We start from the raw sequence: 57,671 nt of genomic DNA, 5'->3' as shown, positions 1-57,671 counted from the left end.
TTCAATTAGCTCTCAAAAGCCACGCCTATTACGGGTTATCATTTGCTGCGCAAGCGATGTCAGATCCGAAGACGGATATTGTGACCGTTGTGGATATTTTAAAGACACAAGGTATTAGTGAAAACCGTATTCATAGTTTTTTTGAATACCTGGTCATGAGATGGGATCCGCCAATCCGCTCCATAAGATTGTCGGAAATCCTGGCTCAATCGGAACTTCCTCCTGGCATTCGTGAGCGCGCGCTGCTCTATCAATTGAACGGAGGAAATCGAGAGGTATTGCATGAACTCTTTGACGGCTTCACTCAAAAGAATTTACCTATCATCAAAGGAACGCTCTCATTGCTTGGACATCTGGTGGAGCGCGAGCCGGTAGAGGAAGCAGTTGCGCGCATTTCCCGCGAACAGTGGTCTCCCGAGAGTCGCTGTGAATTGGTGAATTCTTTTGTAACCGGACTTACAGCGAAGTTGGATATGTGTGGTCTTAGTTCGGGCGCAGTGCAGTCCATTCCTCGCCACCCCGGGAGGACCGCTCCTTTCTCACTCCTCCAGGATTGGCTCGGCGAGTCAGACTATTCGTCCCTCCAACGACTTTGCCTCGTACGGGATTTGATAAAATTGGGTATGCCTGGGTTGGATGAGGAACTTGAAGATCTATTGAGTGAGATCGTGTCAGACCCCTTGCAGGTTTCAGAAAATGATCCTTGTAGTATGGACCTAGGGCAAGCAATCGAACTTCTGATAGCGCGTGGACGTCGTCTTCCAATTGCCAATCTAGAAAAAGTCGTTTTGAAAGGGGCGGCCAATTCTGCTTCTTCGGCCATCATTGCTATTGCTAGGGGAGGCAATCGGGAGGCTCTGGACAGCTTGATTGTTCTCTACCCGTCAATTGCCGATCGTTGGCTTCGGTCTTCCACGCTACAAGCGATCGAGCCACTTGCCGGTCGGTTGGGATTGAGAATCGGGATGGTGGAAGGAAATCCGATTGTGTCGACAAGATAAAGGAACGACAGCTGGTTAGAAAAATTGCGCCAATGCAGCTAGTATTAATTCGTAGCAATCTCGAAGATCGATGGATGCCATTCAAAGTTTCCGCGATATTTCCTCACCTAGCTGGAAGCGGCCATCCTTCCCTACCACGGCTTCGCGGACAACCTTGTGAAGAGCCTTGAGAAAATCGCGTGCGGGAGTACTCATGGCGGAACTGATTTGCGGAGCGGCTTCGTCGTAGATGCTCAGGATTTCATCCGCTCTTTTGTAACTTGAACCGCCGCCGGAATATTCGTAAGCCGTTGTCCAGTTGGTTCTGCGTAGTTCGGCTACTCTTTGTTCCGAGAGATCGTGCAGCGCTTGAAAGACCGCGTTGCGGATAGGGTCGAGCGCCGAAGTGCGTTCCTTATCATCGGCTGGTGGGCGGTTCCATCCGGCGGGCTGATCGAGCCAACGAGAGATGCTTTCTTGGAGTCGGGCAACGAGATCAGCGACGGGGCGCAGGTTGTCATATTCATTACTGTTCCACCCGAGAGCAAGGCGCTTGGCTAGCGCCTTGATGCGCGTCCAATGCTCCTTAGGGAATTCACTGAGGGGAACTTTATCCCGGGGAGCACGAGGCGATCGTTACCGAGGTGTTGTGGGAGCAGGCGCAGAAGAAGCTCAAAGAGAACCAGCCGGGGGTGAATGGTGAGACGGGGCATCTCAACGAGCAGCTGATCAAGAGGACTAAGCTGATTCATCCACTAAAGGGCTTCGTCCAATGCATCGAAGGATTTGCGTTGACCCCTACCTACACCAACAAGAGCTGCAAACGAGCGAACGGGACGAAGGAGAGACTGCGGTATCGATATTATGTTTCGCAGCAGGCGATCCGACGTGGATATGAAGGACTGGCGATCCGGACGTTGAATGCGGAACTGCTGGAAGAATCGGTGAAACAGATTCTGGTGGGTGGGCTTCCGCTATTGAACAGGCTGGTTGTCGAGGAGCAGTGGAGTGAGGATCAGGTTCAGGCGCGACTGAAGATCGGTGCCGAATCGATCGGTAAAGTTTCGTCTGCTCACGATCTCGGGCGCGTTACTGAATTGTTGGCTCCGAAGGTGGTGGTGTCCAAGGATTCGATCCAGGTGCATGTCTTCCCTGAGGGACTGCTGAGGCTGCTTCAAAGTCCGCTGTCCGGGGGCGGTGAAGTCTCAACGGCTTTGACCGTTGAGATGGCGATGAGGGATGGATGCGCGATTCTCTCTTCCAAAGTGAGTCTGGAAAGGAGTCGCGGCCATACTCGCATTTTCGACGGGGAAACCGGGGAGGTGGTTTCAGTGGCGAGGACGGAGCCGAAAGCGAGCTTGATCCAGGCTCTTGCTCAAGGGGAGTTTTGGCGGATGAAATTGATGGAGAATCCAGACGCCGGATTGACGGAGGTAGTGAAGCCTTACGGATTGAAGCCGGAGTATGTGCGGAGGCTGCTGAACTTCGCGTATTTGGCTCCGGGCATCAAAAGAGCGATCATGCAGGGAGAGCAGCCGACGATGATGCGGCTTCAGGATGTGCTTGAAATGAGAGAGATGGCTTGGGAAAAGCAGAGAGAAATCCTCGGGTTTGAGCGATTTGACCGCGATGCGGTTGCCTGAGAAATCTCAGCACCTCTCAAGATTCCAAATCTCGACGAACTGCACATGGCACCTGAATCGGTTTGAGAGAACGCGGGTGACGATTGGGCATTTAGGCCGAAAATCTGAGTTCGCCGGCAAACAGAGAGAGCCGAAGATGGCGGAAATGGCCCGGAACCGTGGGGAATCTCAGTGAGAGAAGAGCACCGGAAGGTTCGATGCTAGAAAAGTGGCGGAACGAGAGGGATTCGAACCCTCGGTACGGTTACCCGTACGTTCCCTTAGCAAGGGAGTGCTTTCGACCACTCAGCCATCGTTCCTGATACCGGGTCGAGGGGTTTGAACCATAGCGTGGAGGTTGCGTCAACCCCTGCTTTCAAAAGTTGGGAATCCTTCCGCTTATTCAGGCTTCTGCGGTTCCTCCGATGGTTCGGCGAAGTCGGAGTCGGGAAGCTTCTGGCTGTCGTCACCTTCGGGTTCGGGCTTTTGGGGTGCTTCGGAAGGCTCGGCGAAGTCGGAGTCGGGGAGCTTGCCTTCCTCATTTTCTTCCCCGCTGGATTCTCCGGCTGAGATTTCCGGTCCGGTGGAATCGAGGGCGGCCTGTTCCGCATCGGTGACTTCCGGTGTTTCCAGGGCGACAGGTTCCTGAAGGAGTTCTGCGGCTTCAGGGGGGGCTTCCTCATCAGGGGATGTTGGCTCTCCGGTGGCTTCGGTGGCTCCGGCTTCTCCTTCCGCTTTCGGAGGTTTGGGGCCTTTTGCCTTTTTCTTCTTCGGTTCCTTGGCCGGGGTGGGCTCGCGGACTTCCTGCACGACGAGGGTGTCGTCGGTGTAGAGGAGGATGTGGCCTTGCTGGAGGAGCCAGAAGAGGTCGGCTGCGTATTCGGCGGGTGGGGCGGTGCTGCCTTCGGGAAGGACGGACTGCCAAAGGCCGGCGAGCTTGGCGGGCTTGTTCTCACGGATCCAGGCGACCATTTTTCCGGGACGCTCCGCGAGGACGGCATCCGCGGCGAGGGCGTGCGGACGTGCGGGGCCGGTGTGGAGTTTGCCCTGCCGTTTGAACACGGGCAGGTGCTCAGACTCCAGTGCGCGGCAGACGGCGGGGATGAGGATGGCGGGGTGCTTGCGTGCGTGGCTTCCGGCGATGCGGAGCGAGGCCAGCAGGGCGGGCGAGAGGTTCTTGCCGGGGATGGCGGCGGAGACTTCCGCCTTGCGGGTTTCGCGGAACGCCTTGTCGAAGGCGTTCATGGAAAGGGAGCGCTCGGCATCGCCGCGGTCCTCGATCCACGGGGTGTCCTCACCGGCGTCCTTCAGCCGCCAGCGGGTTTTTTGCTTGGTGGTTTCCAGCCATGCGGTGACCGCTTCCTCGCCGCGCTCGGTGCGGACCTTCGCGGAGTAGGCCTCGAAGGGCATGTTGGAAAAACGCTCGCGGTGCAGGCGGCGGAGGTTCGTCTGGTAGGAGTGGAAGTTCGGCGGGCCGAGCCATTCGCCGCTCAGTCCGCAACGGGCGACGGACTGGAAGTTGCCGGAGGGAGGATCCACCTCGATGGTTTCCTCTTCCAGCAGTTCGGAGCGGAGATCGGACTGCCAGAGATGGCGCGTCGCTTCCTCACGGCTGAGGAAAAGGGATTCATCCAGCTTGCCTGCGAAAAAGGCGGGCTTTGATTCCTCGACTTCGAAGAGAGCTTTGAGACGTGTACGTTCGGCCAGGAGGATCTGCGCGACATCGAACAGCGGATAGACGCGTGCGACCTGATGGACTTCCTTTCCGATGAGATGGACGGCTTGCGCGTCCGGCATGAGGGTGACGCGGACGCCCGGCGCGGGGGCGATGTCCTCGCGCTGCGGAGGACCACCGCGGCGGTCCTGATAGGGACGTCTGCCACCTCCGCCGCCGCCACCACGGTCGTCACGGAAATTCCGCCGTCCGTCGCCGCGCTGGTCACGGTCGCGGAATCCTTGCTGACGGTCATCGCGGCGGTCTTCTCGCCGTGGCGGACGGTCGTCCTTGGAATCGTCGGATTTCGGTGCGCGGGCAGGCTTTCCAGCGTCGCGCGCCCATGACGGGCCGAGGGCGAAATTGGAGAGCAAACCTTGGAGTGGATCGGGCGCGGGATCGGTCACAGCAACAAGCTTAACGGCTCGTTTTGAAATGACAAACTCCGCTTTGCATCAAATCCAGCCACCGTTTCGGGGTTGGAAAGCGGGTTTCCGGCCATGGCGGGCGGTTCCTGCCATCATCATTCCAACCAAGAAACCACCCGTGCGGTGGCACCTTCATGCACGGCCAGCACACCGGCGGCTGCGCTGGTGAGACGCTCGCGCGATGCAGGATCAAGAGCGGTGCGGATGGCAGCGGTGAGGCCGGTCTGGTCGGATACCTGCAACGCTCCGCCCGCCGCGATGACGTGGCTGATGAGCGGCTCGAAGTTCTCCATGTGAGGTCCAACGATGAGAGGCTTGCGCGCGAGGATGGCCTCGGCGGGGTTCTGACCACCGGTGGAGAGGAAGCTCTTGCCGATGATGACGATGTCCGCGTGCGCGGTCCAGTCGCGCAGCTCGCCGGTGGAGTCGATGACCAGACAGGCACTTGCAGGATCCGCGGGCGGTAGGAAGGCTGAGCGCAGGGAAACCACAAAGCCCGCTTTTTCCAGATCCGCCTTCACCTCCGCCCGGCGTTCGGCATGGCGGGGGACGATGACGGGGAGCACGTTGCTCCCCGCCGCGCGGATGGCCTCCGCGATCCATGCTTCCTCACCGATGTGGGTGCTGGCTGCCATGACGGTGGGGCGACTGGTGCCAAGGGCATCCAGCATGGTCTGGAACTCCGGACGGCGTGCCGGATGGACTCCGCTGCCGGGGTCGAACTTGATGCTGCCGGTGTGGCGGATCTTTTCCGCCGGGACGCCGAGGTTTTCCCAGATGGCGGCGTCTTCCTTTTCCTGGGTGGCCACTCCATCCAGCATGGAGAAAAGCGGGCGCACCCAGTCACGGGCCTTGCCGTAGCGGCGGGCGGAGCGCGGGGAGAGGCGGGCGTTCACCAGGTGGACGGGGATATTCCTCTTGCGGCAGAAACGCAGCAGGTTCGGCCATGCCTCACCCTCGATGAGGACGATCCGCGCCGGTTCGAAGCGGTTGAGGTAGCGGCGCACCATCCATGGGAAATCGAGAGGGGAATAGGTGACACGCAGGTTGTCCAGTCCCGCAACGGTGGCGACGGCGTGGCCGGTGGCCGTGCCGGTGGCCAGCACGAACTTCCGTTCCGGCGTGGCTTTGCGCCATTCGCGGATGAGTTTCAGCGCGATGATGGTTTCCCCCACGCTCACGGCGTGGACATGGACGGCGCCGCACGGCTCGTCATCCAGCCGGGTGGTGTAAATGGCGGCGCGTTCACCCAGCCGCGTGCCGAACCCGCCGCGGCGGACCATCTTCACCACCCAGCCGGGAAAGGCGGCGATGAACAGGAGCGGCAGCAGCAGCCGGTAGAGCGTGAGGGCGATGAGGAAACGCATGGATCAGGAGATGGCTTCGTAGCGGAGGATGGCGCTGCTGCCGTATTCGCGGCGGTCCACCAGCGTCCATGCGGGGGACTCCGGGCTGCGCTGGTTTGAGGAGATCTCCGCGATGAAGGAGCCGCCGGGGGCGAGGCGCGGGGGTAGATGGTCGCTGGTGAGCAGCGCGGTCACGTGATCCTTGTCCCCGGCATGTTTGAAGTAGGGCGGATCCGCGAAGATCAGATCGTAGGTGGCGGTGTCCCGCTTCAGGAAAGCCTGGGCCTCCGCACGGACCACGCGGCCTCCCTCCAGACGGGACTTCGTGAGGTTCTCCGTGATGACAGATGCGGCCTGCCGGTGCTCATCGACAAAAACGCAGGAGGCGGCGCCACGGCTCAGTGCCTCCAGTCCCAGCGCTCCGGACCCGGCGAAAAGATCCAGCACGCGGGCGTCCTCGTTGCGCTCCCCGAGGATGGAGAAGATCGCCTGGCGGACGAAGTCCGTGGTGGGGCGGGCGACGGCCGAGGGAACCTTGATGGCCAGGCGGCCTGCTTTTCCGGCGATGATCCTCATGGTGGGGTGGCGGTGGCGGGTGGTTTCGGCTGGCCGGCGAGCGGCCCGTTTTTTCCGAGCCGGATCTGGATGTCCCCGAGGCTGCCGGACGCCTCGATGTCGAGCGCGGCACGCTGCGGGGTGGACATGGAACTGAAGGCAGGTGGAGCCTGGAGGCCGGGGAAAAACCGGTTCACGATGCCCATGGTCGTCTCCGGCGGGGCGACGATGCGGAGAACCCCGGCGGTGCTGCCGGTGGAAAGGATGGTGGCGTTCCCAAGCAGTGAGAGCTGGTCACCGACGATCCGTGCATCCACGCAGGAAAGTGTGCCGCCGCGCAGGACCATCAGGCTCCTTGCCTCGTCGAACTTCGTTTCCTGGCCGTCAGAGGTGACGGTGGGTTTCGTCGCATGGGCGGTGAAGCTGGCTTCCCAGGTGGTCGGGAACAGCAACCGGCCGCGGATGCGGAGATCGGCGGAGGCTCCGGGGGCATTGAGCAGGGTTCCGCCGGGCAGTGCGAAGGATTTCACCTCCTGGTGGGGGGCGGCCGCTTCGAATGCGAACGGGATGCCCGTCAGCATCGCGAGCTGGCAGGTGAACTTCGTGTTGAATCCGCCGACCTGTTCAACGAACGGTGCCAACGTGATCAACGGGGCATGCCAGCCGAGGTCGAGCTTCCGGTTTTCCATCAACGCGCTGCCGAACGACCGCAGGGATCCGATGGTGAGGTGGGCGGTGCCGGGGTCTCCCGCGACGGGGATCTTTCCGGTGATGCCGGAGCTTTCCAGGAGGTTTGTCTTCGTGCCCGCCATCAGCAGGGTGAAGGATGCGTTCTCCAGGTGGATGAAATCCGTGGGGACCGGAGATCGAGGGGCCTTGGCGGCGGGAGGGCTTTCCTTCCGGACGGTGGCGGGGGTGGCTGGCGGCTGCGCTTCGCCGGACGGCGGGGAGTGCTGTTCCGGCCGGGCGGCGGAGGTGGTCGCGGGCGGTGTTGCCGCCACGGCGGGTTCTGTGCCGGGTGCGGTGGCTGCCACGGCGGGCGCATCCGGTTGTTTGGGCGGGTCGCCTGTTTCCCGGGCAGGCATGGAGGGCTCCACCTTCGGGTGGGCCGCCAGGAGATCTCCCACCGGAAGGGCAGGATGCGTTTCTGCCGCCGGTGGGGCCATCACCACAGGCGGAGCGGCGGGACTTGCCAGAAAGGAAAGGATCTCGATGGGCAGGATGACCCGTGGCGACTCCAGGGAGATGTCACGGAGATCCGGCTCCTTGGTGAAGACGGTCTTCCAGACCGGTCGCACGCGGAGTTGGCCGATGCTGACCAGAGGCTCATTGACCATTTCACGGAGCGGCTCCGGTTGCAGCATGGTGATGCCGCGGAAGGTCACGCCGTTCCACGGTGACCATGACGCTCCATCGATGGATGTTTCCAGAGTCGTCTTCGACTCGATCTTGCGGGAGAGCCACGCGCGTGCCCACGGGCTGCCCAGCGCGAGGTTGCTGAAACCGAATGCCGCCGGAGGAAGTGCCACCGCAAGGATCAAAAGCCGCCGCAACCAGCGGCGCGGGCCCCGGCGACGGACGCCTGTTGGGGCTTCCTCATCCATGGATCACTTCTTCTTCGGGGCCGCTTTCGGGGTCGTTTTCGGAGCTGGTGTGGGGGTCGGTGTGGTGGCCGGGGCGGCGGCCTTGCCCAGCGGGAAACGGATGGCGATGCTCTTGTCCGCCAGCTTGGTGCCCTCGCTGGACACTTCCACGAAGCGATAGACGATCAAGCCGAACTTGCCATCGGCATAGCGGCCGTAGGCGATGTTCTCGCGGGTTTTGCCAAAGGAGCTTTCTTCTTCGAATTTCCACTCGGAGCCGTCCCATTTGCCGAGGATGCTTTCTTCGCCCGCATGGATGTCCTCGCCGCGGGCGAGCTTGCCGTTGGCGGACTGGAAGGTGTCGTCCTTGGCGGAGTAGTTGAGGATGGAAATCGGGGCGGCGGCACCGGTGGCGGTGAGGGACCAGGTGTCCGGTCCTTTCTGGCGGAGCAGGAGCATCACATCGTCCGCGATGGGTTTGAACTCCCGCTGGGACCAGAGCTTCAGGTAGTCGTCATACTCCTCCTTCGTCAGGCCGAGCTTCTCATTGTAGGGGAGCGGCGCGTTCGCCTTCTGCTGCGAGCTGTACTCCTTGAACCACTTCATGTCCTTTTCCGCGGCGGCTTCCACCTTCGCGATGTATTGGTTGATCTCCGGCGGCGGCATCGGCACGCCGATCTGGCCGCGGACGGGGACATCCTTTTCGAACAGGCCGGCGAAGGGCTTCGGCACCTCCGCATGGGCGGTGGCGGCGACAAGCAGGGCGGCGGGCAGCAGGACGGAGAGTTTCATGAAGCGGCGCGAGAGTCGTATGATCGAAAGCGGAACTCAAGCGGCAATCCGTCTCCGCTCCGGATTATTCAGGCTCCCCGGAGGGGAAGATTTCGGTGATGGAGGACTCGTGGTGCTGGTCGGTCCAGCGGGCGAGGGCGGCCTGTAGGGGGGCTGCCACCTCGGGGCGGGCTGTGGCGAGATCCGTCCTGCCGTGGGGATCCGTCGGCAGGTGGAAGAGGCCGAAGTGGCGGCTGCCGTCCGCAGCGGGGGTGCAGACCATCTTCCAATAACGGGTGCGGAGGCAGCGCTGCTTCGCGGTGACGAGGGATTCCTCATACTCCGGCTTCAGGACGAACTGGTAGTTGAAGGACGGATCATAGGTCGTCATCTGGTCGAGCGGATGGAGCGGGGGGCGCTCGATGTCCGCCACCTTCGGCTGCATGAAAGGGAAGCCGGTTTCGCCATAAAAGGGCCTCCATTCCGGAGCGGACCTGCCGGTGATCCAGTCCGCGAAACTGCGGCCCTCCCAGGCGGCGGGCTTCTCCACTCCGGTCAGGTCCGCGAGCGTGGGCATCACGTCGATGAGGCGCACGGTTTCTTCGATGGATTTCGCGGCCACGCCGGGCACATGGACGATCATCGGCACATGGCTGGCCTGGAGGCCGCCGTTGAAACCCTGGCCGTGCAGCAGCGTGGTCCCGGGATCGTAGAGGTCATCGCCGTGGTCGCCGGTGACGATGACGATGGTGTTTTCCGCCAAACCGTTTTTCTCCAGCGACTCCAGGATGTCCTTCACGCAGTCGTCGAACTGGCGCACGCAGCCATCATAGACCGCGTTGATGTGGGCGATGTCCCTCGCGGGTGCGGCGGCGAAGATTTCCTCCAGGTTCGGTTTGCTGGCGAAGTCATCGACATTGAACGGAAACGCCTTCTTGTTCGGACCGTCATAGTCCGGGTCGATGAACATGCTCGCGTAGGGCTCCTTGCTCTGATAGGGGAGGTGGGTGCAGGAGTAGAAGACGTGCCAGAAGAACGGCCTGCCGTCCGAGGCTGCTTCTCCCAGGCGTTTCCTCACCCGGTTGGTGACCACCTCCGGCGTGACGAAGCTGGCGAACGAGTTGATCTGCGGATAGAGGCGGTAGCCCAGCGCGTTGTCGAAGTAGATGGCGATGATGGGGTGGGCCATGACCACCGCCTGGCTCATATACACCTTGAAGCTGTCGAAGCTGGAAACGGAGATGTGCTCGAAGCCCAGCGGCATCAGCTCATAGTATCCGGCGCACCAGTCGCCGATGGCGGCGGTGTCGTAGCCCTTTTCCCGCAGCAGGGAGGCCATGGGGACCGTGCGGGACCGCGCGTCCATGATCGCCTGCCGGTTCGGGAACATATGCCGCAACCCGTGGGTGTGCGGATACTGGGAGGCCATGAAAGAGGTGCCGGACTCCAGCGTGGAGCCGATGGGGGCGTAGCAGGTGGTGAAATTCACCGAGCGGGCCGCGAGCGCGTCGATGGTGGGGGAGACACCGGCTGCGGCGGGGCCGTCCGTGCGGCGCGGGCGGTAGCCGGCCACGCCCAGGCGGTCCCCGCGGAGGGAGTCCGAGCCGATGATGAGGATGTTCGGCGCTTTTTGTGAACCGGCGGTTTTCCGCGTGGTGGAGGCGATGGCGGCCTTCACGCCGAAGATGCCCAGCACCACCGCCATCACCGGACCGGCGATGAGCCACCCACGGCGGCCCCAGCGGTGGATCTGCCAGAACAGGGCCACGGCGGCCCCCAGCAGCGGCAGGATGGTGAAAAAGCCGATGTCGAACACACGGCGGACGGCGGCGGGCAGCAGTCCGATGGAGCCGCTGTACCAGTTCCCCCCGGCGTCCGGTAGGAAGTAGGGCTTCGATTCCACCATCCGGACGGTGAAATAGTGGTCATGCAGCAGCACGGTCAGGCCCCAGGCCAGGATGGCGACGGCCCACCACCGGCGGATGCGCAGCTTTCCGCACACCCAGGAAAGGAACGGCTGCAGCAGCAACGTGCCCACAACCGCCAGGATGACGTAGGCGATGAGCATGAGCGCGTTCTGCCCGATGAGGAAGCCCATGAAATCTTCCTTCGCGATGGCGCTGAACTTCGTGTCCATGGCGCCCGCCCGGTTCGTGAGGCGTTCCACCGACCTGCAGAATTGGTAGGCGAGGAAAATGGAAATCCCGCCCAGGACGGGCAGGAAGCGGGCTGCCGGATGGTTCCGTTTTTCCGGATGGGTGGTGGAGGTGGGCTGGCTCAAGACGCGGGAGGTTGGCAGCAACGCCATACGGCATCAAGGGCCGGAATTTTCCGCATCCACTGCGGAAGAGTGGATTCCGGTGGTTCAGTCCGGGTGTCCTCCGCCTCCGGAGGAGTCGGCATGGCCAGGAACCACCTGCCATGCCGGGAGGGCCGGGGAGCTGTGATCAGTCCCTGCGACGGCGGCCCCCAAGGAGGACGGCACCCAGCCCCGCGATGAGCGCGGATGCAGGCTCCGGAATGGCCGTCCCTTCCAACTGGTACCAGTTATGGCGGGAGGACACGGAGTTGATCGCGGATGCAAGGGGGCCTCCGCCGAATCTGGCGGTGTCATGCGTCGCACCCACCCCCGTAGGAACGGTGTTGGTGTTATCCGTCAACGTGCCGCCGTTCTCCCACACGAAGTTGAGGTCGGAGCCGGTGGTGTTCGTCTGCTGGACCGTGATGAAATAAGAGGCCCCTGCCGTCAGGGTGATGCCGGAAGCCGGGGTGAACACCCAGTTGGTGATCGCGGTGGTGGTGAAATCCGGATTCGTGAAAGTGCCCACCAAGGTGGACGGCGCGGTTTTCCCTGCATTGGCGGTGTAGATGCTGACCAGGGGAGCGTCCGTGCCGGTGTTGCCCACCCCGCTGAGGCGGAGCGTGATGGAATCCACCGAATAATCGCTGGCCCCCATGGTGAAGCCCACCGCCTTCGCATTGTAGGCGGCGTTCACCACGGGAGGTCCTGCGGAGTATGGGGTGTAGTTGATGCTGGTGACGTTGCTCGATCCGGTGACGTTGATGGTGGTCGGAGCGGCGAGGTTGCCGATGATGATGGCCGAATGGGCGGAAGAAGCCGAGACGGCGAGTGCCAGGAGAGGCGGGAGTGGATTCATACAGACTACGGATGTGGCGGGTGGCCCGAGTGCGCCGAAAAAGTGTGGGAATTTTCGGGATCGGGCCGGGCTGCGCGGGTCCGGGTGCCACCGTTTTTCCTGCCGGTTTGCCATCGACGGGTGGCGGTCGGGGGCCTTAAAACATTGCCGGACTTCCATTATGCCAGCATCCCCGCGCCTGCTCATCGTCACCGCCGCCTTCGGGGAGGGGCATAACAGCGCCGCGCGGAATCTGGGGCTGGCGCTCACCCAGGCCGGGGCGGAGGTGAAGGTGTGCGACCCGTGCATGCTGGCCGCGCCCCACTCCACCCGCCTCATCGAGCGGATCTACCGCTACATCACCACCCATTTCCCGAAGGTCTGGGAGCGCATCTACCGCTCCACGGACAAGTCCGACTTCAACAAGCAGTCGCTGCCGTTGATGCGGAAACCGGAACGCTACCTCACCAACCTGATCGAGGACTTCAAGCCGGACGCCATCGTCAGCACCTATCCGGTGTATCCCTATTTCATCGCGCGCACGTTCCGCCAATACGGCGGGCAGGTGCCGGTCTTCACCGTGGTGACGGACTCGCTGGAAGTGAACGCCACCTGGCTGCGCGCGCCGACGGACCACTGGATCGTCACCGATCCGGCGACGAAGGAGGTGATGGCGGCCACCGGCCTCCCTCCGGAGAAGATCGAGGTCACGGGTTTTCCGGTGCATCCGGACTTCGCGGAGATCCCGCCGGTCGGGAACTCCGACTGCTGTGATCCGTTCAAGATCCTCTATTTCCCGACCGGGAAAAAGCCGTTCATCCGTCGCCACAGCCGCGCGCTGCTGGACGCGCATCCGTCCGTGCACCTGACCATCGTGATGGGGAAATACGTTTCCCTGCTGCTGCCGCGGGCACTCCAGATCCGGCAGGAGTATCCGGGCCGGGTGAAGCTCGTCGGCTGGACGCGGCGCGTGACCAAGCTGCTGAACCGCCACCACCTGGTGGTCGGAAAGGCGGGTGGGGCCACCGTCCACGAGGCCATCGCCGCACACTGCCCGATGCTCATCCACCATCTCGTCCCCGGGCAGGAGGAAGGGAACCTGCGGCTGCTGGAGTCCATCGGTTGCGGCAAGCTGGCGGAAACGCCGGAGCACCTCACCGCCGCCGTGGCCTGCATGCTGGAGCGGGACGCCGCCGGCTGGCGGACCATGAAACGCAGCGTCACCCGCCATGACCGGAACTCCGGCTCCATCACCGCCGCGAAGTTCATCCTCGGCAGGATCTCAAGATCATGCCCTGATCGTTGACCACGGATGGCGGGCTAAAGGGCTATTGTGACGATGATTACCACTGATTCCACTGATTTACAGATTGTTTTGAAGAAGAGATTCCTTGGCGTTTTTCTTGGTGAAGCACTTATTTTCTTAATCAGTAAATCAGTGGAATCAGTGGTAATTTCACCCGGATCAAAAAACAGGATGACCACGGATCGATGACCTTTCTCTTCGACATCGGCCGCGTGCTGCTGGACTTCGACTTCGAGACCTCGCTCGCCACCCTGCTTCCGGAAGGCACCGTCGATTCCAAGGAACGGCTCGCAAGGCTGATCGAGCGGAAAGACGAGTTCGAGGCGGGCAAGCTCGATACGGAAACCTACATCACCTGGGCGCTGGGCGTGATGGAGAGCACCGCCACCCATGACGAGTTCCTCCATGCCTGGCGGAACATTTTCACGCCCAACGGACCCATGTGGGAGTGCGCGCGGAAACTGGCGGAGGACGGCCACCGGCTGGTCCTTTTCTCCAACATCAACCCCATCCACAGCCCGTGGATCTTCGAGGCGTTTCCCGGATTCTCCGTTTTCCATGGCGCGGTCATGTCCTTCGAGACAGGCTTCATCAAGCCGGACCGGGCCATCTACGAACACGCCATCGCCGCCTACGGGCTGGTCCCGGAACAGACCCTCTACATCGACGACCTGCCGGACAACATCGCCACCGGAAAGGCGATGGGATTCCGGTCATGGCAATATGACCTCCATGACCACGCCGCCTTCGAAGCGTGGCTGGAAAGACAGATGGAGGAGGTAGGGAACATCGAACACCGAACGTCCAACATCGAACGTTGAAGTGAAGAGAGGAAGACTCCGGGGCCTGCGGAGGAGTTCCATCTTCAAGGCTCGGTGGGTTTTTTCGCTTCGCGGGAAAAACGTCAGGCCATATCCGGGTGGATTGGCCATTCAGCGTGCCCTTCCGCCCCTTCTTTATTTCGATGTTCGATGTTGGACGTTCAATGTTCGATGTTCAAGGGGGGCTTGAAAGTTCTCCGCGGTGGTCCCAGCATCCCCGCGAAATGTCTTCGCCACTGATCATCGCCGGCCGCGAGTTTTCCTCCCGCCTCTTCCTGGGGACGGGAAAGTTTCCCTCGAATGAATCCATGAGGGATGCCCTGGCGGCGAGCGGCACGCAGATCGTCACGGTGGCGCTGCGGCGTGCGGACCTGACCGGCACGAAAGATCCCTATGCGAACATCCTGGAATACGTGGATGCGGAGAAATACCTGCTGCTGCCGAACACCAGCGGCGCGATGAACGCGGCGGAGGCCGTGCGCCTGGCCAGGCTGGCGGAGGCCGCCGGCCTGCCGAAGTGGGTGAAGCTGGAGATCCACCCGGACCCCACCTACCTGCTGCCGGACCCCATCGAGACCCTGAAGGCAGCGGAAATCCTGGTGAACGAGGGCTTCACCGTGCTGCCCTACATCAATGCGGACCCGGTGCTGGCGAAGCGCCTCCAGGAAGCGGGCACCGCCACCGTCATGCCGCTCGGCGCGCCCATCGGCTCGAACCGGGGGATCGCCACGCGGGACCAGATCCGCATCATCATCGAGCAGGCGACCGTGCCCGTCGTGGTGGACGCGGGCATCGGCGCGCCCAGCCACGCGGCGGAGGCGATGGAACTCGGCGCGGATGCCGTGCTGGTGAACACCGCCATCGCCATCGCGGCGGACCCGTCAAGGATGGCCATCGCTTTCAAAAAGGCCGTCGAGGCCGGTCGGGATGCCTATGAAATGGGCCTGCCGGAAGCCAGCGACCACGCCAGCGCGACGAGTCCGTTGACGGGGTTTTTGGGGTGAGCCGGGCCGCGTTGGAGGCAATCCGGAGGTTTGCCCTCCTGTCGCCCCGATCGGTGGCGTCGTAACTTCGTCACGACGGCTGGTAAAAATCCGCCCTTCTTCCCATAAGTCCATATGGAAAGGATGCCATCCATCACGCACTGGAATCGGGTGGTGGATCGATCCATCCACCCCGGCATCGCGGGATTCATCCGCTGCCCCCAGCCGGACGCCATGGAATGGCGTCCCTGCCAGGGTCCGGCATCACAGCGGCGGCTTGTCTCCGTCCACGAATTTCCGGAGTTCGTCGATGTTCTCGAAGCGGGCGTCGCCGGGGAGTTTCCAGAGCTTTTTCGCGGCATCGAGGTGGTCGGTGTAGATCCCGCGCGGGGTGCTGTCCGTGGCGGTGGCGAGGGCGGCGGCCCGGCCGACGGCCACGCCCATCTGGCCGACGGTTTTCATCACGCGGACGGTGCCGAGCGCGTCACGGTCCACGCTGATGTTGCGGCCGGCCATGAACAGGTTCGGCACGTTGCGGGAGTAGAACGAACGGTAGGGGATGGGGTAGCCCACCTTCTTGTCGATCGCCCGGTCATGCACCGCCTTCGAAAGGAATTTCCGTTCGGGGATGGCGTTTTCGTAGAGAGGGTTGGGAATGTGGAGGTCGATGGACCAGGTGGATAGCACGGTGCCGTCCGGATACTGTTTCTTGGTTCGGATGTCATCCCCGCTGAGAACCACGTCACCGAGGATCTGGAGGGTTTCCCGCGTGCCGCCGATGTAGGCGAGCCAGACCATTTCCGCGTTGCGGTGGCCGTTGGGATCACGCTCCGCGTGGGCACCGTGGTTTTTCATGGAGTTCCATGCGCTGAAGCAGGTGACCAGATTCCAGTCGCGGGTCGTTTCCAGGTCGCGGATGGGGTGGTCATCGTAGCCGCTTTCCCAGAACCACTGCGCATGGCCGTAGCCGTTGCGGATGCGGGGATAGGGGAAGTCCTTTCCGCTGAGCTGGTACATCCACGGCTGTTCCGGGAAGGAGACGGGCTTTTTCCGGTCTTCCCACATCCACTGGTTGCTCATGCCCATGCGGCCTTTTTCGGCCATCGCGGTGTCCGCGCCTGACCACACGCCGACGAAGCCGTGGCCCGTGCAATCAGCGAAGAAGCGGCCGCGGATCTTCTTGAGCCGTCCCACCTCCACGTCCGCGGCCTTCACCGCCTGGATCTTCCCGTCCTGCATGTCCAGGCCGTAGGCGTGGTGTCCCATGAACAGGGTGATGTTCTTTTCCAGATCCACCACTTTCTGTTTCCGGGAATCCCCGAACTCAATGCCCGGAGTAGGGGACGCCCGCGCCCGGTCGCTGATCTCCCGCACGATGTCGTAAAAAGGATACTCGCCGGGAGGCATGGCCCCCGCCGCCCACACGCGGATCTCCGAGGAGCCGTTCCCGCCCAGCATCGTGCGGTTCTGGATGAGCGCGACCTTCGCACCCATCCGCGCCGCGGAGATGGCGGCGCCCATCCCTCCGTAGCCGCCGCCGATGACGACTAGATCGAATTCGCCCGCGTCCTCAAGCTGGCTCGGCACGCCCGCGATGTTCCAGCGGGTGCGTTCCTCGAAGGTGGCGTCCGGTGGCGGCTGGAAGGTATCGTCGCTGCTGAAAAGGATGGCATCCGCCCGGCCGTCGAAGCCGGTGAGGTCGTTCAGCATGATCTTGCTGCGGCCGGCCTTGAGGTCGATCTTGCCCGCTTCCTGCCACGTCCACTTTCCCTCCCCCTCACCCAGCACCGCGGCAAGCGCCTTCCCGTTGATGGTGAGCTTGAATTTCCCCGCTCCGGGGGCGCGGCCCAGGCGTTTCGTCCAGTCCAGTGTGCGGACCCAGACGCGGTAGTTGCCGTCTTCCGGCACCTTGATGTCCGTGAACGCGGGGCTGACGGCTTTGCCGAGGCCGTGGGCGATGAGATACGGGGAACCCATCGTTTCGATGAACTGGGTGTCCACCTCCCAGCCGCCCTTTTCGTTGAACTGTTCCGCCTCGACCAGGAAGGTGGCGGCGGAGACGGGGAGGGCGGAGGCGAGGAGCAGGGGTAGCAGTGGTTTGATCATGGCGAGGTTTTCGTGGATTTCACACGCGGCGGCGGAAAAGGAGGGTGAGGGCGGAGAGCCCGGCGAGGAAGGTGACGCCCGGCTCGGGCACCGAAACGAAGCTGAAGTTGTCGATCCGGGCGAAGGCCGCATCCGTTCCATTCCCCCCGGTGGATAGCATGAGGTAGCGGAGGTTGTCGGGGTTGCTGGAGTTATAGGTGAAAGTGCTGCTTCCCCCCAGATCGACGGCGCTGCCATCGATCAGGACCTGGAAGCTCCACTTGCTCGCATCGGTCACCGTATCCAGCCGGATGGTGAACGTGTGGGCCTGGCCTGTGGTGGCATTGAGGGTTGTGAGGGAGTTGGTGTTGTTCGGCCCCGCGAAAATCTCGACCTGGCTGTTGAGGCGATAGACGAGGAAAGGGCCCGCTCCATAGCTTGCCGCCGAAGCGCCGCCCGCAGCGTTTCCCGAGGAATCCCCGGTGCCCAATGCCAGGCCGATCCAATGCTCCTTGTTGATTCCCGAGGCGTTCGTGATGGAGACGGAGAGTTCGTAGATTCCGGGATTGGCCGCGAAATACCCCGCCCCGAGATCGAACGAAGTGGTCCGGGAATAGGCGTGGGAGACGTCCAGTCCGCCATTGCCATTGCCGTTGAAGACCAGTGTGCCGGCGCTGGTCGTCCACTTCAGGTCGTTGAAGCTGGTGTCCGGAGTGCGGCCGCCGATGGCTCCGGAAAAGCCGGTGAAGGTGTCCTCGATCAGCGTGGTGATCGCCGCTTGGGATGGTGGCGCGCAGGCCAGGAGAGCGCAGGTGGCGGGGAGGATTGCGGAAAAGCGGATCGTTCTCATCATGGGTTGGTGGGGTTGGACGCCGGATGATCGGTTGGGGGAACGGGAGGAAGATAAGGGAATTCAGGTGGCGGAATCGTTGCAAAGAATGGGATTGAGAGGATGATTGCTTGGGTTCCGGCATATCGGGCGGTATGCCAAGGGTTCACCGGTTTCATATATCCGGCCTATCATTGTTGGGAATCAGTGACTCACGGGAAAGAAATAATTTCACAATGAAATCCAATGGATAGTCTTGGGAAAAATGGGATTATGGGTTGGGTATTCTTGGGTTTTTCGATGAACGGCGGATCATGGGATGGATTTTTGGATATGGGTTGGGAAAGGAAGGAATCGCCGGAAATTTCCTGATTGCCGATGAAGGGCGGTGTTCCGAGTCTCGGACGCCTCTTCCGTCGTCATGAGTTCCCGCCTGCTTCCGTTCCTGAAACCCGCGCCTGCGGCTGAGCCCCTCCCGCAGCAGGAAATCGACCCGGCATACAGGAAGCTGCGGCTTCAGGTGTTCACCGGGATCTTCGTCGGATACGCGGCCTACTATCTGGTGCGGAAGAATTTCGCGCTGGCGATGCCGGACATCCTGAAGGCCTATCCGGAATACACGAAGGCGCAGCTCGGCACCGCCATCACCGGGCTGTCCATCGCCTACGGTCTGTCGAAGTTCGTGATGGGTTCCGTTTCAGACCGCAGCAACCCGAAGTGGTTTTTCCCCCTGGGGCTGATCCTTTCCGCGATGGTGATCGCCTCCTTCGGTTGGATAAAGGGGATCTATTCGTCTTTGGTGCTGATCGTGGCGCTGCAGACGCTGAACGGCTGGGTGAACGGGATGGGGTGGCCGCCTTGCGGAAAGACGATGGTCCACTGGTTCGGGAAAAAGGAACGCGGCCGGGTGGTGTCGGTATGGAACGTGGCGCACAATGTGGGAGGCGCGCTGGTGGCGAAGTTCGCGCTGCTGGGTGTGATCCTTTTCCATGACTGGGGTGCGAAATTCTACTTCAACGCGGTCATCGCGGCCGTGGTGGCGGTGGTGGTTTTCTTCCTGATGCGGGACACGCCTCAGAGTTGCGGGCTGCCACCGATCGAGCGCTACAAGGGTGAGGACGGGGAGAGCTATTCCGAGGAGCAGGAGCGCACGCTGGGCTTCCGGGAGATCTTTTTCGGCCACGTGCTGAACAACGGGCTGCTGTGGGCCATCGCGGTGGCGAACGCGTTCGTCTATTTCGTGAGGTATGGGGTGGTGGACTGGATCCCCACCTACCTGCAGACGGCGAAGGGATTTTCTTTCGGCCAGTCCAGCACGGCATGGGCATTGTTCGAGTATGCGGCCATCCCCGGCACCATCCTCTGCGGCTGGGTGTCCGACACGCTGTTCCGTGGCAGGCGCGCCCCGGCGACGATCCTGTTCATGGCGCTCACGCTGGTGGGGATCTTGCTGTATTGGGCGAACCTGAAGGGGCCGCTGTGGATCGACTACGTCGCGCTGGGGACGGTCGGTTTCTTCGTCTATGGGCCGGTCATGATCATCGGCCTGCACGCGCTGGAACTGGTGCCGAAGAATGCGGCCGGCACCGCGGCGGGCTTCACCGGCTTTTTCGGCTACGTCTTCGGCGCGGCCATCGCGGGGACCGGCGTCGGCTGGATCTCCGACCACTGGGGCTGGGGCGGCGTGTTCGCCACCATGACCGTCTGCTGCGTGCTGACCATGGTCTTCAGCGCGCTCACCCTCATCCGGAAAAAATAAACGTCCCCTCCATCCATCATCCTGTTATGAAACACACCATCCATCATCTCATGGCGGCTCTTTTCACCGCGACCTCCCTTTCCTCCGCCGCGCCGCTCATCATCGGTCACCGCGGTGCCTCCGCCGTGGCGCCGGAGAACACCGTCGCTTCCATCAAGGAGGCTTGGAAGGAAGGTGCGGACGGAACGGAGGTGGACATCTATCTGACGAAGGACGGCAAGCTGGTCACCATCCACGACAAGACGACCAAGCGGACCACCGGGGAGGAGCTGGACGTGAGGGAAAGCACGCTGGAGCAGTTGTCCGCCCTGGACGCCGGGTCATGGAAGGACGCGAAATGGAAGGGCGAGCGCATCCCCACGCTCGGCGAATCGCTCGCCGCCTACCCCGCCGGAAAGACCATCTACATCGAAATCAAAGGCGGAGCGGAGGTGCTGCCGGAACTCCGCAAGGTTATCGACGCCAGCGGCAAGCCGAAGGACGAGATATTCCTCATCGACTTCAAGCTGGAGAACCTGATCGCATCGAAGCCCCTGTTCCCGGACATCCGGAAACTCTGGATCGTGGGCGCGAAGACGGACAAGGAGACGAAGGAAAAAACGTATCCGGACGTGAAGGAACTGGCCGCGCAGGCGAAGGCCGCCGGGATGGACGGACTGGATCTGAACCACGGCTTTCCGATGGCTGCGGAGGACACCGCTGCCATCAAAAAGAACGGCCTGCTGCTCGCCGTGTGGACGGTGAATGACGCCGAGGTTGCGGCGAGATGGGTCAAGGCCGGAGCGGATGCCATCACCACGGACAAGCCGGAGCTCATCCGGAAGTCGCTCGGGGAGTGAGGTGGTGGTTTCAACCGCGAATGAACGCCAATGGACGCGAATGAAGGAATGGGAGTGTCCTGATTTCGCCGCTCTCCGCTGAATCCGTTGCGCTCCCATCCGCGGTTTTTGAATCCACTTGCTGAAAGGCGGCCCCCCGGAGGAAGTCCGTCCCAGTGGCTCAATCTTTTGGGCGATTGCTGGAGGGCGGTAGTGTTGGATCGGGGTGGCATGTTTTGTTCATACCCCCCCCTCCCGCGGAAAATGACCGGAGAAGTCTTGGGACATCAAGGATCACAGCTCCCCCAGCTCCTCACGCTCATGCCATGGGATGACTGTGCGCGGACTCCACTTTCCGGGAGGACGTCAGCTCCGGCTCCCAATCGCTCATAGCTTCCATTTATCCTGGGTAGCTGGCACGGTTCGATATCTTGGTCTCCGATTTCGTTGACAGTTTTAGTAAAGTTATTGAAAATGATGACCCTTGTGGAGAAAAATGGGCATAAATGGTTGTATTTATTCTGGAGGGACACGTTTATCACCCAAGATTACTCATTCTGCATAACTGAGGAGGAATTGAGCGATCTTGTAAAATTGCTTCAACAGGCCGGTCTTCAATATGAAGACAATTCTAATCCTGCGGCTGTCATATGAAATATATTCTCAATGAATTATTGATGGTATTTATGTGAATCGGTTCTCTGGGTTGAACGCGATTTCGGGAGATTTATGTAGCGTGATGGCTGCGCCATCACGGCTGGGTGGATGGCTGCGATGTTTCGATCCCGACGCGCCGTGGATGCCATCTTTCACCAAGCGGAATCGTGGGAACTGCGTGAGCTTTCCCAGCCGGAATGGCGCAGCCATTCCGCTACCCCGACAGCGGGCCGGTGGACATTTCATCCGCTCTCATCCGCGGTTTTGAATCCACTTGCTGAAAGGCGGGCCGCGGAGGCAGGATGCTTCCGTGAGCGAAGAATCCTCTCTCTGGAAAGGCAGTCCGTCCCAGTGGCTCAATCTCTGGAATTTCACCGGAGCCATCGTGCTGGCGGCGGGCATCATCGTGGGCGGCATCTTCATGCCGCTGGTCTTGGTTGCCCTGGTCATCCCGTTGGCGTGGCTCATCTGGAAATACCTCACCGTGCGTTGCCAAGGGTTCGAGCTGACCACTGAGCGGATCAAGATCACCCAAGGCGTGATCAACCAGAAACTGGACGAGGTGGAGCTTTACCGGGTGAAGGACATGCTGATGGTGCGCCCGTGGTGGATGCGCCTGACCGGCCTGGCGTCCGTCATTCTTGAAACTTCCGACCGCTCCCAGCCGACCCTCGAAATCCCGGCCGTGCGTGGAGGCCTGCAACTGCGCGAACAGCTTCGCAAACAGGTTGAAATGCAAAGGGATCGGAAAAGGGTGAGGGAAATGGATTTCCAGGATTCCCCAATGGGGGATGGAGTCGATATTCTCTGAAAAAATTCCGCATTACCTCGGATTTGCCATAAAACCTTTGATCTAAATGAAAGTTTGGATTAGTTACTAATCAACCGCGAGTTGCTGGCCGTTCCCAAGACAGCCGACAGCCGCGCCCGCAGCCTTGTTAAGCTCATAAACTGCAATCGGAGACCGGGGGGAATCCATTGTGGTGGAGCTGGAGCGAGTGACTGCGGAAAATCTCCCAAGGGGCGCGAATCCGAAATGCTATCCCGGATCCGCGCCCTTTGGCTTTTTTGTTTTCAGGTGGGAGCAGCCGGGAATGAGAAGTGTTGGCTTCAGCCGGCTTGGTCTCTTTCGGGCGCCTGAGGCCCTGTCCCGGGTTTTCTTTGTCCACCGTTGCCTTTGCGAAACCATGGAAAGGATGGACGGCTTCCCCCCGGTCTGTTCGGAAGAGCTTCTGCCTTCGCGCGTTCTCTTTCTGGACACCTCCATTGCCAACGGCCAGAGTCGGCGCACCCCATGCGGATTTCTGACCGATATCTCGGAAAACAAGTGCTCTTCGGCACGATCTACGCCGTGCTCGTCCTGAGCGTGGTTCTGGTGCTCGGGAGTCTTTTCAAGGAGATCCGCGGTTTGCTGGTGGAGCAGAAGGCACCGCCGATGCTGCTGGTCCGCTTCATCATCAGCATGCTGCCGTTTTCGCTGATGTTCACCATTCCCTGGGGCTTTCTCACGGCGGTGCTGCTGGTCTTCGGCAGGCTGTCCACGGACCATGAGGTCACGGCGTTCCGGGTGGCGGGTTTGAGCCTGACGCGTTTGGCGCTGCCGGTGTTCGTCATTGGTGCGGCGTTGTCCGGCATCTGTCTGTATCTGAATGTGAACGTCGTGCCGCTGGCCAAGGCATCCGTCCAGGATCTGGCGATGGAACAGGTGAAAAAGGATCCTCGGGCATTGCTGGACCCCGGCAAGGTGCAGGCATTCCTGAAAGAATCGAAGAACGGTTCGAACATGCTGTTCGTTGAGGATAAAGAGGGTGAGCAACTTGTCGGCTTCCACTTGTACTGGAACAGGAAACTGGAGGACGGGGAGGAGGGCGAAGAGGAGAGATCTGAAAGGACCTACATCCATGCGGAAGGGGCCTCCATCAAGGTGGACAACGAAAAACGCCAGTTCAGCCTCCGGTTGCTCAACGCCTTTTTCGAGGCGAAGCAGGCGGATGGCCCGCCGAACATCGGTCTGAGTGGTGCGGCGGAGCCGCTGGTGCTTCCCTATGACTGGAAGGCGCCAAGGACGAAAGCGAACTCCATGACCAACGGGGAGATCCGCCAATACCTCCGGTCGAAACCGGAACTGGAACTCCGGAAGCAGGTTGACTTCCGCTCGGAGATCACCAAGCGCTTTTCCTTCTCGATGGCCTGCTTCGCGTTTGCCTTCGTGGCGGTGCCTCTGGGGTTGAAGAGCCGCCGCAAGGACACCTCCACCGGACTGGTGCTCAGCCTGCTGCTGGGCGCGGGATACTTCCTTTTTTCCGTTTTTTCCGCTGAGTTCGAAACGGATCTCGGTGCGACGGTCACGCTCTGGTTGCCGAACGTTCTTTGTGTCTTGGTCGGGTTATTCCTGTTCCGGAGAGCGAAGTTCAAGTAACGTGGCCACTGCGGGATGAACACACGGAAACTGGTCAAGAAACTCAGCGGCAACGTCCGCGCTTTCCTTGATTCGGACCATATCAGCCTCACGCCCTTCATCACGGCGGCGAAGACCTACGACCTGGACAAGGCGAAGTGGGATGCGCGTGCGGCGCTGAGCGTGACGATGCTGTCCGTGGCGCAGGCCATCGCCTTCGCGGCCATCGCCGGTCTGCCGGTGGTCTATGGCATCGTCTGCGCGGCGGTGGCGGCCATCATCGCGCCGTTTTTTGCGGGCTCCCGGCACACGATGCTGGGGCCGACGAATGCCACGGCGTTCATGCTGTTCAGCTTCTTCTCGGTGAATCCGGAACTGAGCTGGCGCTGGCATGAACTCATGCCGCTGCTGGTCTGCATGGTGGGGGTGTTCGCCGTGCTGGGGGCGACCTTCCGCGTCGCGGACCTCCTGCAATACATCTCCCGCAGCGTGCTGGTGGGCTATATGACCGGGGCGGCCACCCTCATCATGGCGAACCAGATGGTCACGTTGCTGGGCGTGTCCGGGGAAATGGGTTCGCAATCGTCCGCGACTTTCGCGGGCATGCTCTACGGTCTGGTGCTGGCCCTGCCGCACACGGACTGGATCTCTCTCCTCATCGGCCTGTCCACGGTGGTGATCTATCTGGCGATCCGGAAATGGTTCCCGCGTTTCCCGGCGTTTGCCATCGCACTGGGACTGGCTTCCGCCACCTTCGGCGTGCTGATCCATTTTTCCGTCGGACCATTCGGAGAGGCGGCGGTGTTCGAGACATTCACGTTTTCCGAACTCATGCCACGGGTGCCCGATTTCGGGCGGGACGGATTTTTCCGTGATGTTTCCTCGCTGCTCGGCGTGGCGCTCGCCATTTCCTTCCTCGCTTCGCTCGAAAACACGCTGATGGCGAAAACGCTGGCCTCCAGCACCGGGGACCGCGCGGATGTGAACCAGGACATGCTCTCCGTGGGCATGGCGAACCTGGCCAGCGCGGTCGCCGGCGGTATGCCCGCATCCGGTTCCCTCACCCGCTCCACCCTGAATCTGGAGGCCGGGGCACGGACCCGGTTCGCCTCTCTTTTCACGGGACTCTACACGCTGGGCGCCGCCCTCCTCATCGCCGCATCCGTCGGCTGGGGGGCGCCGCTCATCAACTTCGTGCCAAAGGCGGCGCTGGCCGGGCTGGTCATCGCCCTTTCCGTCGGACTTTATAACAGGAAGAACATCCGCATCTGCCTGCGCTCCACTCCGGATGACGCGCTGGTGCTGGTGGTCACCTTCCTCGCCACGCTGCTCGCCCCGCTGCACGTGGCCATCTTCGTGGGGGTCGCGGTGTCGATCATGCTTTTCCTCCGGAAGGCGAGCCGGCCTTTCCTCATTGAGTATGAGTTCAACGACGAAGGCGAGCTGAGGGCCATCGCGGAAAAGAAAGGCCGGCCCATCCCGGCGATCTCAATCGTCCACGTGGAGGGTGACCTGTTCTTCGGCGCGGCGGACCTTTTCCGCACGCAGATCCAGCGGATCGTCTCGGACCCGGCGATCCAGGTCATCATCCTGCGCCTGCGGAATGCCCGGCACCTGGATGCCACCAGCGTGATGGCGCTGGAGGACCTCATCCGCTTCATGCGCGCGCGGGGCCTGCATCTTCTCATTTCCGGAGCGTCCAGGGAGGTGTATCTTCTGCTGAAAAACTCCGGTGTCCTCGCCGCGCTCCAGGAAGGCTGCAAGCGGGAGGAAGGGGAGACCAACCTTTTCCTGAACTCACCCAGCAACCCCAACCTCTCCACCCGGGACGCGCTCAAGCGCGCGCAGGAAGTCCTCGGCACGGACAAGGCGGACATCCGGATCTTCTACGATCCCAGCAAGAAGAAGTAACCGCGCGGCACATCCATGAAAAAACTCCTCATCCCCGTGGTCGCCCTGGTGGCCGTGGTCGCCGTCCTTCTCTGGTTCTTTTCCCCGGAGCAGGTGGTGAAGCGCCGCACCGGAAAGCTGATGTCCATCCTCACCATGGAGGAAACCGGCGGTGGGGCCAACTCCCGCCAGTTGAGCGCGCTGGGGCTGGGTACCCTCATCGCGGATGAGCTGGCGCTCGAAACGCCCACCATCGAGGAAGCGAACGGCGTCCACCAGAGGACCGACATCGAGAGCGGCTTCGGCGGGCTGACCCGCATCGCGAACTTCACCAAGTTCGAGTTGGTGGAATACCATGCCATCACCATCCTCGGGGACGATGCGCGGGTGAGCGCCACCATCGAGGCCGTCGTCGCGCTTCCTTCCTACCGTCCGGCGGACGGCCTGTATGAGGTGGAACTGGACTGGAAGAAAGAGAAGGACGGCGTCTGGCGGCTCGCCCGTGCGAAGTGGCAGGAGACAAGGTGAGGGAAAACACGGTGGGGCTACCAGCCACGGTTGAAGAGCTATGATTCGATCCTTCGGATCACATCTCCCAGTGACAGACCAAGGCCGGTGGTCCAACGCTTGATTACCAGCAATGTGGGTTGGACATCCGAGCGTTCAGGAATCCGGATGGAGCCTATAACGATCCGGCGACAGAGATCCCGCTGACGGCGAATCCGTTCCAGCAGGAATCGCAATCGCAGTTGCTGGTATCGGACGCGGTGGACGACAGTGCGGACGGTCCCGACGAAGGTCCAGGCGACCGGACGCACCGGATCCAGTTGGGAGGGGATGTGGAGATCTCCACCATCCAGATCGGTGCGGTCACCTATCCGCTCGGGATGAAGGTGCTGGTGAAGGTGAGGAAAAGAATTGAAGGGAAGATCATCATGGTGGGTGATACGAACATGAGCTTTGCAGCGGTGGATCGGTTCAAAAAGGTAGCCAAAGAGCGGCTAGCCCAAGTCGGGGTGGATTTCGATCTCACCATCACCTCGATGGATGTGCCGGACGGACTCGATGATGAGGAAGTTCGCTATGATGGGATGGGAGGATTTTCGATCAACGGCTATACTGGTCATTATGTGCATCCCGATGTGAAGAAGCTGGTGGACAAGGCGATCACGGATGGAAAGAGGGGAATCATCACGGTGTTCGTCGTGCGTAATATCATGAGCCCAGATCGCGGATTTGCCATGAGGAGAGGCTGGAGGCATCCGAGTGAAATGGTGTATGGTGATGTCGCGGTGATCTCCGAGCAGAAAACCGTCAACGGTCATGACTTCACGCTCGTGCATGAAGTGGGGCATATCATCACGGATGCCGGACACTATGGAATAGCAGATCCCGAAGAATCAGACACCGATTATTACGGAGAGGGCATAGGTCATCTCTTTGACCACAATCTAATGCGGTCGGGCGGTACTTCCGGCACAAATGCATTGGATTCAAGCAAACGGCTCTATAACTTGCAGCAGAAGATGCTCGTCAATGAACTCATGGTGGATCCTTAAGATGAAAGAAGTCCTCAAGCTGATGGCGGCCGCCGCACTCCTCGTTTTCTCTCCGCCAGCGCGTGGGCTGAAATATCCGGATTCGCAGGACCCCAAGGAGTTTTCGGCTCAGGTGGAGGCTATGATTCTCCAATCTATCGACGAAGAGTCGCCGATCATCGGCAACTACTCCGGAAAACGAGATCAACTCGTGAAGGAAGACACGCGGGATTGGGAATCCATCCTGGAGAAGATCGCGAACCATCCGGAACAATTCGGGGTTGATGCTTCGCGGCAAGCCCTGAGCCTCGCGCACCACAGAGGAACCTTCCTGAAATCCCCCGGCATGGTCCAAGGGGCCATCAAGGTGTTTCACTTTGAAAAAAACAGCGCGCTCCAACAGATTGATGAGTCCCTGTCCCGTGGCGAACCTGTCAGCCATTTGGCGACAACTAGATTTGGCGGTTATATCGCCATGTCACTGAGGACACTTAAAACCCTGATCTGTTGCAAGAGATCCTCATTTACTTCAACAGCGACGATGAGAGGAAAATGGGGAAGATCAAAGATTATGGACCCCGTCATATCGCCAATGCCCTCCAGGAATACGGAGATGCCCGCCATATTGACGAAGCCGCGAAATTCGCGGTGAGGCTCCATGAAGTTGGGCGGGATGACATTGCCAGCGACATCGAACGCTCCGTGGAGCGTCTCCGGAAAGCCGCAGCACAGAAACAGGTCAACTCAACCGGAGGAACCAACGCATCATCCAAGGAAGCTCCCGGCACCAATGACGATGGCAAAGGAGACTCCGACCACTCCCCTCTGTGGCCATGGCTCGCCGCCGGGGGCGCGCTCATCGCCGCGCTGGTGGCGTATTTCAGGATGAAAGGTGGAGTCGTCTGACCGGCTGCCCCATCATTCCATGATTTCAGCTTTACCTGTTCCGGAAGATGCCGGTCTGACGACCAGCGCCCTCACGCGGCCTCTTTCCTGATGGCTGTTGATGCGTGATGAAGTCGGCGTCCGATGTTGGCTGGTGTTCGCTCAGTCCCCCAGGAACACGAACTCCTCCGCCATGCGGTTGAGGGAACGACGGGCTTCAGGCAGGGCTTCGGAAAGGCAGCCAAGGAGGTGGCGCGGGGCGCTGGTGGGTGCTTCCGGATTGTCGGCTGCGCCGCGGAATGCCTGGCGGGCGAAAGATTCGTAGAAGGCCAGGTCGGGCGAGCCGCGGCGGTCGCAGCGGCCCTGGAGGAAGCCGGGGTAGAGGCCGGTCAGGACCAGGAAGTGGTTCCCCGCGGCGACCTGGAGGTGGAACCGCATGCGGCCGTGGGCGGAGGAGATGATGGCGATGAAGTCCGCGGCGTGGGTGAAACCGTGGGCGATGTCCTGGAGCGGATCCCCGGCATTGGTGCAGATGCGTTTGGCCAGCAGGCCGGCCACGTAGTCCGCCACATCCGGATCGGTGAGGTTGGCGCCGAGGAAGGCGTGGCGGACGAGGACGTAGAAATAGAACGAGGGGGAAACCTGGAGGGCGGAGGGGGAATCCAGCAGTCCGCGGAGGACTTCCTTCAGGTCGAGGATCTCGCGGAGGGCCTCCGGATCGTCCCAGAGTTTCGCCAGGAAAGGCCGTTTGTCGCCGGGGGCGAGTATGGCCGTCATGAAGTCAAAATCGGAGCGGGTGAAGCGATCACGGCTCGATGGCATCCAGTGACCAATCATGTCACCCAACATAGCAAAAGCGGGGCCAGAATGACGAGAAAATAGTTAAGATATGTGAATAAGTTCCGTTTGAGTGCCCTGTTTTGCAGGTTTTCAGCCGAAAAGTGGAGGTGCAGTTTTTCCTTGTCCGGGCCTTCCAGCCGGACTATCTGACCCCGCCGCCCGCAAGGGGGGCAACCAGAAACAATGACTATGAACCTGACCCGGAAGTTCAAATCCGTGGCCCTGGCAGTAGCCGGCGTCCTCCTGATTCCAAGCTGCGCATCCACCAGTGCGACCTCCAAGAACTCCACCGCGGAAGCGCCGGAGAAATGGGAGGTGGCGTCCGTCCAGCGTGGCAAAGCCTCGTGGTATTCCATCCGTACGAACCGTGGCACCCGCACTGCGAGCGGCCAGCGTCTGACGGACCATGGTGCCACCGCGGCCCACAAGACCCTGCCGATGGGGACGAAGGTCCGTGTGACCAACGAAGCCAACGGCAAGTCCGAAGTAGTGACGATCAACGACCGCGGTCCCTATACCCGCGGACGGGTGATCGATGTGACGATCGGCGTCGCCGAGCGCATCGGTTTCGTGAAGCGCGGCGTGGTTCCGGTGAAAGTGGAAGTGCTTTCACGTCCGGAGAACCGCTGATCGGACAAACCTTAACCTGGACGGAGCGCCGCGGACCATCCCGCGGCGCTCCGTTTTCCTTTTGGGGAGGCAGCGGTCAGCGGAGTGCCGCCAGAGTCTTCACCGTCTGCCAGGCGGCGGGCACGTTGTGGACGCGGAAGATCTCCGCTCCGCGGAGCATGGAGGCGGTGATGCAGGCCACGGTACCCGCGTCCCGGTCGGTCGGTTTCGGCAGGTCCAGTACCTCGCCGATCACGGTTTTCCGCGAAACGGGAACGAGGACGGGGCGGCCGGATTTCCGCAGCCCGGCCAGTTCCCGGTAGATGGTGAGGTTGTCATCGCGCTGCTTCGCGAAGTCGATGCCGGGATCGAGGATGATGGAATCGGGGTGAAGCCCGGCGGACTGCGCGAGGTGGAGTTTTTCCGTGAAGAAGCGGTCGAGTTCCGCGGCGATGTCGGGCCATTGCTGGGTGAGGTGGGGTATTTTTGGTTCGCCCACGCTGTGCATGATGAGGAGGGACGCCCCGGCGGCGGCGCAGAGGCGGGCGTTGCGGTCGTCCGGCAGGCCGCTCATGTCATTCACCAGCTCGATGTGGCCGATGGGGAGGATGGCCCCGATGACCTCCGGCCGCCAGGTGTTTGCGGAAAGGATGGGCGGGCTGATCTGGTCGGAGTCCCGCGGGGCGGCGGCGGCCAGGATGTCGGGCCAGTGACGGAGAAAGCTGCGGAAGCGGCGGACTTCCTCTTCGACGGGGATGGCGGCGCGGTTGGTGCGGGCGCTTTCGGCACCGATGTCGATGATGTCCGCTCCGGCCCGGATCTGTTCGATGGCGATCTCCGCCGCTTTGGGGAAATCGAGCGTGCCGTCCCCGGAAAAGGAATCGTCGTTGATATTGACGATGCCCATGACGAGCGGGCGGCGCGGGAAGGTGATGGTGCGGGCGGGCAGTCGCCAGTTCATGGCGCGGAGGATGGACGGGTGGAACGGGCGCGTCGAAGGGAAAGGGTGGACAAAAAGGGAGCGGCCGGAAATTTCCGGCCGCCCCCGCAGCAACCCATGATCGCTGTGGAAGATCAGCGCCTGCGCCGGACCAGGGCGGCGGCACCGCCGAGGAGGAGCAGGGCGGTGGCTCCCGGCTCGGGGATGGCATTGAGCGAAATGTCGTGGAAATCCGCGGTGATGGAGGTGCCGCCTCCGCCGGAGCGGTTGCGGAAGCCGAAGTATTCGCCCGTCGGGACGTTGCTCCCTTCCAGGCGTCCGCTGGCGGAGGTGGTGACACCGTTGCTGGTCAGGCTGAAGGTGAGATCCAGACCGCCCGTGGCGTAGATGCCGGTGAGGGTGAGGGTGTAAGTCCCGCCGGTGGCGATGGTGTTGGCCGGAAGCGCGGCGGTGGCCAGCGGGGTGGGGTTGTTGGTACCGTTCACCAGAACAATCCGCAGATTTCCATCGGAGATGACGTCCGCGAGGATGAAGGGCGTGCTGGAGGTCGCGGTGGTGGCATCCGCGTTGGGAGCCAGCGCCGCGAAGCCGACGAACGTGTTGCTGATGGCCCCTCCTCTGGAGACCAGAGTATAGGTGGTGGAGAGCTGGAATCCCTGTTCCAGCCCGGATGTCACGCGGACCGTGGAGGAGGAAGGCGTGGATCCCCCCAAGGCGTTGCGGTATTTCCCATTCTGGATGCTCCAGGTTCCGCCGGTGGATGTGAAATCAGCGATGGAGGTTTCGTTGGGAAAGTTCGTGGAAAACGGGACCGATACCGCAGCCATCGCGAGGGTTCCCTTGAACAAGACTGCCAGTGAGAGTGCGGAGAGGAATCGGCCCAAAATTTTCATCGGCGAAATCCTTACTATCCTTAGTGGAATAATCAAACCAATACTACCAATTAATCTCTATTAGTTGGTGTGATATTTAGTTTGAGTTTATTCAAATAACTTATTATCAATTATTTATGATGACTGACAATTTCCAGCGTTAAGACGGTAAGGAGGGAAGCATCGGATCAGTGCCCCCTCTCTTGGTTGCGGGTTCTACTTGCGGGCAAACCCAAGGTGCCTAGGCTGCGGGCATGTCATCGACTTTCGGAAAGGTTTTCAGGATTCATACCTTCGGTGAATCCCATGGAGGAGGCGTGGGGGTGGTGATCGATGGTTGCCCGGCGCGCATTCCGGTGGCGGTGGAAGACATCCAGAAGGAACTGGACCGCCGCAGGCCGGGACAGTCGGAGATCGTGACGCCCCGGAAGGAGGCGGACGCGGCGGAGATTTTGTCCGGATTGCACGACGGGGTGACCCTCGGGACACCGATTTCCATCGTGGTGCGGAACACGGACCAGAGGCCGGGTGCCTACGATGAGATGGCGGTGAAATACCGGCCCAGCCACGCGGACTACACCTATGACGCGAAGTATGGCATCCGCGCGCCGTCCGGCGGTGGACGTGCCTCCGCACGGGAGACCATCGGTCGAGTGGCCGGCGCCGCAGTGGCGAAGCAGGTTCTCAACGAATTCCACCCGGGCATTGAGGTGCTGGCGTGGGTGAAGACCGTCCAGCACCTGGAGGCAAAGGTGGACCCGGAAACCGTGACCGCGGAAACCATTGAGGGCAACATCGTCCGCACCGGGGATCCTGAAATGGTCCAGCCGATGATCGACCACATCAAGGAGGTGCGCGGGGAAGGGAACTCCGTCGGCGGCATCGTGGAGTGTGTCATCCGTGGGGTCCCACCAGGCCTGGGCGAGCCGATTTTTGACAAGCTGGAGGCGGATCTGGCGAAGGCGATGCTGTCCCTGCCCGCGACCAAGGGCTTTGAGATCGGCTCCGGTTTCTCGGGCACCCTGCTCACCGGCCGCGAGCACAACGATGCGTTCCGGAACATCGACGGAAAGATCCGCACCACCACCAACCGCTCCGGCGGGGTTCAGGGCGGCATTTCCAACGGCGAGAACATCGTCTTCCGCGTCGCCTTCAAGCCGACGGCCACCATCATGACCTCCCAGGAAACCGTCACCAGCGAAGGTGAGAACACCGAGCTTTCCGGCAAGGGCCGCCATGATGCCTGTGTGCTGCCCCGCGCGGTGCCCATCGTGGAAGCGATGGCCACGCTGGTGATCACGGACCACCTGCTGCGGCAGCGTGCGGGTGGTGCCAGGTAACGGAAATCAGAAATTTCCCCTCCCATGCCTCCGGAGTCCCTCCCCCAGATCAGCCTCGGCACCGCAGCGCTGGTCATCTTCCTGCTCTGCTTCGGCTTCGTCTTCCTGCGTGGCATCGTGCGGATGCTGTTCGGCGTGGCGATCCTCGGCGGCAGTCTGTGGGTGGGCTTCCTGGTGTGGCAGAAGACGCCGGAGCGGACCATCTCCTTGATGGGCAAGCCGGTGGACTGGATTTCCATCGCGCTGCCCGCCGTGGCTTTCGTCGGCACGTTCGTCATCGCCCGCGTGGTCATCAATTTTTTCCTGAAACCGTTCAAACCTTCGGCGGATGGCGGTTCCCGGACTGCGGGCGGAATCCTTTTCCGCCTGATCCTGACGATCATCCCCACGGGCTTCCTGTGGTTGATCGGCGCCACGCTCGTTCATCACTTCGGTTCCATCGCGGAGATCGAGCAATCGACCGACAAGAAGACGAAGGCGGAACCGGGGCTGCTCGATCGTTTCAGCGAGCTGAAGGAAGCCATCGCCGCCATCGTGCCGGCGGATTGGCTCCAGAAGCTGGACCCGCTCGCGGACCCCAGCCATCTTTCCCTGGCGAAGCTCATCGCCGCGCAGCCGGACTCCCGCCGCGCTCCGGTGATCGACCCGGAGACCGGAAAGCCTTACCCGCGCGCGATCATCGTGGATGAGCCGGAACTCCAGGACCTGGCCAGTGACGGTCGCATCAGCACGCTCATACGCCATCCGCTTTTCCAGAAGGCGCTGAACGACCCGAAAGTGCGCGAGGCACTGCGCGCCCAGGCCGTCAGGAACTGATCGGGAACGGCCCGGCTTTCCAAATTCACCGATTCCGGAGTTCGGGGTTGGACGTCCGGCGTTCGATGTTCAAAATTTCCCCAGCAAATGTCCTATCTCGTCACCATCGGCCTCGAAGTCCACGCGCAGGTGAAAACCGCGACCAAGATGTTCTGTGCCTGCCGCACCTCCTTCGGCGATGAACCGAACACGCACACCTGCCCCGTCTGCCTGGGCCTGCCGGGAGCGCTGCCGGTCCTGAACCGCGAGGCCATCGAGAAGACCCTGCTGACCGGGCTGATGCTGGACTGCGGCTCGCCGGACATTTCGAAGTGGGACCGGAAGAACTACTTCTACCCGGACATGCCGAAGAACTACCAGACCACGCAGATGGATCTGCCACTCTGCATCGGCGGCGGCGTCCCCCTTTACGAGCACTGCTACCCGACGGACCACCGCAAGAACATCAAGAGCCCCGGCAAGGTGGTGAAGATGAACCGCATCCACCTCGAGGAGGATGTGGCGAAGTCCACCCACCTGGGCAACTCGTCGCTCATCGACTTCAACCGCGCCGGAACGCCGCTGATGGAGATCGTTTCCGAGCCGGACCTGGAGTCCGCGGAAGAAGCCTTCGCCTACCTCCGCTCGCTCCAGATGATCCTCCAGCAGGGGGAGGTCTCGGACGCGGACATGGAGAAGGGAAATCTCCGCTGTGACGTGAACATTTCCCTGCGGAAGAACGAATCCGATCCGCTGGGCCAGAAGGTGGAGCTGAAAAACCTCAACTCCATCTCTGCCATCCGCCGCGCGATCCATTTCGAGATCGACCGCCAGACGGAGGAACTCAACCGCGGCCAGGCGCAGATCCAGTCCACCCGCCGCTGGGATGACGAGCGCGGCGAAACCCAGCTCATGCGCACGAAGGAGGACGCGCATGACTACCGCTACTTCACCTGCCCTGACCTCCTGCCCATCGAGACCGCGCCATTGCTGGCAAAGGTCCGGCCACTGGTGCCGGAACTGCCGCACCAGCTTGCGGAGCGGTTCGAGAAAGACTTCGGCGTGACCGCCTACGATGCGTCCGTGCTGTCCTCGGACAAATATCTCGCACTGTATTTCGAGGCCGCGACCGATGCCGCCATCCCGGGCAAGAAGGTGGCGAACTTCATCATCAACAACCTGCTCGGCACGCTCAATGAGCAGGGCATCGGCATCTCCGACTGCCCGGTGGCACCGGACAAGCTGCGGGGGCTGCTCCTGCTGGTGGAGAACGGTACACTCGCCGCCAACCAGGCGAAGGAAGTTTTCGAAGTCCTCTACAAGGCCCCGGAGAAAGATCCGAAGGCCATCGCGGATGAACTCGGCTTCAAGCCCGCGGAAGCGGGTGAACTGGAAGGTCTGGTCGATCAGGTCATCGCCAACAACCCATCCGAAGTGGAGGCCGTGAAAGCGGGCAACGAGAAGCTGCTCAACTTCCTCACAGGCCAGGTGATGAAGGCCTCCGCCACCAAGCCGAACCCGAAGCAGGTGACCGAGCTGCTGCGGGCGCGGCTGCTGTGATTATTTAGGGGAGAGTGGCTGGGGCGTCCCGCCCCAGGCCGTTGCCGGGGCATCCTGCCCCGCTCTTCCGCGATGGTATTGGCGCGGTGTAAGGGTAGCCGAAATGAATGAACAAGACAGGGGCGGGACGCCCCTGCAACGGCCTGGGGCAGGATGCCCCAGCCACATTCCGGATACCTCACTTCGTCGTGAATACCCGTGAAGCGGAGAGCGCATAGAACTCCGGATCATACATGCCCTCGGCCTTGGCGGGTGGTGCCGTCGCCACGCCGGGGACGGTGCAGCGGGCCAGGTAGGTCAGCGTGTAGGTGCCTTTCTTCCAGACACGGTCGAGGAAGAACACGGCGCGGTCGGTCCGCAGCTCGGAGTGGCTGACCTCCCACTTGTTGGTGCTGACGTCCGCGCCCGCCCCGGTACCGGTGCCCTGGGTCTTGAAGTCGGTGTTCACCGTCTCGAAGAGGGATGGGAGCATGTCCTCCACCACCAGATACTTGGTGTCATCGTTGGGCAGGGTCACGCGGAGGGACACCCGGATCAGGTCGCCGACCTTCGGCTCGGTCAGGATTTCGGCGGAGCCGTCCGCCTTGATCCGCTCATAGATGCGGTCCACGGAGAGGCCGTTGGTCGCGACCGGCTGCAGCGGCTCGATACGGGGCTTCGAGGCGACCTTGATCCGGACGTAGCCGGTGCCCTTCGGGTTGATGTCCAGCTTCAGGTCCGGGGTGATGGCGACCGTGGCGGATGCCGTAGGGTTTTCCGGGTTGAGGGTCACGGTGCCGGAGGAAAGCGGAGGGTTCATTTCCGCGGTCCAGTCCCCGCTGAGGGCGGCCTTGTCGTTCTTCGCATAGGTGGACATGGCGAGCAGGCCCCAGCCGTTGGCCCACGTGGTGTTCCAGTGGCCGTAGGGGTTCCGCTCGTGGATCATGCGGTCCAGCGTGGTGGTGGTTTCCTTCGACTGCGGGTCGATGGTGGACCACGCGAGCAGGCGGATGGAATCGTCCGCGTTCCAGCGCATCCAGCCGTCGTGTTTCAGGCGGAAGGGCACCTTGGAGGTGAGGATGGATTTGGCCGTGGCGGGATTCGAGCCGCCCGCATTGTAGGCCAGCGCGAGGAACGCGCGGCCTGTCGGGGAAAGGTCGGCGATGCGGTCGAGCAGCACGCTCTGATAGGAAGCCTGCGGACTGCCAGCCAGCGCCAGCACCCACAGCGCGCGCGCCTGGTCCTCCAGGAACGATGGTGATTTCACATCCGCGATGCCGCGCAGGGATTCCGTCAGATACTTCGCCAGTTGGTCGATCGCTGACTGCGGGACGTGCGCGCCGTTCTCCTTTGCAAGGAGGAGGCCCAGTCCGGCGTAGGCACTGGCCCAGTCCACACGGTCACTACGGCCCGGCCAGTAGGTGAAGGAGCCATCGGGGAGCTGCATGGAAACCAGGCGGTCCGCGCCTTTCTGGATGGCGGCCTTCCGCTTTTCGTCCGACACTTTGGCGAACGCGGGGATCACATTCCTCAGCGGCTCCACGGCGAACCATGGCATCAGCGAGGAGGTCGTCTGCTCGACGCAGCCATACGGATATTGGAGCAGGTAGTCCACGGATCCGGAGATCTCCGTGAGCGGGGAGCGGGAGAACTCCAGCGTGACGTCACCTGTGCCGGAAAGCAGGGCGGGGTCGATGTGTTCCAGCAGGCTCTGCGCCTTGTCCAGTTTGACGAACTTCACCTGCCGGATGATTGGCATCGGGTAGTGGACCTCGAAGGTTTCCTCGACCGCGTCCGACAGGCTGCGGGTGAGTCCCGGGGTGAGCTGGCCGTTGCCAAGCGAGACCGGAACGGCCTTCCAGGAGAAGGTGCTGGTGCCGGTGGATTCCGCCGTCACGGGAAAGCTCAGCGTCGCGGAGGCACCGGCATTGAGAGTCACCGTCTGCGTGGCCTCGCCCAGCGCGCGGCAGACCGGGGTGGTGCCATCCCTGCCGGTGGAAAAGGTGACCTCCCAGGTGCCGTCGTGTGGGGAGGCGTTCTGGACCAGCACCTGCGGGCTGAAGCTGTCACCTTGGTTCGCAAAGCGGGCCGTCTTCGGTTCCAGCATCAGCGGCTTGTTCACCACCAGACCGGTTTCCGCGTGGCCGAATTTCTCCGCGGAGTGGGCCACGGCGATGACGCGGTAGCGGGTCAGCGTGTCCGGCACCTTGAAGGTGTGGGTGAACTTTCCGTCCGGACCTGCCGTCACGACAGGAGCCCAGGTCGCGCACGGGTCGAAGTTCTTCCGGTAGAGGTCGGCCAGATCACCGAGGTCCGCGCCACCACCGATGAAGAAGCCCTTGTTGAAGAACTGCCTGTATTCCGGCTCCTCGGTCATGAAGTGGTTGAAGGAAACACCAGCATCGATGCCGAGCACCCGGGCATCATAGAAGAAGCCCATCGGGTCCGGAGTCACGTAGCCCATCACGGCGAGCGTTCCCTCATCCTCCGCGTAGAGCGTGAGTTCCGCACCTGCGGCGGGCTTTCCATCCGCGGTGGTGACGGTGCCGCTGAGGGTGACGGTGTCACCGGGGCGGGCGGCGGGGAGTTGCGTGCCCTTCTGCGGTCCGGTGGCCACGGTGAAGCGGTCGCTTTCCGGTCCGGCGGCGGTGAGGTCCACCGACAGGTGGTCCCTTTGGTTCTCGATGGTCAGCTCGCAGTAGCCGAGGCGGAGCTGCGGCGTCTTGTACTCACGGGCGGATTCACCCGCACCCTTCACGATCAGGACGGAGATATAGGCGTTCGGTGCGTCGTCCTCGCCGATGGGGATTTCGATCACCGGGTTGTCCGCCTTCAGCGGGGTGAGGAAGGAACGCAGCACCTTCTCCCGTTCCACGGTCACCAGCGCGGTTCCCTCGATGGGGGACAGGACCAGCACCCGCGCGGTTTCGCCCGCCTTGTAGGATTTCTTCTCCGCGATGAGCTTCACGCGCATGCCGTCCTCGTAGAGCCACGGATAGTCGTTCGAGCCATAGACATGGAAACTGGAGACGGTGGCAAAGTCGCGGCCGTCCTTGTCCTTGCCGCGCAGGGTCAGGAAATACTTCCCGTTATCCTTCGGAGTGACTGCGAACTCCTGGCCTTCCTTCGCGGAGGCGGCGGGGTCGATGGTGACTTCGGAAACCAGCACGTTCTCCTCGCGGACGTCGTTGCGGGTGACGGTGTCGCCGTTGGCGTTCTGGGAGCGCACGGCGCTGTTGACCTCGCGGCTGAGAGTCGCGGTGACTTTCACCGGCTCAGGGAACGGATTGCCCTCGGGGTCGATGGCGACGAGCCTGAACGCGACGTTCTCGTTCGCCCGGATCAGGCGGTCGTTGCGGGATATGCCGACATAGACGGAGGCAGGGTGGACGGTGGTGGTGGCGGATGCGTTCAGGGTCTGGTTGTTCGCGTCCGTCACCTCCGTGGAGATTTTCACTTCGCGGCTGGTGGGAAATTCCGCCTGGGGGATGTCCACCGTGATGGTCGCCTTGCCCTCCGGGGAAAGCGTCACTTCACCCTGGATGGTGGATGGGCCGGAGTCCGCGCCGCTGTTTCCGTCGTCATCGTCATAACGGGACCGGTAGCCGAAGTAGTGATACCAATATCCCCAGTCCTGGGACCGGTGGTTGCCGAAGAGGAAATCCCGGAAACGCTCAGGATACGGATTGAGCGGGGTGATGCGCGTGTAGTGCTTCAGCGTTCCGCCGGCCACCGCCTGGCCCTGATAGTAACTGGCCGCCACATCGGAACTGACGCTGGTGGCTCCGGTCGCGGGCCGGGTGATGCCTTGTTCGATCTCGAACGCGTTGCGGCGGAACTCCTCCACGGCCAGCTCCATTTCAAAGGTGGCGCTCTCACGGATCTGCTGTTGCTTCGACCAGTCATCCTCCAGGGCTTCCGCTTCCGCGAGTTCATCGGGAAATTCCAGGCGGATCAGGTGGGTGCCGGTGTTGCTTTCCGGCAGCTTGTAGGTGACATCGAACGATCCGGTGTCGGAAAGGGTGACGGGCTGGGTGAAGATTTCCTTGTCCGTCGGGTCGATGACCACGATGCGGGCGTTGGCCGGTGCGGCGGGCTGGATGACATTCCCCGCCTGGGTGCGGACGATGCCCTTCAGGCGGACCGTTTCACCGGGGCGATAAAGCGAGCGGTCGGTGAACAGGAAGGCGCGCCGCACGGACTCCGCCGGCGTGTTCCATGAATAGCGGATGGGGAAATGCCACAGGCCCACCGTGTTGAGGGAGGAGTCGAACGCGGTGACGAACGAGTCATTCCCCAGGACCGCGCGCAGGTGGCGGGCCTCCGCCGGACGCGCGACGGTGACCAGGCCGTTGGCGTCGGTTTTCAGGGAATTCAGGTTCGCGGAATCCTCACCGAAGAGGTCGATGGTGACATCCTTGAGCGGCTGGCCGGTGGCGCAGGAAAAGGCATACACGAACGCTTCTTTCGGTGTCAGCTTCCAGGCGAGGCCGATGTCGGTCAGTTGGATGATCGCCTGCACATTCCGGCGGCCTTCGGTGTTCAGGTCCGCTTTCGGGGTGCCTACGACATCGAGGAAGATCGCACCGCTTTTCAGATCCTTCGGCAGGATCTCATCCCACTTCAGTTCGATCTCCTTCGAGGTGTCGGGCGCGTTGTCCAGTTCGATCTCCTTGTCATACACGGTCTGTCCGGTGATGAGGGAGTAGGGCAGGGGGGCGGTCGGTTCGATGTTGTCGAAGTTGTGCCCGATGCCGGTGTAGTGGCGGTATCCCTGGTAGGCGCGGACGAGATCTTCCGGGGAGAGCCGCTTGATGCGGATGTGCAGCTTTTCCAGGTTCACCGTCTGGATGGGGTAGGTGCGCCTGCCGGTGGAGAGCTGTGCCTGGTTTTCGCTGGGCAGGAGAAGCTCCGGCTCGATGACGGGAAATTCCACCTCCTTGGTGACCGCCGCGGCGAGCGGGATGCCCGCGCCGGAGGCAAAGGGCGGCCTGACCGTCACGTTCCAGGTTTCCCTCTCCGAAAAGTCCCCCAGCAGATGGATTTCGCGGCCGTCGATTTCCGCGGTGAGATTTTCCGGACGGGGTTCCAGGACGAGCGATTGGGTGAGGAAGTCCGCGGGCAGTTCGGACGGCAGCGGCGCGTTGAAGGTGATCACCAGCCGCCGGGCTTCGTCCGGATTGGCGCGGGCTTCGAAGCCGCTCACGGTGAAAGGATGGATCGTCCCGATCTCATAGGGCGCATCCTGGACGGTGGCCGCTTTCCCGGCGGCATTCGGCAGGCCTTTCAGGATGGAAAGCCGCCAGTTCTCCCCGACCGGAAGGGGGGACAGCGGAGCGACGACCAAGGCATTGGCCACGGGAGTTTCCAGCGGCGGGTTCGGATCTTCCGTCACGCCCTTCGAGCGTGCGGCCCAGGATTTGTAATAGTTCGCCTGCGGTCCGGTGCGCGCGCGGTCCGGGCGGTGGAGCTTTGCGGCGACCTGCTGGCCCGTCTTGGAGGTGAAGGTGATGAAAGGCCCGGCCTTCGCGGGATCCACGTCGTCATTGAAGATCAACAGCCACTCTGCGGTGGAGGCGGAGTAGGTGGAGGAGTAGCGGTTTTCCGAATTCGCGGAACGGACGGTGAACGGCTCGCTGGCCACCGTGGCGAAGATCCCTGCGGGGATCTCCGTCTTGTCCAGATGTGCTTTCCCTTTCGGAATCGCGAAAGTGTAGCTGGTGCCGATGGCGGGTGCCTGGTCCGGCATGAAGCTGGCGATGTTCTGGGCTTTCCAGACCAGCTTGCCCGGGAGCGCCGGTGTGATTTCAAGCCAGGTGTTCCCGACCTCCTTCCCCAGATCCGCGGCGGCGGTCACAGGGCGGTCGAGGATGAGGTCGATCGCGCTTTCAGGTGCGAGGGACGGAGTGGAGACCACAAGCCGCGGCGCGGCATGGGAGGCACAAGGGAGTGCCATGAGCGCCACAAACGTGGCAAACGAAGTTTTCATGGGCGTGTACGCTGAACCGGAATTTCTTACGATATAAGGCCAACGAATCACACTCCATTTTCTTAGATTCACCGAAATTTCACAAAGCAGAGGAGGATTGCCATCCCGCGTGGTCCGTGTCATTTTGCGATGTAGTGAAACCTCCCGGCATCCAGCGCCTGGCCCCGTCCGCGGGGTGGATTTCGGCATTCGCCGCGGCCCTTCTGATAGGTTCGTGCGCTCCGGATTACACACTCGTGAGCCATCGGAAATCCCCCGTGGAGATCCAGAAGAAGAACGAAACCTTCGGCTACCGGAGCTGGGTGGCGAAGGGCGTGGAGCAGGACATCGTCGTCATCGGCATCCACGGCTTCTGCGGCGCGTCGATCGACTATGAGAATCTTGGCAACCACCTGTTGAAAAACCAGCCGAAGACCGCGCTCTACGCCTATGAGGTCCGTGGGCAGGGGAACGACCCCATGAGCACCCGCCGCGGCGACATCGGTGATCCGAAGGACTGGTACCGCGACCTTTTCGCCTTCACCCAGTTGGTGGAGGAACGCCATCCGGACGCGAAGATCGTCTGGTATGGGGAGAGCATGGGGGCGATGATCGCCTCCCACGCACTGCGGGAGTCTCCGCGGGAAGATCCTCCGTGTGACGCGCTGGTGCTTTCCTCTCCCATCGTCCGCTTCAAGGATGACGTGCCTTTCTGGCAGCCCGCCCTGGTCCAAGCGGCGGCGGCCACCGCCCCGCTGGCGAGGATCTCGCTGGAAACCCTGGCGGGCGGGGAGTCCGTCCAGATGACCCAGACCTCCACCCACGGCCAGCAGTCGGAGACGAATTCCTACCACATCGAGAAGCACACCCTCCGTCTGCTGGGGGCGCTGGGCCGCCACATCGACTCGATGAACGACTGCGCCGCCACCTTCCAGGTGCCGGTGCTGGTGCTCCACGGGGAGCATGATTATTTCAACACGGACTCCGACATGCGCGGATTCGTCGCCCACATCCCGGCCGGCACCCCGAAGACCTACAAAAACTACCGCGGTGCCTACCACCTGCTGATGTATGACGCGAAAAAGGAGAAAGTTTTCGGTGATGTGGAGAGCTGGCTGTCCAAATTGCGGCGCAACCGGCTCTGAACTTTTTTCCGGCAAAAGACAGGTTTCGTCTTGACCGGACGCTCTCCGAGGGCATCCTGCGCGCCCCGCAACACCGAACCTTTTCGAATCTTATGGCCCGTATTTGTGATATCCGAGGAACCCGTGTCCGCTCAGGCGGTAAAATCCACCGTTCCGGTCTGGCCAAGAAAAAGGGCGGTATCGGCCGCCACGTCACCAAGGTCGTGAAGCGCACCGTTTCCCCGAACCTCCAGAACAAGCGCATCTGGGTTGAGGAACTCGGCCAGCACGTGAAGCTGAAGATCAGCTGCCGCGCCCTGAAGACCATGAACAAGAATGGTGCTTTCGCCACCCTCAAGAAGGCTGGTCTGATCGGCTGATCCGTTCCGAGAGAACATTTTTCCAAAGAAGGCCCGGTGTTTCACCGGGTCTTTTTTTGTGCCCCGGTGACAGGGCCATCTCATTTCGGAGGCTCCACCCGGGATTTGAAAAGAATTACCACTGATTGCACTGATTTACTGATTTGAAGAGGAGGAATGGACGTTCTTCCGCCATATTGCCGGATTCTGAATCAGTAAATCAGTGAAATCAGTTGTGATCCACCTGCTTCCTCCAGCAACGCCTGAAATAAGGTGGCTCTGGGAAGGGCGACGGAAGAACTTGCGGTGGGTGGCCGATGTGTCTATGGGGGTTTTCGGTTTTTCCCTCCCCGAACCCAGATCCCCATGATGAAAATCCCATTTCTCCTCCTCCTGCTCGTGTGTCCCGCGTTTTCCCAGACGCCTGCGGCGGACCGGGCGGCGGCGGATTTCAAGACGGCCAAGGACAAGCTGACCGTGGTGTATGACGCCGCCATGGCCAAGAAAGCCGGTGACAAGGACAAGGTGAAAAAGGTCTACCGGGAGGAGATCGAGAAGCTGGAGGTCAAGTACCTGCCCGTGATGTTCGATGAAATCGGTGCGGCGCAGAAAGCCGGAGACGATGCGAAGGAGGCGGCGCTGAAGCTCACGCTGGAGAAGGTGTTCGAAACCGACATCGGCGAGGTGCTGATGGGCGGTAAGGTTCAGGATGTTTTCTGCGCGGGCCTCACGAAGGTCGGCAGCCTGCCGAAGGGGGCGAAGATCAGCCTGCAATACATCTGCGGCACCTGGAATGTTTATCCCACCTCACCCATGGTGAACCCCGACGTGACAGACACGCCGCAGTGCAACATCAAGCTCATGCACGTGGCGATCTCCGGGGAGCGCACGACGATCACCAAGAATATCAAGCACACCCGGGAAAAGCCGTACGTGCATGAGGTGGAGATCCCCGGTGGCTATTTCCTCGAGATCTCCGGCACGGTGGGGAACGCCCACGCCGGGACCACCTACTATCGGCTCGTGACGGAGAAGAACTGAAAGCGGTTCCGTGTCACTCCACCACACACGGCACCAGCACTCCGTCGCTCATGCCGTGGATCTTCTTCTTGTCCGCCGGGACGATGGTGGCGAGGCAGCCGCCGAAGGTGGTCTGGCCGGCGTTGTCGGTGAAGAAGTAGGGGCAGAGGCGGACGCGGCCCTGCATCATCTCGATGAAGCCGTCGTCCCGGAACACGGGGTGTTCGATCCGGCGGCCTTCACGGAACTCCTGCAGCACCCACGGTTGTTCGGAAGATTGCTCCAGGGCGTGGTGCAGCCGTTCCGACCACTCCGCGGAGGAAAGGTCATGGCCGATGAAGACCCCGCGGGAACCCCAGGCGGTTTCGTGGAATCCGCTGATTTTCAGGACGAGCTGGCGTTCCTTCTGGCTGAAGGAGGCGACTTCCTCCCAGGAATGGGCGTCCAGCCTCGGCAGCGCCGCGTGGGGTGGGAGTGGGGAAGGATCCAGCACCCAGCCGAACGGAACGATCTCCCGCAACCGCTGGAGGTGGGAGGAACGGAGCGTTTGCTCCCAGACCTTTTTCAGGGCGGGGGACCAGAGGAGGGCGAGCCAGAGCTTGTCCTCCAGATGCGGCTTGAACGGGGAGGTGATGGAGAGCGCGCCCTTTGCGGACAGGTCCGCCAGGCGGCGGGCGGCGGGGATGGACTCCCAGTCGAAAAGCTCGAAGAAACGGTAGAGCGTGTCACCGTCGGTCGGCTCATACTCCTCCGCAGCGGAGGTTTTCCATGCCGTGCCGAGCTGGGAAACCAGCCAATCCATTTCCGGGAGGTAATCTCCGGCTTCCTCGGAAACCAGCACTGTGCCCCCATCCGGCAGCAGGGAGCGGAAACCGTCGATCATGCCCGTTTCCCCGCCGAGGATGTCGAATCCCGCGTCCGAATACACCTTGGAAAGCCATGCCGTCACACCGATTCCTCCGGGCACGCTGTCCAGTTCGCTCATGGCAAAGCCGGATTCCGTGAGGATGAGGTCCGGGCGGATGACGCGGGGGAACTGCTCCGCGAGGCCCGGCTCACGCTGGAGGGCTGCCATCCATGACGGCTTTCCCTCATCCAGCAGTTCCGCCAGCCAGCCGTCCAGCTTTCCGGAGGCGCTGCGGCGGTAGAGGGCGTCGCTCGCCCGCTGGAACTGGGCGAGCGGATGACCCAGCGACATCAGCTTGCGGGCCTCCGCCTTCGTGAGCTTCAGCGGCTCCGGGGACCATTTCCAGCTACCCCCACCAAACAATCCTCCCTCGGGCAGTCCTTCGCGCAGCTCGGCAAGCGTCAATCCCATGTCGCCGCCAGTCTCGCCCGGGTCCGGAAATTGCCAAGCGCGGAGTTGGGTATGGTGAACCCGGGCGTTCCCGAGATATTCACCAGATCCTTGCCGCTCCATAGGCGTCGAAGGCCACATCGCAACCGACCATCGTCAGGTTTTCGCTCAGAGCCTGGGCAATCAGCATCCGGTCAAAGGGATCACGGTGATGGAGAGGCAGATCAAGGAGCCGGTGAACATGCTCCGATTTGATCGGCAAGATTTCAAATCCGAGGCGCTCCAACTCCGCCGGAAAGAGATGTGGGAGCGGCATGGGTGGATTCAGTTTTCCCAGTCCTGTCTTGATGGCCATTTCCCAGCCAGTCGCGATGCTAACGATACGCCGGTTGGTGGGATCCTCCAGCGCTTCGCGCGCGACCCTTGAAAGCCGCTTGTCCCCTTCCAGAGCCCAGATCAGCGCTTGGGTATCCACCAGCAGCTTCATTCCATGTATTCCTTGAAGTCCTCAAGAGGCGCATCGAAATCGGGTGCGATCCAAAAACCCTTGAGACAGCCGGCTTTGAATTTTGCCTTTGGTTCTGTAGCATCCGCTTCCTCCAGCGTAGCCACCACTTTCACCCTTTTGGACTTCAGTTCGTCGGGCACGGGCAGGTGCAGGGTGCCATCGGCATCCGGTTCCAGGATCGCGGTGATCGTGCTCATGCCGTCATCCTGCCACCTTTCCTGCCTCCCCACAAGTCTCCAGGAGAGCTACCGGCCTGACAGCTCGGTGGCGATTTCCGTCCACTCGTCCACCAGGGATTGGGAACGCGGGGGCACGGGCTTGCGGGCGCGGGCGTACCAGTATTCCGCGTTGCTCTGGTCACCCTCCTCGCGGTGGAGCCAGGCGTGGATCCATGATCCGTCCGTGCCGGGGATCTCCTGGCAGAGGTCGTGGGCTTCATGCCAGCGGCCGGCCTTCGCGTACCAAAGGGCGCGGAGACCGGTGGAAAGCCCGGCGGGCGGGTTGGGATCGGTGTTGGCGGAGCGGGCGAGATCGGCTGCGTTCATGGAAAATCACCGCAGGTTTTCACTGGCGGTCCGGGGGGATTTTGGCTTGGGTGATGGAATATGAAAAGCAAAACGCTGAAAGCCAGTGTGATGGCCGGATTGGTGGGTCTTTCCTTCGTGACCGCCGCCAACGCCCAGCTTGAGGGCATCGAGGAGGCGAAGTCCGGGTGGAATTCCTTCTATTTCGCGGGCTACAAGATGAAGGGCGCGGATGTCGGCTTCGATACGGACGGCAAGGTGGACATCATCCCGATCGGCAAGAACCGCGAGCGGATGGCCACCAACTATTTCATCCCGCTCAAGTACGAGATCCGGGACGTGGCGGCGGACGGAAAGGTCACCGTGAAGAAGATCGACGTGGACTCCCTCACCAGCGAGTCCAAGCCCACCGCGAAGCCGGACAAGATCCTGGTCAAGGGCAAGACGGAGGAAGGGGATACGACCTTCGAACTCTACTATGAAGTCTCCCGCGGCAACGTCCTGGTGGGTGGCCGCATCGTGGAGAAGGGTGCCCTTGCGAACCCTAAATTCGCCATCACCATCGTGATGCCGAAGGTTTATGAAAAGACCCCGGACGACGAAAAGGCGTTCAAGAAGCGGATCGCGGACGATTTCCTCCAGGTGAAGCTGCTGGACGGCAAGAGGGCCAAGGTGAAGGGCGACGAGGATTTCGACATCACCTCGGCGGAGTTCACCGGTGCCGGGCTGTCCCAGATCGAGTTCCTGATCGATGAGATCGGTGCCCGTGAATTCACCCTCACCGCTTCGCCCGGATCGAAGATCACCGCTGCCAACAAGGCGGGGAGTCCTTTCTACAACGGCCTGAATTTCACCTGGGAGGCTGACCCTGCCGGTGATGCCAGCAAGGCCCGGCTGGCCATCGGGGTGAAATAACTTCCCGCGAGCCTCCCTTTCAGGGGATCCGAGTACACTTCGCTTCAGAATCCGGGCGAGGAGTACACTCGGATCCCTTTTTGCTTCCAGAGCGTTCAAATTCCGGATAATCCATCAGTAAGTTCTCAATAAATTTTCCTGAAGAAGTGGATGAAAATTGCTCGATTGATCTCTAACTCATTTATTTTAAGTAAAATAAATTTTTATTAAATATCGGTTAGTTTGGAATTGACCCTAAAGTGTATCTCAGTGTACTTTCGCGACACTGAAGCAAACGCCGAGTCAATTCCGTGAGTCAAGCAGGTCAAATATTCCGGGGGTCACACTCCTACAAGATGGATCCGAAGAATCGGGTTTCCATCCACCCGGATTTCCGGCCGACTCCGGGGGAGAAGGTGTTTCTTCTGAGCGCGGAGACCTATGACATGCCGGTCCTGCGGGTTCTCAACACCGCCGAGTATGACCGCCGTGTGGCGATCGTCCGCAACAGCGAAAAGTCGGAGAAGGACAAGACCCGCATCCTCGGCAAATTCGCGTCCCTCTGCCACGAGGCCTCCATCAACGACCAGGGCAAGCTCCTGATCAACCGGGATCTCGTCGATGAGATCAAGATCGAGCCGGAAGGCACCATCTGGCTCGTCGGCCGCCAAAGCTATTTCGAAATCTGGAGCGAGAAGAACTACGTCAGCCTGCGCAAGATCGAGAAAGGGCAGGACGACGACGATCTCGGTATCCTCGACTGAATCTCACCCACACCACACCCACGGCAGCAATGCTGTTCACCCCACCAACTCCGGCGTTCGACGCGGTCCACCATGTGGCCACCGCCCCTGGCGCGCGGGCGCCGGAGTTGGGAACATTTTCAATGCGCTGCGGCGGCCTCCTCGGGACAGGAGCCACCGTGGCGACCCATACGGACGTCCGCACCGCTCCTGGCTGGTTGTCGGCGCGGCGTCCGGAACTTTTCCTGGCTGGGCGTCGGAAATCTCTCGGGACAGAGTTTCCAACGCTTTTCAAAACGATGGTCCGCGCCGCTTCTGGCTGGTTGTTGGCGCGGCCATCGGAAATTTTCATCGCACGGCAGGCCGCGCCGCTTGGGACAGCGGGACGGGTTGCCAATTCATCGGATGTCCGCACCGCTCCTGGCTGGTTGTCGGCGCGGCGTCCGGAATCTTTCCAGGCTGGGCGTCGGAAATCTCTCGGGACAGAGTTTCCAGCGCTTTTCAAAACGATGGTCCGCGCCGCTTCTGGCTGGTTGTCGGCGCGGCCATCGGAAATTTCCATGAGCGCGGCGGAAGCCCGCTCAGACGGCGGATACCATCTCCCGGTTCTGCCGGATGAGGTGGTGGAGTGGTCCGGCGCGGGTCCGGACACCTTCGTCATCGACGGCACCCTCGGGGGAGGCGGCCACAGCGAGCTGTTCCTGAAGGCCGGCGCCCGTGTGATGGGTGTTGACCGGGATCCGGAGGCGCTCGCCCATGCGCGTGCCCGCCTTGCGGCGTTCGGCGCCCGCTTCACCTGGTGGGAAGGGAACTTCTCCAAGGTCATCGATTCCCCCGCCATCCAGTCCGGGGATCTGGCGGATGTGCTGTTGATGGATCTGGGCGTTTCCTCCCGCCAACTGGATTCCGCCGAGCGCGGTTTCTCCTTCCAGAAGGACGGCCCGCTGGACATGCGGATGGGGCCGTCCAGCCCGCGTACGGCGGCGGATGTGGTGAACGCCTGGCCGGAAGCGGACCTGGTGAAGATCTTCTTCGAGTTCGGCGAGGAACCGAAGGCGCGCCGCATCGCTTCCGCGATCGTGAAACGCCGTGCGGTCCGTCCGTTCACCACCACGCTGGATCTGGCAGGTTACATCGAACAGACCATCGGCCGCCACGGCCGCACCCATCCGGCGACCCGCGCTTTCCAAGCCATCCGGATGGCGGTGAACGAGGAGTTGGAATCCCTCGCCGCCGCCCTCGAAGCCGCTCCTTCCGTTCTCAAACCGGGGGGCAGGCTTTGTATCATCACTTTCCACAGCCTCGAGGACAGGATGGTGAAGCGGTTCCTGAAACACCGCTCCACGGCATTCCTGGATGAGCCGGGGTGGCCGGAGCCGAGGCCGAATCCGGATTACCAGTTCCGGCTCCTCTCCAGAAAAGCGATCGCCCCCACCGCTGCTGAAATCTCCCTGAACCCGCGAGCCCGCAGCGCCAAGCTGCGGGTTGCACAGCTTTTGGCCCCCAACCCATGAACCGCCGCAAATCCGCACCCCGCCACCACGGATCGGTCTTTTTCGCCATCATCCTCGGCCTCGCCATCGCCGCGGCCGGAGGAGTGCTGCATGCCTACTACAAGAACCGGCAGGTCCAGATCGCCCGGGAGATTGATGCGATCGAGCGCCGCATCGGCCAGTACCAAGTGGACATGCAGATCATCACCTGCCGCTCCGACCTGCTGCTCCACCGTTATGCGATTTCCGAACGCCTGAAGGAGAACTCCTCCACCCTGCGCCAGATCCCGCTTCTCGTTGTGGAAGAAGTTGACCCGGTGCCTCCGCCACGCCACAGCGTCTCCGCCACCGCAGCCGTTCCCTGATCCGTGAACCGTAGTTTCCAGAACCGCAGCATCGTCCTGTGCCTGGTCCTTGTGACCGGACTCAGCGCCCTGTCCGCGAGGTTGGTCCAGATCCAGTTGGTGAACCGCCAGCGCTACGCGGAAAGCTCCGCGAAGGCGTTCCAGCGGACGGAGCGCCTGCCCGGCACGCGCGGCATGATCGTGGACCGCCATGAGGAACCCCTGGCGAAAAGTATCCCGGTCGCCACCGTCTTCGTGGACAAGAACCACCTCAACGACCCGAAGCTGGCGGCCTACGGCCTGGCCTATCAGGAAGCCTGCTCGACAACCCCCGGCTGGGACAAACTGCCGGAGAGCGACCGCCGGAAGCTGATCAACGGCATCCGCGGGGAGATCCTCTCCCGTTACCGGGAAACCCCGGAGGTCATCGTGCAGCAGCACCTTTCCGCCGCCGTCGGCATCCTCGCCCGGCCGCTCGGCATGCGCCGGGATGAGATGCGGGAAAAGATCGAGAAGTCGAAAGGCAAGTGGCTGCCCATCGCCAAAGACCTGCCGGAGGATGTGGCGGATCAGCTGCGTGAGGCGGTGGAGCAGAACTGGCTCCAGGGCTTCGAGTTCGAAAGCTCGATCAAGCGTTGGTACACCACGCCGAACATGGCCACCCACCTGATCGGCTACACCGGTGAGGTGGAGAAGACGGACGACGATGGCAAGACAAAGACCAGCGTGGTCGGGCGTTTCGGCATCGAGAAAGCGCTCGAGGAATACCTCGCGGGCCGCGATGGTTGGCGCAAGCACAAGCGGGACGCGCGGGGCCTGGTGGTCCCGGGGAACTCCGGCAGCATCAATCCGCCGAAGTCGGGGTGGAACGCGCAGCTCACCCTGGACATGGGCCTGCAGGCCATCGTCGAGGAGGAACTGGATGCCTGCCTCACCGAGTTCAAGACCAAGACCGGCACCATCATCATGATGGACCCGAAGACCGGTGAGGTGCTCGCGATGGCGAACCGCCCGCATTTCGATCTCAACCACAAGCAGAACATCGCCGAGGCGAGCTGGAACTACGCCATCCAGACGACCTACGAGCCGGGTTCCACGATCAAGATCATCGCCGCATCCGCCGCGCTGAACGAAGGTCTGGTCACGCCGCAGACGTCCATTTTCTGCCACAACGGCGTTTTCATCGACGGCTCCGTGAAAGTGACGGATGAACATCCGGCGGGCCAGCTCACCTTCGAGGGGATCCTTCTCAAGTCCAACAACATCGGAACCTACAAGCTGGCCCGCCAGGTGGGTATGAAGCGTTTCTATGACTACATGGACCGTTGGGGTTTCGCAAAGAAAACGGGCATCCTGCTGAGTGACGAGAGCAGGGGCTACGTCCGCAACACCGGCAACCCGACGGACTTTTCCCGCGCCTGCTATGGCTATGCCACGGCGGTCACTCCGCTGCAGATGACCGCCGCCTACTCGGTCATCGCCGGTGACGGGAAGCTGCGCAAACCGAAGATCGTGAAGGCGCTGGTGGCCAATGACGGCACTCCCATCCAGGAGTTCGGCGCCGAGGTGGTCAACGAAGTCATCAAACCGGCGACCGCGAAGAAAATGCGCGCCGCCCTCACCAAGGTGACGGAAAAAGGCGGGACTGCGACCCGCGCCGCCGTCGTGGGATTCAAGGTGGCGGGCAAGACCGGCACCGCGAGAAAGCACAAGCCGGGTGGCGGCTATGATCTGACGCGCAAGATCACCTCCTTCATCGGAATGATGCCGGCGGATGATCCCGCCTTCGTCTGTGCCGTGATCATTGATGAACCCCAGCCCCACGGGGAGATTTCCAGCGTGGCCGGCGGCAATGTGTCCGCACCCGCCTTCAGCAAGATCGCCGCCCGGGCGGCGATCCACATGAATTTGAAGCCCACCGAACCCGTCTCACCCCCGTTGGCCAGTTCCAATAACCAATGATCCTCCGCGACCTCATTTCCTGCCTTTCCAAAGTGACCCCGACCGGGTCGCTCGACGTGGAGATCCAGTCCATCACCGCATCCTCCCGGGAGATCCGGCCCGGCGTCCTGTTCGCGGCGATCCGTGGCACGACGACCGATGGCCACCAGTTCATCCCGGCCGCCATCGAAGGCGGTGCGGCGGCGATCCTTTCGGAGGCCGCTCCTCCCGCGGACTACGCGGGTCCGGCCACCTGGCTGCATGTGCCCAACAGCCGGAAGGCGGTGGCCGCCATCGCCTCGGAGTTCTCCGGACATCCCTGGAAGGACTTCGCCCTTGCCGGTGTGACCGGCACGAATGGCAAGACCACGACCACCTTCCTCATCCACCACATCATGAAGACCGTCTGGCACCGTGCGGGCCTGCTCGGCACCATCGTGACGGATGACGGAGAGAAAGTGGAAACGGCGAAGCACACCACGCCCGGTTCGATCGAGCTTTCCGGGCTGTTCTCCCGCATGCGGGACAACGGCTGCCGTGGCGTCGCGATGGAGGTTTCCTCGCATGGCATCCACCAGAGCCGGGTCGGCAGTGTCGGATTCGACGCCGCGGTTTTCACGAATCTCACGCAGGATCATCTGGACTACCACGGCACGCTGGACGCCTATTTCGAGGCGAAGCAGCGGTGGTTCCTGGATCTGGCCGCGGACCCTCTCGGCAAGAAGCCGGTGGCGGTGGTGAATTTCGATGACGCGTACGGCGCGGAGCTGGTGGAGAGCCTGGAGGGCAAGCTGCCGGTCATCCGCTTCGGCTTCGGCGTCCATTGTGACTTCCGTGCGAACAACCTCCGCCAGAGCGCGAAGGGCATGGAGTTCGAGCTGACGGCGAAGGGGAAATCCTACCTCGTCCGCACGCCGCTCATCGGCCGGTTCAACGCCTACAATCTCCTCGCCGCCATCGCCGCGGCCAGCGCCTGTGGCATCCGCCCGCGTGAGGCCATCGCCGCGCTCGCGGAGTCCCCGCAGGTTCCGGGCCGCATGGAGTATGTCGGAAACGCGGGCGGGGCCACCGTCTTCGTGGACTACGCCCACACGCCGGACGCGCTGGAAAACGCCTGCCGCACCATCAAGGAGCTGAACCCGCGCCACCTCATCACCGTCTTCGGCTGCGGCGGGGACCGGGACAAGAAGAAGCGCCCGCTGATGGCGGAGGCCGCCGCGCTCCACAGCGACGCACTCATCATCACCTCGGACAATCCGCGTTCGGAAGATCCGCTCGCCATCATCAAGGACATCGAGGCCGGTGTCGGGGGCAAGACGCACCGCAGCATCCCGGACCGCGCGGAGGCCATCGCCTTCGCCGTCCAGGCCTCCCGCTCCGGCGACATCATCCTCATCGCGGGCAAGGGCCACGAGCCCTACCAGCAGTTCGCCGACAAGACGATCGACTTCGACGACCGCAAGCACGCCTCCAAGGCGTTGCGCGACCGCGCCCAATCCATCGCAGACCAACGATGAAACCCCTGACCGCCAGCGAGATTGCGCGGATCCTCGGCACCCAGGTTGCCGCGGGAGATCCTGCCGCGCTCGCATCGGCCGGTGTTTCGACGGACACCCGCAAGCTGAAGCCGGGGGCCGCTTTCTTCGCACTGAGGGGGGAGAACTTCGACGGCGACCGGTTCGCGGAGCAGGCGCTGCGGGACGGTGCGTCCGTGGCCGTGGTCCATGCGTGGAGCGGTGAGGTGCCCGCCGGTTGTGCCGTCATCGAGGTGAAGGACACCCTGCTCGCGCTGCAGATCCTCGCCCACTGGTGGAGGAAGCAACTCGACATCCCGGTGGTGGCCATCACCGGCTCCAACGGCAAGACCAGCACGAAGGATTTCACCAAAGCCGTCCTTTCCCAGGGCTTCAACGTCTCCGCTACGGTGGGGAACCTGAACAATCACATCGGCGTGCCGCTGACGGTGCTCTCCACCACGGAGGAACACACCGCCGCCGTGTGGGAGATGGGCATGAACCACTCCGGGGAGATCGCCCCGCTGTGTGAGATCGCCCGGCCGAAGTACGGCATCATCACCAACATCGGCACGGCCCACATCGAGTATCTCGGTTCCCGTGAAGCCATCGCGGAAGAGAAGGGGACGCTGGCGCGGGCGCTGCCAGCGGACGGGAAGCTGTTCCTGCCCGCGTGCTGTGATTTCAATGACTACTTCCGCCAGCGCACGCGCGCGACCATCATCCCGGTGGGGAATGGCCGCGGCCAGGTGCGTGCGGAGGATCTGCACTTCGACGCGGACGGCACGCGCTTCTCATTGGTGATCCATGGACTGGAACCTGTGCCGGTTTCCCTGCCGGTGCCGGGCCGCCACATGGTGACCAACGCGCTGCTCGCCGCCGGTGTGGGCTGGAAGCTGGGCCTCACAGCGCAGGAGATCGCCGCCGGTCTTTCCGGAGCGGTGCTGACCGGAGGCCGCCTGCGCAGCTATGACTACGGGGGCATCAAGGTCATCGACGACACCTACAACGCGAACCCGGAATCCATGGCCGCGGCCATCGATACACTGGCGGACACCCCCGTGACGAACGGAGCGCGCCGCATCATCGTCCTCGGCCGGATGGGCGAGCTTGGTCCGCACGCGCCCGCCGCGCACCTGAAGACCGGCGAACTGGCCGCTTCGAAAAGACTCACCGTCATCGCCGTCGGCCAGGGTGCCGAGGGCATCGCCGCCGGAGCGGGGGATGCCCCGCATTTCCAGGATCTGGCGGAGGCCGCCGACTGGCTGTCGCGCGAGGCAAAGCCCGGCGACGCCGTGCTCTTCAAGGGCAGCCGCTCCGCCACCGTCGAGAAGGTGATGAACGCCGCATTTCCCCGTAACAACTGATGCTCCCCGCAATCTACGATTTCTGGTACCAGGCCTTTGAAGCCGAGCGCGCCTCCGGCCAACAGGGCTGGGCGTACACCTTCTCATTCCTGAACCTTTTCCAATACGTGACCTTCCGCGCGGCCTGCGCTGGAATACTTTCGTTCCTGCTTTCCATCATCTTTGGCCCGCGGGTGATCCGGAAGCTGATCTCGATGAAACTGGGCCAACCGATCCGCAATGCGGCGGAGGTCCACAGGCTCGCGGAACTGCACGGTGGAAAGATCGGCACGCCGACGATGGGCGGCGTGCTCATCCTGGGCAGCGTGCTCATCGCCACCTTTATTTGCGCCCGTCCGTTCAATCCCTTCGTCGCGGTCTGCGCGTGCACCATGGCGGCCTGCGGCCTGCTGGGTTTCTGTGACGACTACAAGAAGGTGAAGGAGAAGAAGTCCGACGGCCTGAGCAGCCGGCAGAAACTGTTCTGGCAGCTCGTCATCGCGCTTGTCGCGGCGACGTTCATCTTCTTCAAGCCGGAGATCTCCGGCTTTGGTGCCACCGCGGAGCAACTCGCCAATGGCCAGGCAGGCTACTACCTGGGCAAGGCAAAGGAGACCGGTAGTATCGCCCCCATCGGGATTGGCTCGATCTCCTTCCCATTGATCAAGGAGCCGATCATCGACATCGGCTGGCTGATCATTCCGTTCTTCGCCTTCGTCATCATCGGTTGCTCGAACGCCGTCAACCTGACGGACGGTCTGGATGGCCTGGCCACCGGCTGCACCATCTCCGTGGCGCTGTCCTACGCGGTGCTGGCCTACCTCGCCGGGCACTTCTATATGGCGGCGGAGTATCTCGTCATCCCTCACAACCGCTACATCAGCGAGCTGGCGGTGTTCCTCGTCGGACTGGTCGGCGCGGGCTTCGGGTTCCTGTGGTTCAACTGCCACCCGGCGAAGGTTTTCATGGGTGACACCGGTTCGCTCGCCATCGGCGGCGCGCTCGGCACCGCGGCCATCTGTACGAAGCAGGAGCTGCTGCTCATCATCATCGGCGGCGTGTTCGTGATGGAGGCCATGTCCGTGATCCTGCAGGTGGGCAGCTTCAAGCTCCGCAAGAAGCGCATCTTCAGGATGTCGCCCATCCACCACCATTTCGAACTGCTGGGCTGGCATGAAAGCCAGGTGATCATCCGCTTCTGGATCATCTCCATCATGCTCGCGCTGTTCGGTCTCGCCCTTCTCAAGATCGCCTGAACCATGAGTCTCTCCGGAAAACATGTCGCCATCCTCGGTGCCGGCCGCAGCGGCCGCGCTGCCGCCGCGCTCGCATTGCGCGAGGGCGCACGGGTGAGCGTGTGGGACACGGCGGGGGCGGCGGCTTTCTCCGGCATGCCGGAGGGCGTGGAGATCCACCCGGAAGCGACGGAGGAAAAAGGCCGTGCGGTCGTTTCCGATCTGCTGGTCGTCAGTCCGGGAATCGACACCTATGGCAGCTACGTCGCCGCGTTTTCCGCCAACAGCGGTGAGGTGATCGGCGAGGTGGAACTGGCGGCCAGGTATTTCACCGGACGCATCATCGCGATCACCGGGACCAACGGAAAGACCACGACCACGGAACTGGTGGCCCGCATCCTGGCGCATGCCGGTCTGGATGGCGTGGCCTGCGGCAACTACGGCGTGCCATTCGCGGAGGTCATCCTCACGGCGAAGCCGCCTGCGGTGGTTTCCCTGGAACTGAGTTCGTTCCAACTGGAGACGATCCGCACGCTGCATCCGGTGGTGTCCATCTGGCTGAACTTCGCGCCGGACCACATGGACCGCTACCCGACGGTGGAGGCCTACCGTGCTGCCAAGCTGAGGATTTTCGAGAACCAGATGCCGGAGGACACCGCGGTGGTCCGCACGGGGGAGGATCTGCCCGCCATCTCCCCACGCATCGTCAGTTTTTCCACGACGGAGCCGGGGACGGAATGGTTCTCCGATGGGCGCGAGATCACCTTCAAAGGGGAGGTCGTGGTGAACCTCGACAGGGACACCGCGCTGCGCGGCCTCCACAATGCGGAGAACACGATGGCCGCCTTCGCCGCATGCGCCGCGCTGGGTATCCCCCTGCATGTGATGCGTGAGGCCCTCCATGGCTACGCGCCGCCGCCCCACCGCTGCGAGCTGATCCGGACGCTGGATGGCGTGGAGTATCTCAACGACTCCAAGGCGACGAACCTCCACGCGCTGGAAAGCGCGCTGCGTTCCCAGACCCGGCCGGTGATCCTCATCGCGGGTGGCAAGGAAAAGGGCCTGGACTACACGCCGGTGCTGCCGCTTCTGAAAGAAAAGGCGCTGGCGGCCGTTACCTTTGGCCAGATCGCGCGTCCTTTGGCGGATCTTTTCTCACAGGTGGTTCCGTGCCAGTCCGTCGTCACCCTGGCGGATGCGGTCCAGGCGGCGAGGGAACTCGCCCCCCATGGCTCCACCATCCTGCTTTCACCGGGCACATCATCGTTCGACCAGTTCACTGGCTACGAACAACGCGGCAACGCATTCAGGGACTTGGTCCACCAGCTTCATTGATCGTTCATATCCACCCATGAAACCTCACACCCTTCCAGTCAAACGCACTCCTGCCAGCAAGGGCATCTTCCGGCGTCTGAGCGCCGTCACCCGCAGCCGCAAACAACGCGCCGCGACCGCGGCCGCGGACGACATGTTCGAGCATGAGGACCACAGCTCGAAGATCTCCCGCGCGCTCACCATCATCTTCCTGATCCACATCGTGGTCATCGGGCTGATCTTCTTCCACCAGAAGTTCCTCGACAAGGGGGCACCCGCGACGGAAGCGGTGGTGAAGAAAGCCGTGGTGGCGGCTCCGGCCCGGGAACTGCCCAAGCTGTCCGACGGCGGTCAGGTCCACCGCGTGAAGGTGGGCGACAACTACGACAAGATCGCCGCGGAATATGAGGTGGATGTCGCGGATCTCCGCGCCGCGAACAACCACGTGGATATCGTCCCCAGCCTCTTGATGAAAATCCCTCCCCGCAAGGTGGTGGCCATGACACCGCCCGAGGTGCAGGCGATCACGAACCCGGAGACGATCCAGGACACCGGTCTGGTGGAAGCCGTGCCGGTTGAAACGGCGGGCGCGCCGCGCGCCCAGCTCGTCCGCCCGGCGGGTGGAGCACCCGCTGCACGGCAGACGGTCGCCGCCACCCCTCCGGTGAGGACTTCCGGTGCCTCCGGCCAGAAGTACGTGGTGAAGGCCGGCGACAACATCTGGCGCATCTCGAACAAGTTCAAGGTGGACCAGAACGCCCTCATGAAAGCCAACGGCATCACCGATCCCAAGAAGCTGAAACTGGGCATGACCCTCACGATCCCCTGATCCGCTGATGTTCCGCCACGCCTCCATCCTCCTCTGTCTGGCCGTCGCCGCGCTTGTGGCGCTCGGCCTGGTCATGCTGGCCAGCACCAGCGCCTGGGTGCGGGGTGTGGATGAGTCCTACATGTTCCTGCGCAAGCAGACGATCATGGTGGTGGTCGGCCTGGTGCTCGCCGTGGTG

The 57,671-nt window shown here is 62.1% G+C and carries 49 protein-coding genes and 1 tRNA gene (2 of these 50 cut by a window edge); 32 read left to right on the top strand and 18 right to left on the bottom strand.

From position 1 onward, the window contains the following. Window positions 1-1,001 carry the 3' end of a hypothetical protein gene (locus KF712_05620; protein MBX3740448.1) on the top strand. Its footprint begins 2,245 nt before the window's first position, so only the last 1,001 of its 3,246 coding nucleotides appear in the window; the start codon falls outside the window, past its left edge; the stop codon is at window positions 999-1,001. Between the two features lie 623 nt (window positions 1,002-1,624). Beyond that, the gene (locus KF712_05615) at window positions 1,625-2,623 is read left to right on the top strand and encodes a hypothetical protein (protein ID MBX3740447.1); all 999 of its coding nucleotides are present in this window, start codon (window positions 1,625-1,627) and stop codon (window positions 2,621-2,623) included. Between the two features lie 209 nt (window positions 2,624-2,832). Here KF712_05615 and KF712_05610 read toward each other — a convergent pair. The 8 genes from KF712_05610 to KF712_05575 form a co-directional block, all read right to left on the bottom strand. Next, window positions 2,833-2,922: transfer RNA gene (locus tag KF712_05610), tRNA-Ser, on the bottom strand. Between the two features lie 79 nt (window positions 2,923-3,001). After that, window positions 3,002-4,690 (bottom strand): hypothetical protein, encoded by a 1,689-nt coding sequence (locus KF712_05605; GenBank protein MBX3740446.1) that lies wholly within the window; start codon window positions 4,688-4,690, stop codon window positions 3,002-3,004. Window positions 4,691-4,839: 149 nt separating this feature from the next. After that, on the bottom strand, window positions 4,840-6,111 hold the full coding sequence (locus KF712_05600; GenBank protein MBX3740445.1) for a hypothetical protein: 1,272 nt from the start codon (window positions 6,109-6,111) through the stop codon (window positions 4,840-4,842). A gap of 3 nt (window positions 6,112-6,114) precedes the next feature. Continuing rightward, the gene (gene rsmD, locus KF712_05595) at window positions 6,115-6,666 is read right to left on the bottom strand and encodes a 16S rRNA (guanine(966)-N(2))-methyltransferase RsmD (GenBank protein ID MBX3740444.1); all 552 of its coding nucleotides are present in this window, start codon (window positions 6,664-6,666) and stop codon (window positions 6,115-6,117) included. After that, window positions 6,663-8,174, bottom strand: coding sequence for a hypothetical protein (locus KF712_05590; protein MBX3740443.1), 1,512 nt, complete (start codon window positions 8,172-8,174; stop codon window positions 6,663-6,665). The genes rsmD and KF712_05590 overlap by 4 nt, the downstream gene beginning before the upstream one ends. 78 nt (window positions 8,175-8,252) lie before the next feature. Next, complete coding sequence (locus KF712_05585) at window positions 8,253-9,020, bottom strand: hypothetical protein (protein ID MBX3740442.1); 768 nt, start codon at window positions 9,018-9,020, stop codon at window positions 8,253-8,255. 64 nt (window positions 9,021-9,084) lie between these two features. After that, a complete protein-coding gene (locus KF712_05580; protein MBX3740441.1) occupies window positions 9,085-11,280 on the bottom strand; it encodes a sulfatase in 2,196 nt (731 codons plus the stop codon). Window positions 11,281-11,446: 166 nt separating this feature from the next. Then, window positions 11,447-12,157: a PEP-CTERM sorting domain-containing protein gene (locus KF712_05575; protein ID MBX3740440.1), complete on the bottom strand. Its 711-nt coding sequence runs from the start codon at window positions 12,155-12,157 to the stop codon at window positions 11,447-11,449. 160 nt (window positions 12,158-12,317) lie between these two features. On the opposite strand from KF712_05575, the gene KF712_05570 reads away from it, so the two are divergent. The 3 genes from KF712_05570 to KF712_05560 all read left to right on the top strand — a co-directional run bounded on the left by KF712_05570 (window position 12,318) and on the right by KF712_05560 (window position 15,267). Next, window positions 12,318-13,442, top strand: coding sequence for a hypothetical protein (locus tag KF712_05570; protein MBX3740439.1), 1,125 nt, complete (start codon window positions 12,318-12,320; stop codon window positions 13,440-13,442). Window positions 13,443-13,627: 185 nt separating this feature from the next. Next, complete coding sequence (locus KF712_05565; GenBank protein MBX3740438.1) at window positions 13,628-14,263, top strand: HAD family phosphatase; 636 nt, start codon at window positions 13,628-13,630, stop codon at window positions 14,261-14,263. 224 nt (window positions 14,264-14,487) lie between these two features. Further along, the gene (locus KF712_05560) at window positions 14,488-15,267 is read left to right on the top strand and encodes a thiazole synthase (protein ID MBX3740437.1); all 780 of its coding nucleotides are present in this window, start codon (window positions 14,488-14,490) and stop codon (window positions 15,265-15,267) included. Between the two features lie 243 nt (window positions 15,268-15,510). Here KF712_05560 and KF712_05555 read toward each other — a convergent pair whose 3' ends face one another. Continuing rightward, window positions 15,511-17,352 carry an FAD-dependent oxidoreductase gene (locus tag KF712_05555; GenBank protein MBX3740436.1) on the bottom strand — a complete coding sequence of 614 codons (1,842 nt, stop codon included), beginning with the start codon at window positions 17,350-17,352 and terminating at the stop codon, window positions 15,511-15,513. Between the two features lie 19 nt (window positions 17,353-17,371). After that, window positions 17,372-18,184, bottom strand: coding sequence for a PEP-CTERM sorting domain-containing protein (locus tag KF712_05550; GenBank protein ID MBX3740435.1), 813 nt, complete (start codon window positions 18,182-18,184; stop codon window positions 17,372-17,374). 397 nt (window positions 18,185-18,581) lie between these two features. On the opposite strand from KF712_05550, the gene pgtP reads away from it, so the two are divergent. The 9 genes from pgtP to KF712_05505 all read left to right on the top strand — a co-directional run bounded on the left by pgtP (window position 18,582) and on the right by KF712_05505 (window position 28,126). After that, window positions 18,582-19,919 carry a phosphoglycerate transporter protein PgtP gene (gene pgtP / locus KF712_05545; GenBank protein ID MBX3740434.1) on the top strand — a complete coding sequence of 446 codons (1,338 nt, stop codon included), beginning with the start codon at window positions 18,582-18,584 and terminating at the stop codon, window positions 19,917-19,919. A gap of 26 nt (window positions 19,920-19,945) precedes the next feature. After that, on the top strand, window positions 19,946-20,758 hold the full coding sequence (locus KF712_05540) for a glycerophosphodiester phosphodiesterase (protein ID MBX3740433.1): 813 nt from the start codon (window positions 19,946-19,948) through the stop codon (window positions 20,756-20,758). Between the two features lie 946 nt (window positions 20,759-21,704). After that, a complete protein-coding gene (locus tag KF712_05535) occupies window positions 21,705-22,205 on the top strand; it encodes a PH domain-containing protein (GenBank protein ID MBX3740432.1) in 501 nt (166 codons plus the stop codon). Window positions 22,206-22,688: 483 nt separating this feature from the next. After that, entirely contained in the window at window positions 22,689-23,813 is a 1,125-nt protein-coding gene (locus tag KF712_05530; protein MBX3740431.1) for an LptF/LptG family permease, read from the top strand. 15 nt (window positions 23,814-23,828) lie between these two features. After that, window positions 23,829-25,703: a SulP family inorganic anion transporter gene (locus tag KF712_05525; GenBank protein MBX3740430.1), complete on the top strand. Its 1,875-nt coding sequence runs from the start codon at window positions 23,829-23,831 to the stop codon at window positions 25,701-25,703. A 15-nt stretch (window positions 25,704-25,718) separates the two neighbouring features. Then, window positions 25,719-26,210 (top strand): hypothetical protein, encoded by a 492-nt coding sequence (locus KF712_05520; GenBank protein ID MBX3740429.1) that lies wholly within the window; start codon window positions 25,719-25,721, stop codon window positions 26,208-26,210. A gap of 119 nt (window positions 26,211-26,329) precedes the next feature. Then, window positions 26,330-27,241, top strand: a complete 912-nt coding sequence (locus KF712_05515) for a hypothetical protein (protein MBX3740428.1) — start codon at window positions 26,330-26,332, stop codon at window positions 27,239-27,241. A gap of 1 nt (window position 27,242) precedes the next feature. Further along, on the top strand, window positions 27,243-27,872 hold the full coding sequence (locus KF712_05510; GenBank protein ID MBX3740427.1) for a hypothetical protein: 630 nt from the start codon (window positions 27,243-27,245) through the stop codon (window positions 27,870-27,872). Further along, complete coding sequence (locus KF712_05505; protein MBX3740426.1) at window positions 27,869-28,126, top strand: hypothetical protein; 258 nt, start codon at window positions 27,869-27,871, stop codon at window positions 28,124-28,126. Before KF712_05510 ends, KF712_05505 begins: the two co-directional genes overlap by 4 nt. Window positions 28,127-28,267: 141 nt before the next feature. Here the strand turns inward: KF712_05505 and KF712_05500 are convergent, their stop codons facing one another. Beyond that, the gene (locus tag KF712_05500) at window positions 28,268-28,882 is read right to left on the bottom strand and encodes a hypothetical protein (protein MBX3740425.1); all 615 of its coding nucleotides are present in this window, start codon (window positions 28,880-28,882) and stop codon (window positions 28,268-28,270) included. Window positions 28,883-29,134: 252 nt separating this feature from the next. Between KF712_05500 and KF712_05495 the strand changes: the two genes are divergently transcribed. Continuing rightward, entirely contained in the window at window positions 29,135-29,575 is a 441-nt protein-coding gene (locus KF712_05495; protein ID MBX3740424.1) for a septal ring lytic transglycosylase RlpA family protein, read from the top strand. A 76-nt stretch (window positions 29,576-29,651) separates the two neighbouring features. Here KF712_05495 and folP read toward each other — a convergent pair whose 3' ends face one another. Both folP and KF712_05485 read right to left on the bottom strand, forming a co-directional pair. Then, complete coding sequence (folP, locus tag KF712_05490; protein MBX3740423.1) at window positions 29,652-30,461, bottom strand: dihydropteroate synthase; 810 nt, start codon at window positions 30,459-30,461, stop codon at window positions 29,652-29,654. Between the two features lie 167 nt (window positions 30,462-30,628). Continuing rightward, window positions 30,629-31,387 (bottom strand): PEP-CTERM sorting domain-containing protein, encoded by a 759-nt coding sequence (locus tag KF712_05485; GenBank protein ID MBX3740422.1) that lies wholly within the window; start codon window positions 31,385-31,387, stop codon window positions 30,629-30,631. Between the two features lie 233 nt (window positions 31,388-31,620). Between KF712_05485 and aroC the strand changes: the two genes are divergently transcribed. The 3 genes from aroC (at window position 31,621) to gatB (ending at window position 35,061) form a co-directional block, all read left to right on the top strand. Beyond that, window positions 31,621-32,706 (top strand): chorismate synthase, encoded by a 1,086-nt coding sequence (gene aroC / locus KF712_05480; GenBank protein ID MBX3740421.1) that lies wholly within the window; start codon window positions 31,621-31,623, stop codon window positions 32,704-32,706. A gap of 24 nt (window positions 32,707-32,730) precedes the next feature. Beyond that, entirely contained in the window at window positions 32,731-33,522 is a 792-nt protein-coding gene (locus KF712_05475) for a CvpA family protein (GenBank protein MBX3740420.1), read from the top strand. An 87-nt stretch (window positions 33,523-33,609) separates the two neighbouring features. Next, on the top strand, window positions 33,610-35,061 hold the full coding sequence (gatB, locus tag KF712_05470; GenBank protein ID MBX3740419.1) for an Asp-tRNA(Asn)/Glu-tRNA(Gln) amidotransferase subunit GatB: 1,452 nt from the start codon (window positions 33,610-33,612) through the stop codon (window positions 35,059-35,061). A gap of 178 nt (window positions 35,062-35,239) precedes the next feature. On the opposite strand, the gene KF712_05465 is transcribed toward gatB, so the two are convergent. Then, entirely contained in the window at window positions 35,240-41,029 is a 5,790-nt protein-coding gene (locus KF712_05465; protein ID MBX3740418.1) for a hypothetical protein, read from the bottom strand. A gap of 236 nt (window positions 41,030-41,265) precedes the next feature. Here KF712_05465 and KF712_05460 point away from each other — a divergent pair, with 236 nt between their 5' ends. The 3 genes from KF712_05460 (at window position 41,266) to KF712_05450 (ending at window position 43,532) form a co-directional block, all read left to right on the top strand. Continuing rightward, window positions 41,266-42,153 carry an alpha/beta fold hydrolase gene (locus tag KF712_05460; protein ID MBX3740417.1) on the top strand — a complete coding sequence of 296 codons (888 nt, stop codon included), beginning with the start codon at window positions 41,266-41,268 and terminating at the stop codon, window positions 42,151-42,153. A 92-nt stretch (window positions 42,154-42,245) separates the two neighbouring features. Then, the gene (rpmB, locus tag KF712_05455; GenBank protein MBX3740416.1) at window positions 42,246-42,512 is read left to right on the top strand and encodes a 50S ribosomal protein L28; all 267 of its coding nucleotides are present in this window, start codon (window positions 42,246-42,248) and stop codon (window positions 42,510-42,512) included. Between the two features lie 345 nt (window positions 42,513-42,857). Beyond that, window positions 42,858-43,532: a hypothetical protein gene (locus KF712_05450; GenBank protein MBX3740415.1), complete on the top strand. Its 675-nt coding sequence runs from the start codon at window positions 42,858-42,860 to the stop codon at window positions 43,530-43,532. A 13-nt stretch (window positions 43,533-43,545) separates the two neighbouring features. Here the strand turns inward: KF712_05450 and KF712_05445 are convergent, their stop codons facing one another. The 4 genes from KF712_05445 to KF712_05430 all read right to left on the bottom strand — a co-directional run bounded on the left by KF712_05445 (window position 43,546) and on the right by KF712_05430 (window position 45,861). Further along, a complete protein-coding gene (locus tag KF712_05445; protein MBX3740414.1) occupies window positions 43,546-44,829 on the bottom strand; it encodes a hypothetical protein in 1,284 nt (427 codons plus the stop codon). A gap of 79 nt (window positions 44,830-44,908) precedes the next feature. Continuing rightward, the gene (locus tag KF712_05440; protein ID MBX3740413.1) at window positions 44,909-45,295 is read right to left on the bottom strand and encodes a type II toxin-antitoxin system VapC family toxin; all 387 of its coding nucleotides are present in this window, start codon (window positions 45,293-45,295) and stop codon (window positions 44,909-44,911) included. Beyond that, window positions 45,292-45,513, bottom strand: a complete 222-nt coding sequence (locus KF712_05435; protein ID MBX3740412.1) for a DUF2281 domain-containing protein — start codon at window positions 45,511-45,513, stop codon at window positions 45,292-45,294. Before KF712_05435 ends, KF712_05440 begins: the two co-directional genes overlap by 4 nt. 48 nt (window positions 45,514-45,561) lie before the next feature. Beyond that, window positions 45,562-45,861, bottom strand: a complete 300-nt coding sequence (locus KF712_05430; GenBank protein MBX3740411.1) for a hypothetical protein — start codon at window positions 45,859-45,861, stop codon at window positions 45,562-45,564. 60 nt (window positions 45,862-45,921) lie between these two features. Here KF712_05430 and KF712_05425 point away from each other — a divergent pair, with 60 nt between their 5' ends. The 11 genes from KF712_05425 to KF712_05375 form a co-directional block, all read left to right on the top strand. Next, window positions 45,922-46,755 carry a hypothetical protein gene (locus KF712_05425; protein ID MBX3740410.1) on the top strand — a complete coding sequence of 278 codons (834 nt, stop codon included), beginning with the start codon at window positions 45,922-45,924 and terminating at the stop codon, window positions 46,753-46,755. Between the two features lie 335 nt (window positions 46,756-47,090). Continuing rightward, window positions 47,091-47,498 (top strand): hypothetical protein, encoded by a 408-nt coding sequence (locus KF712_05420; GenBank protein ID MBX3740409.1) that lies wholly within the window; start codon window positions 47,091-47,093, stop codon window positions 47,496-47,498. 488 nt (window positions 47,499-47,986) lie between these two features. Continuing rightward, complete coding sequence (rsmH, locus tag KF712_05415; GenBank protein ID MBX3740408.1) at window positions 47,987-48,991, top strand: 16S rRNA (cytosine(1402)-N(4))-methyltransferase RsmH; 1,005 nt, start codon at window positions 47,987-47,989, stop codon at window positions 48,989-48,991. Continuing rightward, the gene (locus tag KF712_05410) at window positions 48,988-49,335 is read left to right on the top strand and encodes a hypothetical protein (protein MBX3740407.1); all 348 of its coding nucleotides are present in this window, start codon (window positions 48,988-48,990) and stop codon (window positions 49,333-49,335) included. The genes rsmH and KF712_05410 overlap by 4 nt, the downstream gene beginning before the upstream one ends. 3 nt (window positions 49,336-49,338) lie before the next feature. Next, the gene (locus KF712_05405) at window positions 49,339-51,276 is read left to right on the top strand and encodes a penicillin-binding protein 2 (GenBank protein MBX3740406.1); all 1,938 of its coding nucleotides are present in this window, start codon (window positions 49,339-49,341) and stop codon (window positions 51,274-51,276) included. Further along, entirely contained in the window at window positions 51,273-52,772 is a 1,500-nt protein-coding gene (locus KF712_05400; protein ID MBX3740405.1) for a UDP-N-acetylmuramoyl-L-alanyl-D-glutamate--2,6-diaminopimelate ligase, read from the top strand. The genes KF712_05405 and KF712_05400 overlap by 4 nt, the downstream gene beginning before the upstream one ends. Then, window positions 52,769-54,136, top strand: a complete 1,368-nt coding sequence (murF, locus tag KF712_05395) for a UDP-N-acetylmuramoyl-tripeptide--D-alanyl-D-alanine ligase (GenBank protein ID MBX3740404.1) — start codon at window positions 52,769-52,771, stop codon at window positions 54,134-54,136. Before KF712_05400 ends, murF begins: the two co-directional genes overlap by 4 nt. Next, window positions 54,136-55,371: a phospho-N-acetylmuramoyl-pentapeptide-transferase gene (gene mraY, locus KF712_05390; protein ID MBX3740403.1), complete on the top strand. Its 1,236-nt coding sequence runs from the start codon at window positions 54,136-54,138 to the stop codon at window positions 55,369-55,371. Before murF ends, mraY begins: the two co-directional genes overlap by 1 nt. Before the next feature lie 3 nt (window positions 55,372-55,374). Continuing rightward, entirely contained in the window at window positions 55,375-56,685 is a 1,311-nt protein-coding gene (gene murD / locus KF712_05385; protein MBX3740402.1) for a UDP-N-acetylmuramoyl-L-alanine--D-glutamate ligase, read from the top strand. A 16-nt stretch (window positions 56,686-56,701) separates the two neighbouring features. Then, complete coding sequence (locus tag KF712_05380; GenBank protein MBX3740401.1) at window positions 56,702-57,493, top strand: LysM peptidoglycan-binding domain-containing protein; 792 nt, start codon at window positions 56,702-56,704, stop codon at window positions 57,491-57,493. Window positions 57,494-57,500: 7 nt separating this feature from the next. Next, window positions 57,501-57,671, top strand: partial view of an FtsW/RodA/SpoVE family cell cycle protein gene (locus KF712_05375; protein MBX3740400.1) — the start only. Its footprint extends 978 nt past the window's final position; the window shows 171 of its 1,149 coding nt (coding positions 1-171); its start codon is at window positions 57,501-57,503; its stop codon lies off the right edge, out of view.

Source organism: Akkermansiaceae bacterium (assembly GCA_019634595.1).
Lineage (GTDB): Bacteria > Verrucomicrobiota > Verrucomicrobiia > Verrucomicrobiales > Akkermansiaceae > Luteolibacter.
This window is presented reverse-complemented; position numbering and strand designations above follow the sequence as displayed.

Bases quoted from the DNA above. Each gene is read 5' to 3' on its own strand.
- folP (MBX3740423.1), bottom strand. From the start codon at position 30,461: ATGGGCATCGTCAATATCAACGACGATTCCTTTTCCGGGGACGGCACG.
- KF712_05530 (MBX3740431.1), top strand. From the start codon at position 22,689: ATGCGGATTTCTGACCGATATCTCGGAAAACAAGTGCTCTTCGGCACG.
- KF712_05435 (MBX3740412.1), bottom strand. From the start codon at position 45,513: ATGAGCACGATCACCGCGATCCTGGAACCGGATGCCGATGGCACCCTG.
- mraY (MBX3740403.1), top strand. From the start codon at position 54,136: ATGCTCCCCGCAATCTACGATTTCTGGTACCAGGCCTTTGAAGCCGAG.
- KF712_05550 (MBX3740435.1), bottom strand. From the start codon at position 18,184: ATGATGAGAACGATCCGCTTTTCCGCAATCCTCCCCGCCACCTGCGCT.
- KF712_05495 (MBX3740424.1), top strand. From the start codon at position 29,135: ATGAACCTGACCCGGAAGTTCAAATCCGTGGCCCTGGCAGTAGCCGGC.
- KF712_05410 (MBX3740407.1), top strand. From the start codon at position 48,988: ATGAACCGCCGCAAATCCGCACCCCGCCACCACGGATCGGTCTTTTTC.
- gatB (MBX3740419.1), top strand. From the start codon at position 33,610: ATGTCCTATCTCGTCACCATCGGCCTCGAAGTCCACGCGCAGGTGAAA.
- aroC (MBX3740421.1), top strand. From the start codon at position 31,621: ATGTCATCGACTTTCGGAAAGGTTTTCAGGATTCATACCTTCGGTGAA.
- KF712_05450 (MBX3740415.1), top strand. From the start codon at position 42,858: ATGATGAAAATCCCATTTCTCCTCCTCCTGCTCGTGTGTCCCGCGTTT.
- KF712_05425 (MBX3740410.1), top strand. From the start codon at position 45,922: ATGAAAAGCAAAACGCTGAAAGCCAGTGTGATGGCCGGATTGGTGGGT.
- KF712_05600 (MBX3740445.1), bottom strand. From the start codon at position 6,111: ATGCGTTTCCTCATCGCCCTCACGCTCTACCGGCTGCTGCTGCCGCTC.
- rpmB (MBX3740416.1), top strand. From the start codon at position 42,246: ATGGCCCGTATTTGTGATATCCGAGGAACCCGTGTCCGCTCAGGCGGT.
- KF712_05465 (MBX3740418.1), bottom strand. From the start codon at position 41,029: ATGAAAACTTCGTTTGCCACGTTTGTGGCGCTCATGGCACTCCCTTGT.
- KF712_05440 (MBX3740413.1), bottom strand. From the start codon at position 45,295: ATGAAGCTGCTGGTGGATACCCAAGCGCTGATCTGGGCTCTGGAAGGG.
- KF712_05585 (MBX3740442.1), bottom strand. From the start codon at position 9,020: ATGAAACTCTCCGTCCTGCTGCCCGCCGCCCTGCTTGTCGCCGCCACC.
- KF712_05475 (MBX3740420.1), top strand. From the start codon at position 32,731: ATGCCTCCGGAGTCCCTCCCCCAGATCAGCCTCGGCACCGCAGCGCTG.
- KF712_05565 (MBX3740438.1), top strand. From the start codon at position 13,628: ATGACCTTTCTCTTCGACATCGGCCGCGTGCTGCTGGACTTCGACTTC.
- pgtP (MBX3740434.1), top strand. From the start codon at position 18,582: ATGAGTTCCCGCCTGCTTCCGTTCCTGAAACCCGCGCCTGCGGCTGAG.
- murD (MBX3740402.1), top strand. From the start codon at position 55,375: ATGAGTCTCTCCGGAAAACATGTCGCCATCCTCGGTGCCGGCCGCAGC.
- rsmH (MBX3740408.1), top strand. From the start codon at position 47,987: ATGGTCCGCGCCGCTTCTGGCTGGTTGTCGGCGCGGCCATCGGAAATT.
- KF712_05400 (MBX3740405.1), top strand. From the start codon at position 51,273: ATGATCCTCCGCGACCTCATTTCCTGCCTTTCCAAAGTGACCCCGACC.
- KF712_05570 (MBX3740439.1), top strand. From the start codon at position 12,318: ATGCCAGCATCCCCGCGCCTGCTCATCGTCACCGCCGCCTTCGGGGAG.
- KF712_05575 (MBX3740440.1), bottom strand. From the start codon at position 12,157: ATGAATCCACTCCCGCCTCTCCTGGCACTCGCCGTCTCGGCTTCTTCC.
- KF712_05420 (MBX3740409.1), top strand. From the start codon at position 47,091: ATGGATCCGAAGAATCGGGTTTCCATCCACCCGGATTTCCGGCCGACT.
- murF (MBX3740404.1), top strand. From the start codon at position 52,769: ATGAAACCCCTGACCGCCAGCGAGATTGCGCGGATCCTCGGCACCCAG.
- KF712_05445 (MBX3740414.1), bottom strand. From the start codon at position 44,829: ATGGGATTGACGCTTGCCGAGCTGCGCGAAGGACTGCCCGAGGGAGGA.
- KF712_05485 (MBX3740422.1), bottom strand. From the start codon at position 31,387: ATGAAAATTTTGGGCCGATTCCTCTCCGCACTCTCACTGGCAGTCTTG.
- KF712_05380 (MBX3740401.1), top strand. From the start codon at position 56,702: ATGAAACCTCACACCCTTCCAGTCAAACGCACTCCTGCCAGCAAGGGC.
- KF712_05500 (MBX3740425.1), bottom strand. From the start codon at position 28,882: ATGACGGCCATACTCGCCCCCGGCGACAAACGGCCTTTCCTGGCGAAA.
- KF712_05525 (MBX3740430.1), top strand. From the start codon at position 23,829: ATGAACACACGGAAACTGGTCAAGAAACTCAGCGGCAACGTCCGCGCT.
- rsmD (MBX3740444.1), bottom strand. From the start codon at position 6,666: ATGAGGATCATCGCCGGAAAAGCAGGCCGCCTGGCCATCAAGGTTCCC.
- KF712_05555 (MBX3740436.1), bottom strand. From the start codon at position 17,352: ATGATCAAACCACTGCTACCCCTGCTCCTCGCCTCCGCCCTCCCCGTC.
- KF712_05540 (MBX3740433.1), top strand. From the start codon at position 19,946: ATGAAACACACCATCCATCATCTCATGGCGGCTCTTTTCACCGCGACC.
- KF712_05510 (MBX3740427.1), top strand. From the start codon at position 27,243: ATGAAAGAAGTCCTCAAGCTGATGGCGGCCGCCGCACTCCTCGTTTTC.
- KF712_05520 (MBX3740429.1), top strand. From the start codon at position 25,719: ATGAAAAAACTCCTCATCCCCGTGGTCGCCCTGGTGGCCGTGGTCGCC.
- KF712_05560 (MBX3740437.1), top strand. From the start codon at position 14,488: ATGTCTTCGCCACTGATCATCGCCGGCCGCGAGTTTTCCTCCCGCCTC.
- KF712_05430 (MBX3740411.1), bottom strand. From the start codon at position 45,861: ATGAACGCAGCCGATCTCGCCCGCTCCGCCAACACCGATCCCAACCCG.